The sequence below is a fragment of the Coprobacillus sp. genome, from assembly GCF_984815275.1.
Genome location: NZ_CFJNYH010000001.1, coordinates 114,046 through 171,716, shown reverse-complemented (window position 1 = coordinate 171,716; position 57,671 = coordinate 114,046). Strand labels below are relative to the sequence as shown.

The window sequence follows — 57,671 nt, the reverse complement described above, 5'->3', positions numbered from 1 at the left end:
TTGAATTTAGTTATTGCATTGTTAATAGGTGTGGCGGTGCTGAGTACGCCATTTTCAGCAATTGGATGGTTAGTTATCATAGCTACACTCTTAGTTATTGCATATTATGTTTATACATTATGTAATTACACATTGAATTTTGAATTATCTTCTGGAGAGGTCTATGCATTTACCTCATTGGATCGTGAGTTTATTAAGCACAGTTATGAAAAAGTTAAGGAATTAATGGAGAATAAGGACATGGCAGAAGGAAAGTATGAAATTAATTTTAATAGTTGTAAGATAGATATTGTTAAAGGTGACAACAATGAAATCTATAAAGGAAGTCAGGTTGTTGTAAATAAGGGAGACAACAGTATCCAACATGTTAATCAAACTGACAATAGTCAAGAAAATATTGTGAATAGTTTCAATACGAATGTAGAAATCAACTATGAAGTAATCAGCAAAGAACTCAATACGCTTCTTAGCATGCCAGAAGTTCAATCTCAAAAGGAAGATTTAGAATATATTCATGAAGCACAAAAGAAAGCAGAAGAGAAAGACACTGATGGTCTCAAAAATGCATTAAAGAAGTTAAGTCATAAGACAATGCATTTGATCGAAGTAAGTTCTTCATTACTCACGATTGCAGGATTTATAAAAGATTTTTTATAACAAATCTTTGAAATTATACAAAGAAAAGATTGATATCCTTTTAATAGGAAAAATCAATCTTTTTGTTTTATAAACAATATTCATCTGTTTTATGACTTTTGTAATGAATAAAAGCATATATTCCAGCAATGATATAACTGAATACAAATGGTCCAATTAATTGAGGCGTACTTGCTAAGTCAATATTGAGATTGCCAACAACTGCCATGTTGTTTGTCAAACTCATAAATACAATTATCAAAAGAATTTGTGAAATGAGTGCCTGACTTACAAAGAAATTTGCTATAGTGTTGAGGTTGACCAAAGTCTTTCCATTCTTTCTGTCTGTATATTTTTTTAAAAAAATATACGAGAACTTAATAATGAAATAATAAATAATAAAACTAAAGAGACTTGGAATAGACAATTTCGTAAAAATATAGTAAGTTAAAACACCAACTAATGATATGATCCAGGGTATATATGAAATAATATCAAACTTATCAAGTTCTTTGAAATCATCATGTTCTTTTAATAAGTAATCAATAGAAACATGAAAAATATCAGCTATCTTTGGTAGTAAATCGATGTCAGGATAACTTTCACTAGTTTCCCACCTAGAAATTGTTTTGTTTGATATTCCCAGTTTATCAGCTAAATCTTGTTGAGTGAAGTTATACTTCTTTCTTAATGATATGAGTTTTTTAGAAAATGTATTTTCATTCATAGTATTATCCTCCCTTTTCTTATTTTATTATAACATAGGTATCAGAATTAGCGTTCTCAAATTCTGAGAATGAATCTTAAATAATAAGAAGTAGAATATATGATAAAGTTATTTGAAGATTTTTTATATTATAAATAAGTGTTTTTTAATTGTAAATAAAAAAGAAGGTTATTATATATAACACTTCTTAATCAAATAATTGAAATTCTAAGTAATAAACAAGTTTATGGAACATTTTTGTATTAAATCCATAACAAATACAATCATCTTTTTCACCATCCCAATCATTATTTAATTGATCTAACAATGGTTGAACTTCATCTTCGCTTAAATCACAAGTGATATAAAACTCACTATGATTTTTTAATCCAGCATATTCACGCATTGGTGAAATACAAAACTGTGGGCATATTTGTAATAATAAATCTTTGATTGTTTTATAATCTTTGTCTTCTTCACTAGAGATAATAACATATAATCTTGCTAACATCTAAACACCTCTCTTGTTTATTTATTATATCATAATGTTATAAAAATAAAATACACATTTCTTTAAGGAAGAAATGACAAAAAATATTATGAGGGTTTAAGTGACTTGTTTGATTATAAAAGATTATAGTATAATTAAATAAGAAAGTCATATCATGAAATTAAAAATAATGACTACAGTATATCCAAAATATGTAGAGTACTATTTTTAAATTAAGAGGCTAAGAAACGCTTAAAGGAGGAAGATGATGAAAGGTATTAAAATTGTAACAATTGGTGGAGGAAGCAGTTATACTCCTGAGTTGGTTGAAGGATTTATCAAAAGATATGATGAGTTACCAGTGAAAGAATTATGGTTAGTTGATATTGAAGAAGGTCAAGAAAAATTAGAGATTGTTGGACATCTTGCAAAACGTATGGTTAAAAAGGCTGAAGTTGACATGAATATTTATTTGTCACTAGATCGTCGTGCTGCTTTAAAAGATGCTGACTTTGTAACAACGCAATTTAGGGTTGGACAATTGGATGCTCGTGAAAAAGATGAATTGATTCCTTTAAAATATGGTGTTATAGGGCAGGAAACCAATGGCCCTGGAGGAATGTTTAAAGGATTGAGAACAATTCCAGTTATTTTTGATATTATTAAAGATTGTCAAGAATTATGTCCAGATGCATGGATTGTTTCATTTACCAATCCATCTGGAATGAATGCTGAAGCTGTTTTTAGACATACAAACTGGAAGAAATTTATTGGTTTATGTAATGGTCCAGTGAATATGATTAAAGATATTGAAAAAATTCTTGGAGCTAAGTCAGAAGATCAGGTGAATGTAAAAATTGGTGGTATTAATCATATGATCTATGCCTTAGATATTGAATATAATGGTCATAATGCAAACAAAGAATTGATTGAAAAGATGATTCATGCCGGAACAGAAGAATCATTAAAAAATATTGTAGATATTCCTTGGAGTGCAGAATTCTTAAGGAGCTATGGCTTTTTAGGTATTGGATATCTCCGTTATTACCTCCAAAAACAACAAATGCTTGAACATTGTCAAGAAGATGCTAAAAAACATCAATGTCGTGCTCAAGTTGTTAAGAAAGTAGAAAAAGAATTATTTGAAAAATACAAAGATGAAAATCTTGATATGAAACCAAAAGAGCTGGAACAACGTGGTGGTGCTTACTATAGTGATGCAGCGTGTAATTTAATTTCTTCATTGTATAATAATAAGGGTGATATTCAAGTTGTTGATACTTTAAATCAAGGAGCTATCTCCAATCTTCCAGATGATGTTGTTGTTGAAGTGAGTAGCGTTATCACTAAGGATGGTCCAAAACCAATTCCTGTTGGAGATTTACCAATTCAAACGGTTGGATTAATTCAGCAATTAAAAGCATTTGAAATTTTAACAACAGATGTTGCAGTAAGTGGAAATTATGATGATGCTTTGGTCACAATGACTATTAATCCATTGGTTCAAAGTGAAATGATTGCTAAAAAAATATTAGATGAAATGTTAGAGGCACATAAACAATATTTGCCACAATTCTTTAAATTATAAAAGCTCTAGAGAAATTTATTTCTCTGGAGTTTTTATAATGACGTTATATAGACTTGTTTTCAAAATTTGAAAGCTTATGAATTGTTAGTGATCATGTGGTAATATAGAAAAAGAAATGGAGGATAAAATTATGGAACAATGGTGGAAAAAGAGTGTTGTTTATCAGATTTATGTCAGAAGTTTTCAGGATAGTAATCATGATGGAATAGGGGATATTAATGGGATAACATCACGATTAGATTATTTAGAAAAATTAGGGGTTGATGTTTTATGGTTAACACCTATTTATGAGTCTCCTAATGATGATAATGGTTATGATATTTCTGATTATCGCAATATTTTAGATGAATATGGAACAATGGAAGATTTTGATCGTCTTTTATTAGAAGCACATCAAAGAGGAATTAAAATTGTCATGGATTTGGTATTTAATCATACAAGTGATAAACATAAATGGTTTATTGAGAGTCAAAGTTCAAAGGATAACCCTTATAGAGATTATTATATATGGAAAGATCCAAAAGATGGAGATGTACCTAGTAATTGGACAAGTTGTTTCCAAGGTTCAGCATGGCAGTACGATGAGGCAACACAACAATATTATTTACATTTATTCTCAAAAAAGCAGCCTGATCTCAATTGGCAAAATCCAAAAGTGAGAGAAGAGTGTTTTGATATCATGAATTATTGGGTAGACAAAGGTGTTGATGGCTTTAGATTAGATGTCATTAACTTAATCAGTAAAGATGAAGATAAGTATTATACTGATAGTGATATTAAAGGTCATCAAGTATGCGCAAATGGTCCACACATTCATGATTATCTTCAAGAGATGAATCAACAGGTGTTATCAAGAAAACCATTGCTAACAGTTGGAGAAACACCAGCAGTCACAATTGAAGATGGTATCAAATTTGCACCATTAGATGGTCGTGAATTAAGTATGATTTTCCAATTTGAAATGATGAATGTAGATGGTGCTGAAGTTAACAAATGGACTGACCAAAGATTTGAACTGTTAGATTTAAAAAGAATCATGACTCGTTGGCAAGTTGGTTTGTATCAAAAAGCTTGGAATTCATTATTTTGGAATAATCATGATCAACCAAGATGTGTATCTCGATTTGGTGATGTATCGACACCATTTTACCATGAAAAATCTGCTAAAATGTTAGCAATCTGTTTGCATATGATGCAGGGAACACCCTATATTTATCAAGGTGAAGAGCTTGGTATGACCAATGTTCCTTTTGAATCTTTAGAAGATTATCGTGACATTGAAAGTTTTAACAGTTACAAACAGTTGGTAGAAATAGAAAAAACAGTCAAACATGAAGATATGTTAAGATATTTGAGAAAATCAAGCCGTGATAATGCACGAACACCAATGCAATGGGATGAAACCATTCATGCAGGATTTAGTGATCAAGAACCATGGATTATGGTGAATCCTAATTATTTAACTCTTAATGCAAGTGCTCAATTGTCAGATCCAAATTCTATTTTCTACACATATCAAAAACTGATTCAATTAAGAAAAGACTATGATATTATAACAGATGGAAAATATCAATTAATTATGGAAGATGATCCACATATCTACGCTTATAAACGTATTTCAGATCATCAAGAACTTATTATCTATTGTAACTTTTCATCTCAGGAATTAGATTATGATTGTTCATATATTCATGATGATGCTAAAATTTTAATTTCAAATTATGATGATTGTGCTCATAAACTTCGTGCTTATGAAAGTTTAGTCTTTATTCAAAATATATAATTTCTCACAAGCCCATTATAGGGCTTTTTCTTTTGCAAAAGGTTGTGTTATGTAACTTGGTTAAACATTCAAGCAAGTGAGTTTGAATTTATGGATTCAATTCAATAAATAAAATATAATGCAAGTAAGATCATTGATATCAAAGTCCATTGGAAACAAGAAATAATGATTTTGATAATGACAAGAAAAGGGGAGTTATTTATGGAAATTATTAAAGTTGAAAATATTTATAAATCATTTTCTCAAAAGAAAGTTCTCACTGATATTTCTATTCAGATACAATCTGGAGAAATATTTGGCTTATTAGGACCATCAGGGGCAGGAAAAACAACACTGATTAATATTATAACAGGACAGTTGGAGGCTGATAGTGGACAATCTTATGTCATGCAAAAAAATTCTTTACAATTATCAAAAGAGGATTATACACATATTGGACTTGTATTAGATAAACCTGGACTCTATGATCGTTTAACTTGTTATGATAACTTACTCTTATATGCATCCATATATCATCTAGACCATCATAAAATTGATGATGTCTTAAAACATGTTCATCTTTGTAATGATAAAAAAACAATAGTCAATCAATTATCTAAAGGAATGAAACAAAGACTTGTGATTGCCAGAGCAATTATGCATGAACCACAAATATTATTCCTTGATGAACCAACTTCTGGGTTAGATCCTGCGACATCACTTAAAATTCATGAACTTTTATTACAATTGAAGAAAAAGGGAACTGCCATATTTTTAACGACTCATAATATGGAAGAAGCATCACTTTTATGTGATAAAGTTGCTTTATTGAATGAAGGTCAAATTATTGAGTATGATCGACCTGAAAATATATGTTCACGCTATAATCAGTTGAACAAGATGGTGATTATGACTAAAGACAATCAAGAACATATTATAGAAAATAAGAAGGAAAATGCACAGTTTGTATATGACTTGATTGCTTTAGAACAAATTAAATCTATTCATTCTTCTGAACCTACATTAGGGAATGTCTTTATTACATTAACAGGAAAGGAGTTGGTATAAATGAATCTACAAATCATATTTGCAATTATACGTAAACAATGGAAAGATACAATTAAAAATAAGAGTATTTTGATTCAATTTCTCATGTTTCCAATCATCTGTATTGTTTTAACATCATCAGTTAGTAGTGTAGAAATACCAGGAATTTATTTTGTTATACTGTTTGCAACGATGTATGTGGGGATGGCACCCATTATTATTATGGCGAGTATCATGAGTGAAGAAAAAGAGCAGGGAAGTTTAAGAATGATGATTATGTCAAATGTGAAACCAGTAGAATATATGATTGGAGTTGGCACATTGGTATTTCTTTGTTGCCTAATAGGAACTTTGATTATGGGAATAACTGGTGGATATCAGGGAATGGAATTGCTTTCTTTTATGGAAATATGTAGTCTTGGTTTACTAATATCTCTTTTGCTTGGAAGTATTATTGGCATTCTTTCTAAAAATCAAATGGCTGCCAATTCACTTTCAGTCCCTGCCATGCTGATCTGTTCTTTTGTTCCTATGCTCTCGATGTTTAATCAAAATATTAAAACTTTTGGACAATGGCTTTATACACAACAAATTAATGATATACTCACAAACTTATCAACTCATCCATTTCCAACACAGAGCATTCTCATTATTCTTGCTAATCTTGTTGTTCTTGTTTGTATTTATATAAAAATTTATGGAAAAAGAAATTTATTGTCATAGTGAGTCTCTATGTTAAAATGCTTTGACCAAGATTTTTTCAAAACAATAATGAATATTGAAAATAAGAAAACCACAGTGATTCTTTGAATATGAATGACTATGGTTTTCCTTTATTTTTTTATTCTTTATGTGGTGATAATGATATCGATTCGATAACAATGCTATGGCTCCAGCTGATAAACTTCCTAATGCCCAAGTTGGTTTTCCAACAATGATTTGAATCACTCCTCCTATTAATAAACTGGTACTTGCAACATAACCAATGGTCGTTCCAATTTTATCAATCTTAGGGGATGGGGTACGTAATTTTTTTGATTTTTCTATGACAGATTGTGTCAATTCTAATGATCTATCTGTCATTTTCTTTGTGTTTTCAAGTATTTGATTCTGTTTCATTTAATGAACCTCCATATGATTTATTTTGTGTGAGAGCATAATAACAATAATGAAAATAATAAGAGTTGAAATTCCTATGATATACATGAAAGTAAGAGGATTGCTATTGGTACTTATCATGAGATTACAATATATACATAAGAGAACAAATGCACTTATTAATGTTACAGAAATTGATTTTTTCATAAATCCAAGTGCCATTGCAAGTATTCCAGCTGCATTTACAGAGAATGTAGAAAATATAATTATTTTGAAAGTATTCAGAATTAAAGGCAAAGTTATGGTATCAGATACAATAGGATGAATAGATTCTGTGATGATAAAAATAATAATCGGAATAAGTGTACAAATAAGCATTGAGATTGATACAAGTGAAACTATAATTAAAACTTTTATCATAAATATCTTTTTACGATTGACTGGATAAGAAAAAAGCAGTGCAATACGTTCACCTGTATATTCTTTAATGATTAAATTGTTATACATTGTTGCTGATAAAATCCCAAAAAGCAGAGTGCTGATAATACTAGAAAAGAGAAAAATATTCTCATATACCATAAATTCTGTTTCTTGTTCAATTTGTGCTACATTTGCAACAAAGTAAGTAAAGACAAGTATAAACAGACCAAGGATCAGTGATGTCATGACATAAGTTTTAAGATGAAGATGTTGTCGTTCTAATTTTATAAGTTTTATCATCGTTATTTTTCTCCTGTCATAAGAGAAAAGAAGTATTCTTCTAAATTCCCCTGATATTTTGATTTGATTTGTTTAGAATCTATTTCATGCAAAATTTTTCCCTCACTCATAATTCCTACTGTATCAGCAATATGTTCAACTTCACTGAGAATATGGCTAGAAATTAAAATAGTCATATTCTTTTCTTGAGAAAGAGTAACAAACAATTCACGCATTTGTTTTATTCCTATAGGGTCAAGCCCATTAATAGGTTCATTTCGTATAAGTAACTTTGGTTCATGAATCATAGCTCTCGCAATTCCTAAACGTTGTCGCATCCCTAAAGAAAATGTTGAAACTGGTTGCTTACCTATATGAGATAGTCCTACCATATTCAAAGCTTTTTTAATACCCATACCAGCTGTATTCATGTAAGCAAGATGAAGTGCCAGATTTTCATGGGCAGAAAGATGTTCATAGAAAATTGGTGATTCAATAAATCCACCTATTTGTGAAAGCATAGTATCACGATTCTTTAACATATTACTATTTAGGATCTCGATCGTTCCCATTTCAGGATTCAACAAACCCATTAGCAACTTAAAAAGAGTTGCTTTTCCAGCACCATTATAATACCAAGTAGACTATATATTGAACCTTCTAGTATTGATAATGAACAATTTCTTATAACTTCCTTTGATTCAAAACTCTTTGTTATATTTTTTATTTGTATGACATTTTTTTCATATTCCCTCCATATGAAACCGACTAGCGGTTTGTATTGCGGTAAAAAATAAACTGTGAGAACAGCTATTTTTATATATTAAGTATAAGCACCAAGAAGAGTATCAATGAAATCATCATCAATAATATCTAAGCCAAGTTGTTTCGTGACAAATTGTAAATATTTCATTCTCTCCTTTGTTTCTAAATGATTACGACCAAACAAAGCTGGATTTGCCCAATAGTTTAAAAGAATGAGAAAGACTTCTGCACAGTAAGTTGGTTGTGTTGTTTGCAAAGAACCATCTTTTATACCTTCCTCTATAAGTCGAGAAATAATAGGAGCATCTTGTTTCATACTGGCTTGTAAACCATCAACAACAAAATAAGGATTTATCATCTGTGAAGTTAAAACAGAGTCAAGTTCATGTGTCTTGGAATCAGTTCCAAGTTGATAAAGAATTTTTTTTAACTTTTCTTTGGCGTTTTCAGCTTCTGTGTTTTGAATAATAGTATAAAGCCTATCAATAACATATTGAGCTCTTTTATGCATAACTGCTTCCAAAATTTCTTCTTTAGATTTAAAGTGATGATAAAGGCCTCCTTTAGAAAGATCAAGAGCATCAAGAATATCTTGTATACTTGTTTGTTCATATCCCTTTTCAACAAAAAGTTGGCTAGAAACCGCTATAATTTGTTCTATTGTTTGTTCTGGATTTTTCTTTCTTCCCATATAGCCTCCTTATAAACCGACGGTTGGTCTGTAATTATCATAACAAAACTTTGACTGACTGTCAAGCATTCAAGATAATACGCTGTATATAATTAATATTTTTAAAATAATTTAAAAACAGATGTCGCTTATCACAAAGTCAACATCTGTCTGCTTTTTCATTAAAACTTTCTTGATCCGCCACCATGTGTTCTTCCAGAAGAACTTGTATGAGTTGAACTTCCTCCTCGACTGGGACTGCTAGAATGACTTTGTGAAGATGAGGAAGACTGTGTAGGTTCAGGAATTTTTGTTTTTGTGAGTGTTGTATATAAGAAAATATCTTGTGAGTTTGAAAGAACGAAACCATTTTGATCAATATATTGCCCTGCATTATTAACTGGTTTCACTGATTTTAGTTTTGATTTCATGTTTTGTGTGACAATTAAGGCTATGATAAGACCACCACAAATTCCTATAGTCAAGGCCATTGGATAATTTTTAGGTTCAGTGGCTTCTTGTTTAACATCATATGGAGTTCCATATTTAGCATCTCTAATCAGTTTTTCTGAAAGTGTAATATATTTATCAAAGGCTTGATAATAATGTCCAGCTGACATATCATCAACCAATTCATCAAAAACATAATCAATACCATAATCAGTAAATACAGTTATACCATAACCAGATGTGCTGATAGCCATTTCTCTGCCAATATAATCTAAAATAAATAATGCACCATCATATTGACTGCCAATACCATAACCATTCTCATCAAAATAGTCATCAGCATAACTGTTAATATCTTTTCCATCAGTGGAATTCACAACAAGGATAACCAGATCAAATTGATATTTTGTAACAACATCATTGATTCTATCTGTTAAAGCTTTTTTTTCATCGGTATCTAAAATGTGGGATTGATCAATCACTTTGATATCATTAGCATAGACAATATGAGTAGAACATACAATTGTCAATGTAACAATGAAACTTGCTAGTAAATATTTATATAATTTCATAGCAATCACCTAGATAAATAAAACAGCAAGCAACGTTGTGATGAGCATGCCAATAAGAAAATAGATACCAAAGTATTTCCAATATAGTCCTCTATCAACAGGTAAATTTCCCACAAACTTACCCGTTTGTCCATTCATTGCAAAGATATATTTTTCCCCATTCCACGATGTATTGAGAATCCATACTGGTAATAATGCATAATGAACTTGATTTTCATTGAATTGAATATCTTTGTTTATTTCCCGTGTCCCTAAATAAGAAGTCGTTGTATTGTCAAAGAGTTGCTTGACACTGGTATAAATACGCTGATTGATTTTATCTGTACATTCCTCAGCACTCACATCATATTTATCTGCTAGATAACCAGCTAAATAGGCACTTTGGAAATCAGTAGCTTTTTGATAATCAAATGGTTCAAGTGAATCCATTAATGTATCATCTAACTTTGAAGAGCCGTCAGCAGGAATACATTGAAATCGAACACTTCCCTCTCTTTGCAACATAAAGTGATCAGTCTGTGTGTAATTATATCGACTATCGCTATAATTGCGAATACGATGGGCACGGTAAGAAATATTCGCCTCTACTTTACAATCAAATAACCAATAAGGGGCATAAATCCCTTTGATTTCTTCTAAGTGATTTTCACTCTTAAAAAGAGGGGGCAATAATTTTTTATTTTCAAAATGCTTTTTTAATGCTTCTTTAGCCATATTCTTATCAATTTGAAATGGAATAACCAAATCTGGCTTTAGTAAACCTTGGATATGATCATCAATCACAATTTGATTGTCACAATAGGGACAGCTTGTAGCAATTGTATCTTTATCTGTTATAATTTCTCCACCACAAGAGTGGCAAAGATAATGTGTTAAATTTGCTTGTTCATGTGTATCCCATTCTCTTCCTTTGGGTGGTTGCCAACTCAATTGTGATTCATGTTTTGTAAGAGCCTGATTATAAGATTGAATAGCTTCAACACTCAACTCAGTACCACAATATTGACATTTCATTTTTTGACTTTGACTATCAAAGGTAATGATACCATCACAATTTGGACATTTGTATTCAATAATTTCTGCCATAGTTTCTTTATCCTTTCTAAGTATATATTTATCATACTAAATTTTATGTTGAATGAAAATGAAAAATGTCGAATGATAAGAAAATCAATTTTTATATAAGATAGTTATAGAGAATACAAAAAATATATCATTGTATGAAATATTCGTGCTTTTCTATACATTTAATGGTAAAATAAATGTATATATTTGAAGGAGTGAGAATATGATTAAAATTGGAATCGTAGGTTATGGTAACCTTGGCCGTGGTGTAGAATGTGCAGTTCACCATAGTCAAGATATGGAATTAGCAGGTGTTTTTACAAGAAGAAACCCTGAAACAGTGAAGACACATACGGATGTGCCAGTTTATGATATGGAAAAACTTTATGATATGCAAGGTGATATTGATGTTCTTGTTTTGTGTGGTGGGAGTGCTAATGATCTTCCTAAACAAACAGTAGAATTGGCTCAATATTTTAATGTTGTTGATAGTTTTGATACACATGCGAAAATCCCTGAACATTTTTCAAACGTGAATCAATCAAGTGAAAAAGGCAAACATATTAGTATTATTTCTGTTGGTTGGGATCCTGGTTTGTTTTCATTAAATCGTTTATATGGACAAGCTATTTTACCAAATGGTAATGATTATACATTTTGGGGTAAAGGTGTTAGTCAAGGTCATTCTGATGCGATTAGAAGAATTGCAGGGGTTAAAGATGCTAGGCAATATACAATCCCTGTTGATGCTGCATTAGAAAGTGTTCGTAATGGCGAGAATCCAACTTTAACAACAAGAGAAAAACATACACGTGAATGTTTTGTTGTAGCAGAAGATGGGGCAGATTTGAAAGTGATTGAAGAAACAATTAAAACTATGCCAAACTATTTTGCTGATTATGATACAACAGTTCATTTTATAAGTGAAGAAGAATTAATGAGAGATCATCAAGGGATTCCTCATGGTGGGGTTGTCTTAAGAAGTGGAACAACTGGATTTGATTATGAAAATAAACATGTCATTGAATATAAATTAACATTAGATTCAAACCCAGAGTTTACATCTAGTGTATTGGTTGCTTATGCAAGAGCTGCTTATCGTATGCATCAAGAAGGACAGTGTGGCTGCAAGACAGTCTTTGATATTGCACCTGCTTATTTACATGTTGAATCTGGTGAAGAATTACGTAAAAAACTATTATAGGTTATAAATCTATTAATGATAAAAATGATTGGTACTTCAATGTGAAGTACCTTTTCTTTATGAATAAAAAAGATTACAATTAGGAAAATTATCATAAATAAAGATTTAAGGAAGAACGAATGAAAGAAGTTTATATAACTTATACTAATAAATATAGTAATATTAAAGAATAACACTTAAAATAAAGTGATTTTTTATACTGCGAAACAGTGTATTACACCATTTTTTATTGAACATTTTTGCTAATAAGCTTATGGCTTATCAATGATATGTTATATTAGCAATACTTTAAACACCATTACAAAATATTGGTTTTTTAGATGCTATTTAGAAAGTAGAAATGAAATGACTATGTTTTCTATTCATGTTATAATAAATTTATGTAAAACAATGTAAATTTAATGAAAGGATTATTGAATATATGAATAAAGATGAGAAGAAAAAAATAATTTCACAAGAAGATATAATGAAAATTTTAGATTCTTGCTATGAAAAATGTTTAAATGGTATTCCTAAAGTAAGTCCTAATGTGGAAGATATGGCTAATGAATATTTACGAAAATACAAAACTAGAGAACTAGCTTGTGAGGCGATGCTTAAAAATCAAATTACGAAATGTACAACATCAGGTTTCATTACTGGATTTGGCGGGATTATTACAATGCCAGTATCACTCCCAGCAAATGTTACCAGTGTACTTTATGTGCAAATGCGTATGATTGCTTGTGTTGCATATATGGCAGGTTTTGAACTTGATAGTGACGAAACACAAACTTTTGTATATGCCTGTCTTGCAGGTGTTGCTGTCAATGAATTAGTAAAACAAGCAAGTATTAAATTTGGGGTTAAATTTGCAAATGGATTAATTAAAAAAATACCAGGTAAAGTTCTTACAAAAATCAATCAAAAAGTAGGGTTTAGATTTATAACTAAATTTGGGACGAAAGGGATTGTTAATTTAGGGAAACTTCTTCCTGGTGTGGGAGCAATTGTAGGTGGTGGATTAGACTTTGTTAAAACAAAAATGATTGCACAGCGTTCATATAAATGGTTTTTTAAACATGATTTTTCAGTGGATAGAAAGAATGAAGAAGATATAGAGATATATGAAAATGATTTGGATGAAAATATTGTAATATAAAAAATAATTAAGAAATAAATAAAAGTATTGATAATAGGGATGAAATTCATATTTGTTATAAAGATGAATTTGATACTAGGGAAAGATAATGCTATATATACTTAGATATGCTTTAAAGTTAGTTTATTTTATTATAGAAAAAACAACTTCATCTTTTGATAATATGATGAAGATGCAAAATTGTGATATACTGATTATATGAGTGGTCTTAAAATAGAGTATGAATAATATTCTATATAGAGCCTTATCAAATAGTTATGGAGAACAATCATGCAGAAAAAGACATATGAAAGTATTAAAGAAACAAAACAATGTTTTGAAGAAAGTTTTCAGGTAAGTGATTTTTATGATAGACAAACTCAGGATAGTTAACATCTTGAGTTAATTTTAAATTGTTTAGATATTCATGATGGAATGAAGATTCTTGATTTAGGAACAGGAACTGGATATTTTGCATTTGCAATTGCCCAAAAACATTCTCAAATAGAAATTGTTGGATTAGATATTGTTGAAAAAACATTGTTAATGAATCAAAGGAAGGCTGAAATAATGGGGTTACATCATTTGAAGTTTAAGAATTATGATGGTGTCAAGCTCCCTTTTGCAGATGAGACATTTGATTTAATAATCACAAGATACGCTTTACATCATTTTCCAGTTATTGAAGATACTTTTCAAGAGATAAAAAGAGTTCTAAAATCTAATGCTAAGTTTTTTATTGCTGATCCAGCGCCCAACTGTAATGATAAAGAGCGTTTTGTAGATGCATATATGCAGATGAAAAAAGATGGACATATACAATTCTATACTCTAGAAGAGTGGTAGATATTTGGAAAGAAGAGTGACTTTCATTTCCTCAATAACTTTGAAACATATATTCGTTTTCCAAGGAAGTTAAATACTGCATTAGAGTTTCATGAATTATTTAACTGTTTTTCACCAGATGTTATCGTTGGATATCATATAGAGATTTATAATGATGAAATATGGATAACAGAAAAAGTGAATAATGTTTTGTTCAAAAAAGATAAATCGAAACTTAGTTTTTATAAATTAAAAATGTACTTGTATTAAGAAACGTATAATACAAGTACATATGAATTAACACTGTGAGTAGGGTATCAGAAATGTTGGTATGCCTGTAGAATGTGGGGCTATATCATATAAGGCAAAGAAGACAACGACACCTTCACTTGTTAAATAAAAGTTCTGTGGGTGAAAAGTCTCTTCAACTAACTTTGGATAATTATCAAAATAGATACTTGGATCATCACTTGTTTTTATTTGTTTGATAATGTTATTTTTGATACAAGTCTCACAATTGTTTTTATTTTGAAGAAAATCACATAAGTGTTTAACTTCTCCAGTGAGTGTATTGATTGTTTGCCCTATTCTTGTTGTTTGACCATTAGCACCACCTGTATATAAATATTCCTGCTGATAAAAACTGGCAATTTCATTGGTTTGTAATGTTAGAGTGATTGTCACTATCATCTCATAAGGAAATGCCTTTGAACCTTGCAACAAAGCTTGAACAGCATCAGGATATAGTACATTTGTACAATTGTCTTTCTTTTTGATTGCTTGTAAATAATATTTATTGTTGAGTGCATCTAAAGCAGGGTGATGTCCTATGAATTGAGGATAAAAAATATGACATGATACTACTTTCACTCCTGCGTAATAATAATCTTCACGAATTTCAAATCGCTTTATACATGTTAATCCATCCATATAAATCCCTCCAATACATACATATGATAAAAATTTTAAATATAGCATTATTCAGGTATTAAAATGAAACAAAGTAATGTGGAAACAATGATAATCATTTTAGAGAAATCATAACTATGATATAATCTTAATTATAGAGTTAGAAAAATGATTTGCAGCAGGAGGATATCATATGAGCGAACCATTATGTTTTCAAACACGTGAGGATTTTAGAATTTGGTTATCTGAAAATTGTCAATCACATGAAGGAATATGGCTGTTATTTAGTAAAACAAAAGAACTGCCAACATTAAAAGCGAGTGAAGCTTTAGAGGAAGCCCTTTGTTATGGCTGGATTGATGGCTTAATGAAGAAAATTGATGATACTTCTTATAAGAAGTATTTTGCAGCACGTAAAGCTAACAGCAAGTGGTCTATAAAAAATAAGGAACTTGTTGAAAGTTTAGAATCACGTGGATTAATGACTGATTTTGGGAGAATAAAAATTGAAGAAGCAAAGAAAAATGGTCAGTGGGATCTTGCTACAAAACCATCTGATATTACTGATGAGCAAATTGACATCGTATCTGAACTTCTTAAGGATAATAAATTGGCATATACCAATTTTTTAAACATGTCTCCGTCTGTGAAAAAGACTTATACAAGAGCATATTTTGATGCCAAAACTGATGCTGGTCGTGTTAAACGTTTAACTTGGATGATAGAGCGTTTAGAAAAGAACTTAAAACCAATGTCATAGAGAATCTTTTCAAGACAAGGAGTTAGTATTTTATTAACTCTTTTTTTACATGGAATAACTTGGAAATAAAAAAATGTCGATTATAAGACAAATTCTAGGCATTATGATAAAAAATAATAGCGTAATGAGGCGAATTATATTATAATAGCACTGTATATTAATATGAAAGTCAGGAAGGTACTTATATGGATAGAAGAGTAGGAACTATTTCAAGAGGAATTCGTTGTCCAATCATTAGAGAAGGAGACGACTTATGTAAAATTGTTGTGGATAGTGTTATGGAAGCAACATATAGTGAAGGATTTGGCTTAAGAGATCAGGATGTTATTTCTTTAACTGAATCAATTGTAGCTAGAGCACAAGGAAATTATGCATCAATTCAAGATATTGCTGATGATGTGAAAGCAAAATTAGGTGGAGGAACAATTGGAGTTATTTTCCCGATTTTATCACGTAATCGTTTTGCGATTTGTTTAAAAGGAATTGCTATGGGAGCTAAAAAAGTTGTATTGATGTTAAGCTATCCTAGTGATGAAGTTGGAAATGCATTATTAACTTATGATCAATTAGATGATGCTGGAATCAATCCCTATAGTGATGTTTTAACATTAGAAAAATATCGTGGATTGTTTGGAGAAAACAAACATGAATTTACAGGTGTTGACTATGTCCAATATTATTCAGATATTATTACTGAAGCTGGTGCAGAAGTGGAAATTATTTTTGCAAATAGAGCTCAGGAAATTGTGAAATATACTGATTGTGTTTTAACTTGTGATATACATACACGTGCAAGAACAAAACGTTTATTAAAAGAAGCAGGAGCAAAAGCTGTCTGTGGTTTGGATGATATTTTAACTGCATCTGTTAATGGTAGTGGATATAATGATAAATATGGTTTATTAGGTTCTAATAAATCTACTGAAGATAAGATTAAGTTATTCCCAAGAGAATGTCAGGATTTGGTTGAAAATATTCAAAAAGAAATTTTACAATTAACTGATAAACATGTGGAAGTTATGGTTTATGGAGATGGTGCTTTTAAAGATCCTCAAGGAAAGATTTGGGAATTAGCTGATCCTGTTGTTTCACCTGCTTATACAAAGGGATTAATTGGAACGCCTAATGAATTAAAGTTAAAATATTTAGCTGATAATGATTTTAAGGATTTAAGTGGTAAGGAATTAAGAGATGCTATTGCAAAGAGTATTAAAGAAAAAGAAGATAATTTGGTTGGCAATATGGCTTCTCAAGGAACAACACCAAGACAATTAACTGATTTAATTGGTTCATTATGTGATTTAACAAGTGGTTCTGGAGATAAAGGAACTCCAATTGTATTGGTTCAAGGTTATTTTGATAATTTCACAGATTAAGGAGAAGAAAGATGAAACAAGACATGATTGTCATTTTAGATTTAGGTAGTCACGAAAATACAACAATTGCACGTTGTATAAGAGATTTGGGTGTTTATAGTGAAATTAAGCCACATGATATTACTGTTGATGAATTAAATACTTTATCAAATGTGAAGGGTATTATTATTAATGGTGGTCCTAATAATATTATTGATGGACAAGAGATTGATGTTGTTAGTGAACTATATACTGCTGGATATCCTATTCTTGCATTTGAACATAGATTGGCTCAAGTAGATAATAGAACATATCCTGCTAATGAAGATGAATTAAAAGATATTTTATCTGAATTTGTTTTCAATGAATGTCATGCTGAAAAGAATTGGAATATGAAAAACTTTATTAATGATCAGGTTGAGATTATTAGAAATCAAGTTGGTGATAAAAAAGTTTTACTTGCTTTATCAGGTGGTGTTGATTCATCAGTAGTTGCTGCTTTATTAGTGAAAGCAATTGGAAAACAATTGTATTGTGTACATGTGAATCATGGTTTAATGCGTAAGGGTGAATCTGAAGATGTTGTGGAAGTTTTCCAAAATCAATTAGATGCAAACTTAGTGTATGTTGATGCAACAGAACGTTTCTTAACTAAGTTAGAAAATATTGCTGATCCTGAACAAAAACGTAAGATTATTGGTGCTGAGTTTATTAGAGTATTTGAAGAAGAAGCGAGAAAGTTAGATGGTATTGAGTTCTTAGCTCAAGGAACTATCTATCCTGATATTATTGAATCTGGAACAAAGACTGCTAAGATGGTCAAATCACATCATAATGTTGGTGGGTTACCAGAAGATTTACAATTTGAATTGGTTGAACCTTTATTCCAATTATTTAAAGATGAAGTTCGTGCTTGTGGAGTGGAACTTGGTTTACCATATGAAATGGTTTATAGACAACCATTCCCAGGTCCAGGGCTTGGTGTACGTTGCTTAGGGGCAATCACAAGAGATCGTTTAGAAGCAGTGAGAGAAAGTGATGCTATTTTAAGAGATGAATTTGCTAAAGCTGGTTTAGATAAAAAAGTATGGCAATATTTTACAGTTGTCCCTGATTTTAAATCAGTTGGTGTCAAAAACAATGCGCGTAGTTATGATTATCCAGTCATTATTCGTGCTGTGAATACTGTGGATGCTATGACGGCAACGATTGAACAAATTGATTGGCCTATCTTGATGAAGATTACTGATCGTATCTTGGCTGAAGTGCCTCATGTCAATCGTGTATGTTATGACATGTCACCAAAACCATGTGCGACAATTGAATGGGAATAGTATCAAATGAGTTAAAATCCTTTATTTGAAGGGTTTTGACTCTTTTTTTATTCAATGTGTGCTCGTTACATTGTTATTGTATTTATTTACTTTGCGACAACAATCACTTTTTTATATGCTGTTTTTCTATATTTGTTTGTTTATAAATGATACAATTAAATTAACAAAAGTTGGATTTGTAGAGATGTTTATAGAAAATAGAATATGTAAGAATAAACTCTTGGGTCTCTGTAAAAAATATTATACTAGGAAAGTAGGAGGTGCTTTATGAGAATTTCAAGTTTTAATATCAATAAATTTTGTGGACCATATAGTAATAGAGGCTCATATTATAATCCTACAAATATAAATTTGAGGAGGTATTTATGGAGATAAGAAAAGCGACAGAATTAGATAGGAATGATATAGCCTTCATTTATGCAGATGCTTTTTCAGATGATTGGAAACAACTCTCTACAGATACTGAAAAAATGGCAAGAGCATTAAGGAATGGGCATATTCTAAATAATTATATTGTGGCAGTATGTGATGAAAGGGTTGTTGCTTTTATAGCCTTGATGACTGATGAAGTTAGAGCATTTCATATACCTATAAAAGATTTTCAAAAAGAATTCGGCTTTTTCAAAGGATATATGGTAGGCATGGCTATGAAGAATGATATGGAAAAAGGAATTTCATTAGATAAGGGAATGGCATATATAGATATAGTTGGTGTGTGTAAAGAATATCAACATAAGGGTATAGCAAGTTCTTTAATTGATTATGTATTTAATAATTATGAATATTCTTCATATCTTCTTTCTGTAACAAATATCAATAATAAAGCGATAGCGTGTTATAGAAAAAAAGACTTCAAAGAAGTTAGACGTGAAAAAGTTAAATATCCTAAGCAAAGAGGTTTTTCAGAATATTTATATATGGTCTATCATGTAAATAAAAGTAATCTTAAATAAGATTATTAAATGAGAATTTACGGAATGGATATAATTTTTCTTAATTAAAATAACAGGAATGGGAGAACAAAGTATAGCATTTAAACCTCGTATCTTTATCAGCTCCACTTTTAGTGATAACAAAAAAGTTTAGTATTTAATCGGTCATGAAAAGTGCGAATAAAAAAATAAAGTCCATAGAGCCTTATTCTATAAGGTTTTACGGACTTTTTCATTTCGTTTGAGTACCAAATAAGTTAGCAGTAATAGATCTTTAGCGATATAAAATTAAATATAATTATTTTTTAACTCTTGACAAAAAATTATTAATGTAATATATTGTACATGTACGATATATACATTTATATACATTGGAGGAATGGTTGTGCAAATACTAATCAGTAATAATACTACAAAACCAATATATGAGCAGATTATCACTCAAATAAAAAATGCTATCATGAGTGGGGAACTCAAGTGTGGAGATTCATTGCCATCAATGAGAATGTTAGCAAAGGATTTGCATATTAGTGTGATAACAACGCAAAAGGCTTATGAAGAATTACAAAGAGCAGGCTTTATTGAGAGTGCTGCTGGAAAGGGAACGTTTGTTTCTTCGCCAAATAAAGAATTTATACTGGAAGAACAAATGCGATTAGCTGAAGAAAAATTACAGGAAGTGGCTGACATTGGACGAACGAATGGGATTCAACTAGACAAGTTATGTGAGATATTAACGATGTTTTATGAAGGTGAATAATAAAAAGAAAGGTGTGTTGTTATGAATGCATTAGAAATAAAAAATATTACAAAAAATTATGGAGATTTTCATCTAGAGAATATATCATTTATTTTGCCTTGTGGAAATATAATGGGTTTAATCGGTGAAAACGGTGCAGGTAAATCAACGATTATAAATTGTATTTTGGATACAATAGAGAAAGATTCTGGAACTATTTCAATATTGGGACAAACAAATGAAAAAAATAATTTGAGGTTAAAGGAAGATATTGGAGTTGTGTTTGATGTAAGCGAGTTTTATGATAATTATAATATTCTGCAAACAGAAAATATTCTTAAGGATATTTACAAGAAATGGGATAAAAAAACATTTTATAACTATATGGAAAAGTTTGATTTACCAAAAAATAAGTTAGTAAAAGATTTCAGTAGAGGAATGAAAATGAAGTTAGCAATATCAATTGCTTTATCTCATCAACCTAAATTACTTATATTGGATGAGGCAACAAGTGGGCTAGATCCTATTATGCGTGATGAAATATTGGATGTTTTTATGGAGTTTGTACAGGATGAAAATCATGCAATATTATTATCATCACATATCTCAAGTGATTTGGAAAAGATTGCTGACTATATTACATTTATACACGAGGGTAAGTTAATTCTATCATCTTCAAAAGATGAACTTATTTATGAATATGGCATTATGAAATGCAGAGATGATGAGTTTCAATTCATTGATAAAGAAGACATTATACGATATCGTAAAAAAACTTATGAGGTTGAAATTTTAATTAGAGATAGAGAAAAAATGGCAAAGAAATATACAAAGTGCATTGTTGATCCTGCAAAGGTCGATGATATTATGACACTGTATGTGAAAGGAGCGTAGTTATGCTTGGACTTATAAAAAAAGATTTATATTATCTAGGTACGAGTTGGAAAGTATTATTCTTATCAGTCCTAATCATTGGGTGGTTTTCTACATCAAAAGGGTTTGGAGCAATTCTAATTATTGTCTTACCTACATTTTTTGGATTAAGTATTTTGGGGTGTATACAACAAGATGCCCAAAAGAAATGGTATGACTATTATAAGATATTACCAATATTACCTAATAAAATAGTTGCTTCTAGATATATTTCATTTTTGTCCTTTATTGGTATTGGCTTACTTATTTCAATTGTTTATGGATATGGTGTTCAAATTTTCTTGGGTGTAGAATCTTTAGGTAAAAACTTTACAATACTTCAAGGTATCGAAATGGGTATAGCAGTAGCGTTAGGTTTTGCATCATTCTTTATTCCTGTAACTTATTATAATAAAGGTGAAAAAATGGAAGTTTCAATGATAGTTAGTGGATTCATTTCATTTGGATTAGTTTATATCTCTACTAAAATTCTTCAGTTATTAGGAATTCATTTGATGGACTATTCACATTTGTTTATTCAAATATTATTCGTTGTGGCAGTAATCACTTTTACTATATCTTGGATGATTTCAAATTTTATATATAATAAAAAAAGATATTAACACATACTTTATATGAGTATATTTTGAGTATAATCATTTTGGTAGTTATTTAAAAACAAAAGAATAATAATATATTTTAGATGAAAAAGGAAAATTAACAAATGATGATTATAATAGAACATATAAAATTAATGAGAAATTCAAACTATTAAATAATGAAATCAGAAAATATTTATCCAAGCTAGAAGTTTGAGATTGATTGAAATATCAAGTTTTTAAGATAGAATTCCTAAGTCTTGTAATGCAGCAAGTACTGGATTATGACCCCACAATTCACTTGTTAGGGTGTTGCCCTAATACCCTGAATAAAAATTAGAGTATAGTCAATAATAAAAATGTATTGCTAATCGTTATACATTAGAATATAATTAATTTATAGAGAGAGGTGATGATTATGGCAACAAAAACAGCAAATGTACTTGCTCGCGTAGAGCCTGATATTAAAGCAAAGGCGGAAGGTATTATGGCACAACTAGGAGTGCCTGCCTCTGTTGTGATCAATATGCTATATAAACAAATTATCATGACGAAGAGTATTCCTTTTTCTTTATCAGTTTCTAATTCATTTCAGACACTTGATGAAATGAATGAAGAAGAATTTGAACTCATGATGCAAAAAGGATTAACTGATGCGAAAGCAGGAAATTCTCGTTCAGCAAAAAGTGTATTTAATGATCTAAGACAGGAACTCGCAGAATAATGGATAAGTATTTAGTTAATATTACAAAGTATGCAGAGGGTCAATTAAAAGAAATAAGTCACTATATTGCAAATGAGTTAAATGATCATGATTGTGCAATGCGTATTCTTGATCTTTTGGAAAATGAAATCTATTCCTTATCACAATTACCACAACGTATTGTTTTAGTTGATGAAGAGCCTTGGCATTCAGAAGGCATTCATAAAATGATAATTAAAAACTTTATCGTGTATTTTTGGATTGATGAAGCAAGAATGACTGTTCAAATAACTGGTGTTGTTTATGCAAAACGAGATCAAGTGAAGCAACTTGCAAAAATGAATATGAAATAACATGAGACAGGTACGCCTGTCTTTTTAATTTGAAGGAGCTTGGATTACCAAATTATTTTTAGATGGTTAATTTTAGGAGTTAACCAACACATTATGAGTTAATCGAAAAAAATTTTTTAGTAATGCCCCTTTTTGTGTTTGAGGTGTCTAGATTTTTGTTTGATTATTTTTTCTTTTATAGACTTCTTCTTTTGATTTTGATATTTTCTAAAAAAATGAATGTTTATGAGTTTGAAAGTTATTAAGAAACTAGGGGTATATGTTACCACAAGTTTTCTTATGGATTGATTTTTATAGTTCATGGTACTATGGGGAGATTTCGGATAACTTAAATGGAAGAACTTAGTCGTCCAATGAAAAAGGAACTATGCCTTTTCAATAGTTAAAAACTATTTATTTCTTACAGTCTTCTCTTTTTTATTTTGATTTAATAAATTGAGGATAAAGATGCAGAATTTTACATGAGTTGGTATATTGATTCATAGGATGAGAACGTGAGACATAAAGCCAAGTGTTGCCAATAGATTTGAATAATGATTTTAAATATAGGGAGGAAACAAATGTGACTTTGTCCTCCAAATATTCAAAGGTGAACCAATCAAAATATGGAAGAAGAAAATGAATGTATATGAAAGAGGAGTAAGAAATATTATACGCAAGTTTACTGACAAGTAGACAGCTTGACAAATACACTAAATGAGTTGATAAAGATGTGAATGATTTGTATGAAGAATAATTAAATGGCTAAAAAAGAAATACTGCTAAGAAACAGAAAAACCAAATACAAATTGTACAAGAAGTGTACAATGTTCAGAAATATATTGAAAAATTGTAAGAAAAGAGATTATTTATAAACAGGAAGAGAAATGTTTTATTTAGGTTTTATTTGTTTTATGACAAGGTGATTTTTTATTCATTAGTATAAAATAAAATGGTATAATTTGGGTAATGTTGGAGGAAAACAAATGAAAAAAATAGAAGGATCACTTAAGAGTTTAAAGTGAATTTTTAGATATTATTAATTGATTTATAGAGATAAAAGATTGTTGATTAGAGAAGATAAAAATATAAAATTATGAACAAGATATTTCAATTTAGATATGGTAAATTAAATATAAAATAAAAAAGCAATAGATAAATCTTAGTTATGATGAAAGATATGTAGAGTAACGATATGAGCGGATATAATAAAGATAAGTTAAAAGTGATATTAACAGCGTTAGCAAGAAATGAAATACGGATATCATATAAAAAGGCAGATGAAATACTTACTGCTTGCAGTAGCAAAATTGGAGGTAGACCAGCAGTTCCCAATGATTTTGTATGGCCTAGATTTTTAGGTGAATCATTTGATGGTAAGACAAAGGAACGACCTTTATCATTTATGGCTCAAATTAATCTTGAAGATGTAAAAAATGATGATACTGAAAATTTATTACCCAAGACTGGCATATTAAGTTTCTTTTATGAGCAAATAAGTATGCCATGGGGATTTGATCCTAAAGATAACGGATCAGCCAAGGTATACTATTTTCCCACAAAAGATCATCTAATTCCTATGAATATTCCTAAGGATATGGATGAAGAGGCAATTATGCCAGAATTAGCCATAACTTTTGAAAGTCATATCAGTTTTCCTGAATATGGTGATTTATCTGCTGAAATTACAGATATGGAAATAGAATGGGAAGATTATGATGAATGCCGCATTGAATATGGATATCCATGTGATGAATATGGGGAAGTGACAAAACTTCTTGGTTATTCTGATACAATTCAATCATCTATGGAAGAAGAATGTGAGATAGTAACTAGAGGATATAGGTTAGGATCTCCAGAAGATTTTGCTGTTATTCCAGATGATATATTAGAACAAGTTAAAATCAATAGTAAAGATTGGATACTTTTATTTCAAATGGGAACGATTGAAACAGAAGATATGGAGTATATGTTTGGTGATTGTGGTCACATTTATTTTTGGATACGAAAACAGGATTTAAAAAATAAAAATTTTGATAGAATATGGCTGATTCTACAATGTGGTTAATGACTGAGTTTTTTTATCAAAAAGAGTTAAATAAGTGGGAAGTAATAAATGATTTAAGTTCTGTTTTGATTAAAAAAGTTATTAAAATATATTTGGGTTTTTTAAATCTTATGAAAACACAATGAAAACAAGATTATCGATGTCATGTTTAATATAATGAGCAAGAGGTGGGATATTATGAAAGACAATAGATATTTTCAAATGGTGTATCTTTTGCTGCAAAAAGGGCATATGACTGCACCAGAATTAGCTGAACATTTTGAGGTTTCAGTAAGAACTATTTATAGGGATATTGACATATTGAGTTTAGCAGGAATACCTGTATATGCTACACAGGGTAAAGGTGGAGGTATCTTTATTCAAGAGAATTTTGTGCTTAATAAATCTCTTCTAAGTGAAGAGGAACAGAAACAAATATTGATGGCTTTACAAGGGATTAGAATCATAGAAGAAGGAGATACGAGTGCTCTTTTATCAAAACTGAGTAGTGTATTTCAAAAACAAAACACAGATTGGTTTGAATTTGATTTTTCAAGTTGGACAAAAAGTGGTGCAAGGAAAGAAGTTTTTCATTTGTTACAAAGTGCAATTTTTAAGAATAAGAAAGTTATGTTTAATTACTATAATGGTAAAGGTGAATGCATTCAGCGTACTGTTGAACCACTGAAACTGGTTTTCAAGTCTTATGATTGGTATTTATATGGATATTGTTGTATGCGAAATGATTACCGTTTTTTCAAATTAATACGTATTCGAGATTTAGAGATGACAGATGATGAATATATTCGTAATATACCAAATGAGATTTTTACAAGAGCAGAAAAATTTGAAATGGAAATGATTCAAGTCACACTTTTGTTTGATAAAAGTATGTCAGTTCAAGTTTATGAGAAATTTGATGATGAGGTCACTAAAAACAAAGATGGAAGTTTATTGGTAGAAACACTCATGCCAAATAATGAACTTCTCTTTAGTTATATATTATCTTGTGGGGATAAAGTAGAAGTGATTGCTCCTCAAAGTATTCGTAATATTATATTTGAAAGAGCTAAAAAAATCCAAGAAAAATATAGAACATGACACGCTGTTGCAAGTTATAAATGATATGATAGTATTAACATATTCAATGTAAAATGCTTTATAGATAAATTGGCTATTTTAGTCAGAACAAAGTATAGGAAGAAAGTAGGGGAATGAAGGCTCAATTAATTTTCTATTGTTTTGCAAGAATAGAAACTAAAATTGAATAAGCATTATACAATTCAATATGTTAATGATTCAAGAACTCAACACATTAATAATGATGTGATGATAGTATCTATTTATAAGAAGGAGAGAGCGTACAATGGAAAAAGCTTTAGTAGTTATAGATATTCAAAACGATATTACAAAGAATTATAAGGAAATTATTGATAATATTAATCGTTCAATAGATTGGGCAGTTAAAAATGATATGTATGTTGTTTACATAAGACATTATAATTTATCAGCAGGAACAAGAACATTCAAACCTAATACACCTGGATCTGAATTGGTTTCTGATTTAAAAATAGTATCAGATCATATTTTTATAAAATCTAAAGGAAATGCATTAACAAGTGAGGAATTTGCAAACTTTATAACTGAAAATCAAATAGGTGAGTTTTATATTACAGGTGCAGATGCTGTTGCTTGTGTGAAATCAACGACTTATAATTTACGCAAGGCAGATTATCAAGTCAATGTCTTATCTGATTGTATTACAAGTTATGATAAAAAGAAGATTGATGAAATGCTTCATTATTATGAGAGTAAAGGCTGTAAGCTAATGAGTTTGAATGATTTGTTAGATTCATAATTGATAAAGGTTTAAAAGTAAATAGTATGGAAGATGATCAGTTGTTTGCTAAACATCAAAATGTCTTAGAGTTGATTGATTAAATTTGTTTTTTATGAAAGTAACCAAGATAATAAGCAAGATGAGGTGATAAAATGAAGGATTATAAACCACCCTATTCAATTGAAGCCTATGACATGATACAAGAGATAGATCCATTCAGTTTAAAAGATTTGAAAAGAGTTCATGGTGTTATGGAAAAGTTTTTAGAAGTAGAAGCTGGTGAATTTCGAAGTGGGGATGAAGGTGTTTTTAATGGAGATGAATATTCCTTATTTTATAGGAGCAATTATTTATTATATTAGGTTAAAAAGCGAAGTTAAAAAATAAAATGACTTATTAAAAAGTATTCAAGAGAAAAAATCAATATCATTCTTAAAGTGTATATAATCATAAAATAGCATTAAAATTTTCTTATGAAAGTTTATAAAAGAGTGAAGTGATCAATTTTCTGTGTCTATTTCTTACAATAATCCATGAAACAACTTATCTTATAATAGTACATAGGAAGAGTGGTAATAGAAAAATGAAATAACCATTCACATATTGGTTAGAAAAGACTATGAAGCATGTTATGATTATTATACAGAATAGTTAGGATTAGTGCCAATTTGGGGAGATAGGAATGGACTTTATGCATCATTTGCAGTAAGTGCTGATGAAGCACCTTGCATGGCTGTTATTCTATCAGTGAAGGATGTGCCAACTGTTATTATTATGGGCTCACATGCCAAACATTATAGACAAAATACCGTTGAAAAAACAGATAATAACTGTAACTAAAGAATATCATATTAATATTTTAAATGGAAAGAAATTCTTTTAATAGATGAAGGCATCACATGATGTCTTTTTTTAGATGTTTATAGCAGAAAATATCATGAAGACAATAACAAACTTTGATAAAATGAAGGAAATGAGAGAAAGGAAGTATACGAAATATTATGAAAAAGTGCATAATCAATGGAAAAGTTATTCTACATGATGAAATTGTTACTAAAAATGTTTTTATAGAGGGAGATAAGGTTGTAGAAATTAGTGAGAGGAAACCAGAAAAAGAAGACATCATAAATGCCAAAGAGTTATATGTGAGTCCAGGGTTTATTGATATTCATACTCATGGTAGAGGTGGATATCAAGTGATGGATTCAACTTTCGAAAGTCTCAATGCCATTTCAAAAGCATCTTTACAAACAGGTGTGACTTCTTTTCTTGTAAGCACAGTCACAATGCCTATTGAATCTATTTCACATGCGATTGAAAATGTTGTCAAAAATAAAGAAAAAGTTGAAGGAGCACAAATTTTAGGCGTTCATATGGAAGGACCATTTTTCAGTAAAGTTTACAAAGGAGCACAACCGGAAGAATATATGATCCATCCTACTATTCAAAACTTTGTTTCTATTGTCAATAATAATGAAGATATCGTCAAAAAAGTATCACTTGCTCCAGAATTAGAAGGGGCTACTGAATTGATACCCTATTTATGTGAGAAAGGTATTATTGTCTCATTGGGTCATACCAATGCGACCTATCAAGAAGCACAAAGAGCAATTGACTTAGGTGCTACATCAGCAACCCACACTTATAATGCAATGACACCTCTAACCCATAGGGAAGTGGGTGTTACAGGAACTGTGATGATAAATCAAAATGTATATGCTGAATTGGTATTAGATGGAATACATGTTTCTTATCCAGCTGCTAAAATCCTCTTAAAAACGAAAGGAAAAGACAAGGTGGTTTTGATAACTGATTCTGTAGAAACCGCAGGATTACCAGATGGTATTTATGAGTCATCAATGGGAACAGTTCGTATCAACAATCATCAAGTCAGATTATTAAATGGAACTCTAGCAGGGAGTCAGGCTGATATGAATCAATGCGTCAAAAATGTATATCAGCATTTAGGATTAACTTTGAATGAAGCTGTTTCTTTAGCAAGTTATAATCCAGCGAAAAGTTTAGGTATTGATAAAATGGGAGAAATAAAAGTAGGGAATTTTGCAGATATTATTTTCTTTGATGATAATTTCCAGATTAAACAAACAATAGTGAAAGGAAAGGTGTTATAATATGTTAACTATACAGACACGTACTATTGAGGTCAGTGGAACCCATTATGAAATTGGTTATCAATTAGGAAAGATGATTGAGACAAATTTATTATTAAAATCAAAATATATTGTAAAACCAGAAATGACTCTTTATCAGATTCAAGAAACCAATCAATTACTTGATAAATGGTGTCCAGGATTAACTGATGAAATCAATGGCTTTGCTGATGCTTTGAATGTATCATTAGAATCATTATTCTTCTATAATATGACTTGTTATATTCCTCGCTGTAGTCATATTGCATTGCTTCCAAGTATGACGGCTGAAAAGAAGCCATTACTTGCAAGAAATTATGAATTTTCTTGTGAACTTGAAGATTTTTGTCTGATGAGAACAGTGGCAAAAGGCAATTATACACATATTGGAACATCTATGTTACAATTTGGACGGGATGATGGTTTCAATGATCAGGGTTTAGCTGTCACAATCAGTTCATGTGGTCTTCCTGTTGCTAACTTACCTCATATGCAAAAACCACAATTTCAAGGTTTACAATATTGGGTTGTTGTGAGAGCACTGCTTGATAACTGTAAAAATACAAAAGAGGCATTAGCTTATTTAAAAGATATGCCAATTGTTTTTAATATGAATATCATTTTATTAGATAAGACAGGTCATGGGGCACTTGTCCAAACGATGGATGGTCAAAAAGCATTTCGAGAAATTGATGTTTATAGTTCTCAACAGATGATTCATGCAACAAATCATTCTATATTATCTGAATTCGTACATTTAGAAAAACAAGTTTTTACACATAGTATTGGTCGCTATCAGTATATACAAAAAGAGTTGGAGCAAGAAACAACAGTCACAAGAGAAAAACTCAAAGAAATGTTATTAGATAAATATCCTGATGGACTTTGTTTTCATAATTATAAAGAAAGTTTTGGTACAACCAAAAGTATGATTATTTCACCGATTGATGGGACAATCGAGTTATGCTGGGGTGGGAGACATGAGAATGGCTGGAATCTGTATCATTTATCTCAACCATTTGATAATCAAACATCAGAAATTGAAATTCATATTGATGATGTTCAAAAAGGATTGTTTGATTGGCAATCATTATAGAAAGGATATAAAAACATGAACTATCAAAAGGCTTTAGAAGATGCTATTATCTACATTGAAAATCATTTAGAAGAAGATATCAGAGTTGAAGAAGTTGCTCATTCTGTTGGTTATTCATACTTTCATTTTAATAGACAATTTCAAGCATTGATTGGAGAGAGTGTTGGTAATTATATAAAAAAACGACGACTTGCCAATGCTGCTCACCAACTTTTATATACGCATCATAAAATTATTGATATTGCCATAAAAAATAATTTTGAATCAGCTGAGTCTTTTAGTCGTGCTTTTAAATTGATTTATAAAGTGAGTCCACAAAAATATCGAGAGAATCGAATACAAACATTAACTTCCAATAAAGAAAATTTAAATTCTGATTTGTTAGAACACTTAGTTCATCATGTTACTGTTCATCCTCAAATTGTCATATTGCCTGAAATTAAGGTTGTTGGAATCAGAAGACAGACTCAATTAAGAACCAAGGAGATTAAAAAACTTTGGGAAGAGTTTTATAGTCTTGAAGAAAAGGCTCCTTATTCTTATCAAGAGCATCGTAAATTTGGTATTTATGAATCATCTTTAAGTGATGTTCATTTTATTGTTGGAGAAGAGACGATATTTAATGAAGTGGTTGGTATAGAGGTTGATTCTTTTGAAAATATGGTATCATATTTTATCAAAAAAGTCATACCAGGAGGCCGTTATGTTGTTTTTACACATCATGGCTGTTTTAAGACATTACCACAAACAATAAATTATATTTGGGGAACATGGCTTCTTTCTACCAAAGAAGAAATAGATTCACGAGAAACATTTGAAGTTTTAGACGAAAGATTTCTAGGCTATGATCATCCTGATTCTGAGTTGGATTTATATATTCCTTTACGATAACTTATATCATTTAACTGGTATAAGTTTTTTTATATGCCTTTTAGGTATAGAAATCTATAATTTATAGGCGTTTGTATTCTTTTTATTTATATATTAGAATAAAAACATCAAAAGATGAAACAATTTATTATTCATTTTTTGAAAACAATTGAAAATATAAATATACAAATAAATAGGAGGAATTTATGGCAGCATTATCAACTTTATTTCCCGTATTCTTTATGGTACTTTTAGGGATTATATCAAGAATTAAGGGATTTGTTACACCAGAACAAAAAGAAGGAGCCAACAATATTGTCTTTAATGTTTTGTTTCCAATCTTAATCTTTAATATTTTATTAACTTCAAAAATAGAATCATCAGCAATTTTGATTGTTGTTTATGTTTTTATCGCATTTGTTTTGACAATGTTCATTGGAAAACTTTTCACAAAGTTCACAGGTGAAAGATTTTCTCACATTTCTTATTTCATGTTAACAACATGTGAAGGTGGAAATGTTGCATTACCGCTTTATACTTCTATTGTTGGTGTTGCATATGCCAGCAATACAGTTATCTTTGACTTAGCAGGAACTTTAATTGCCTTTGTGCTTATCCCAATCATGGTCGCTAAACTGAATGCAGGACAAACAAGTCCAAAAGAATTGGCCAAAACAATTTTTACGAATTCATTTGTGATTGCAGTTATCTTAGGTTTAGGATTGAATTTATTAGGTGTTTACAATATGTTAGCACAAACACCATTTATTGATGTTTATACAAATACAATCAATATGATTACAGGTCCAATTATTGGTATGATCTTATTCATTATTGGCTATAACTTAAAAATCAATATGGACACACTAGGTTCGCTATTGAAATTATTAATTGTGAGAATTGTTCTATTTGCCTTTGTCATTGTAGGGTTCTTTGTATTCTTCCCACATTTAATGGCTGATAAGATTTATATGTTGGCAGTGCTTATCTATTTTATGTGTCCAACTGGATTTGCTTTACCAATGCAAATATCACCACTGTTTAAAAGTGAAGAAGATAACAGTTATACAGCTGCACTGATTTCATTAAATATGGTTGTGACATTGATTGTCTATACTGTTATCGTTATTTTTATTGTATAAATCATAACAAATTGTTTTTATATACAAACATAAAATTTGTTACAATAGAATCAAGGAGGAAAGAAAGATGGCATTTCAAAAAGATTTTTTATGGGGTGGAGCAATTGCTGCCAATCAAGCTGAAGGAGCTTGGAATAAAGATGGAAGAGGACCAGCCAAGACTGATGTAACAACGGGAGGCTCAGTTAAAGAACCTCGTTATGTGACATTTATTGATCAGGATGGGAATCCTGGTAAAGTCAGGAATGGTCAGCCTATTCCTGATGGGGCAAAATATGCAGTTTTAGATGATTACTATTACCCCAATCATGATGGTATTGACTTCTATCATCACTACAAAGAAGATATTGCATTGTTTGCAGAAATGGGATTTAAGATGTTTAGACTCTCTATTTCATGGAGTCGTTTATATCCGCATGGAGATGAAGAAATACCAAATCAAAAAGGCATTGAGTTTTATCGTCATGTGTTTAAAGAGTGTCAAAAATATGGGATTGAGCCATTGGTGACTATCTGGCATTTTGATACACCACTTTATTTAGAAGAACATTATGGTGGATGGAACAATCGAAAACTAATTGATTTTTATGAAAGATATGCCAGAACATGTTTTACTGAATATAAAGGACTGGTTAAATATTGGTTAACATTTAATGAAATCAATAATACAATTATGATGTTGAATTTATTTGGGAATCAAGCTGGTTCAAAAGAACATCAGGAAGGATATCAGCAATTACATTATCAGTTTGTAGCCAGTGCAAGAGCTGTACAAATTGGACATGAAATTGATTCAGACAATATGATTGGTTGTATGATTTGTGGGATTACATTCTATCCAGGAACGTGTGATCCTCGTGATATTTTAGCGAATCGCCATATGTGGGCAAAATCTATCTTCTATTGTGGAGATGTACAGTGCAAGGGTAAATATCCAACCTATGCAACACGTTTATGGAAGGAGCATGAAGTTCATTTAGATATCACGAATCAGGATTTGATTGAATTAAAGAATGGAACTGTCGATATGTATACATTCTCATATTATATGTCATCACTTGAAACAACGCATGAAGCAGATGAAATGGTTTCTGGAAACTTTGCGGCTGGTGCAAAAAATCCATATTTACAATATTCAGATTGGGGATGGGCATTTGATCCTCAAGGACTGCGTTATTATCTAGAGATGATTTATGATCGTTATGAACGACCATTAATGGTCGTTGAAAATGGATTAGGTGCTTTTGATACAGTTGAAGCAGATGGTAACATTCATGATTCATATCGTATTGATTATTTAAGAGAACATATTATGGAAATGAGCAAAGCTATTGACAATGGTGTCAATTTAATTGGGTATACAACTTGGGGATGTATTGATCTTGTATCAGCTGGAACAGGTGAAATGAGAAAGCGTTATGGTTTTATCTATGTTGATAAAGATGATGCTGGAAATGGAACTTACGATAGAAGCCGTAAGGATTCATTTTACTGGTATCAAAAATGTATCGCAACCAATGGTGAAGATTTAAACTAAAGACATAAAAAGTACAGAAGAGTCCAACTCATTTCTGTACTTTTTCTTTCAGCATATTCATAAAGATTTCAATAGGTTTAGAAAATACCTGATATTTACGCCAAATAAATACCATGTTTTCTTCTATTGCTGGTGTAAGTGGTCGAAAACAGACATTATCCATTGCATCATCAAAACTCTGTTCAAAACATAAAGCATAAAGATGACTTTCTTTCACAAGCGAAGATAAAGCAAAAGGAAAATTATAAGTTCCAACAATATTTAATTTCCTTTGATTACCACCAACCCATCCAGCAATTTCATTTTTAACCAGTTCCTGTGAAGGACATAACAATGATACTTGACGTAGATCATCAGCAGTGATGTATTCAAGTTGAGAAAGTGGACTCTCTTGGGACATCAAAACACCCCAAGTATGAGAATGTGTTATTTTCAAATAATCATATTTCATAAAATCAACTGGTTCAATCACAATCCCAAAATCAAGTTCAGACTTTTCTATCTGAGATGAGATGTCTTCAGTGCTTCCATATTTAATATGGACTCTGACAAAGGGATGTTTCTCTTGCATGAGGGCAAGTGATTGAGCAATATGTTTTAAACCTATTTTTTCAGTACATCCAACATGAATATCTCCTGTCAGTAATTCTTCATTTGCTCTCACTTCTGCTTCAGCTCTTTCAACAATACTGATAATTTCTTCTGCACGTTTTTTGAGAATCATACCTTCATCAGTTAATGAGATTTGCCGATTTCCTCTTGTAAAAAGTTGTTTTCCAAGTTGCTCTTCTAATTCTTTCATTTGTCTTGAGAGAGTAGGTTGGGTCATATGTAAATATTCTGCTGCTTTAGATATATTTTTCTCTCTTGCTATTGTTAAGAAATATTGTAAAGTTCTGATTTCCATTTGCTTCACCTCTTTTTTTATTTTAACATCATAAGATGATTATTCAAACATGAAAATTTTATTTTTATTAAGAGAATAAAATATATTGACTCTTCCCTAACAGGAAGGTTTATGCTTAATATGATACAGTTTAGTATCAAAAATATTATGAATAAAGAGAGGAGTTTATTTATGTCTCATAAAGATTACATAACAATAAGAGGATTAACTCAAAACAATTTAAAAAATGTATCTCTAGAAATACCTAAAGAAAAGATCGTTGTTTTTACTGGTGTATCAGGATCGGGGAAATCAAGTATAGTCTTTGATACAATTGCAGCAGAGAGTCAGCGACAAATGAATGAAACATATTCTGCATTTATTAGGGGTAGATTACCAAAATATCAAAAACCAAAAGTAGATTTTATTGATCAACTGTCAGCTTCTGTGATTATTGATCAGGCACGTTTGGGCGGTAATGCTCGCTCAACAGTAGGGACAATCAGTGATATGTATTCGGCATTACGTTTGCTTTTTTCACGCATTGGAACACCTTATGTTGGAACAGCATCTTATTTTTCTTTTAATGACCCTAATGGAATGTGCCCAACTTGCTTTGGAATAGGTAAAGTTTTAGATATTGATATAGAACAAGTGATTCATTCAGATAAAAGTTTAAATGAAGATATGCTGGATATTCCTGCTTTTCATATAGGAAACTGGTATTGGAAACAATATACTGAAACTGGTTTATTTGATTTAGATAAAAAATGGAAAGATTATTCTCTTCCAGAACGAAATCTATTGCTTTATGGTGCATATGAAAAAGATGGCGAACGTGTTAATAAAAAACTAGAAGGGATTTATAATCATCTAAATCGTGTTCTTGTTAAGCGTGATTTATCTATGTCTAGTGATCAGACTCTCTCTCGCTTAAAAAAATTGGTGAAAGAACATGAATGTCCAGAATGTCATGGGAAACGCTTGAATTCATCATCTTTATCTTGTTGTATTCATGGATATAGTATTGCTGATATGTGTGAAATGGAATTTATTCATCTCCGTGAAGTTTTAAAGGAAATTCATGATCCACGTGGTGAAACAATTATTCAAACATTAGTCGCTACACTCACAAGAATGATTGATATTGGTTTACCTTATTTAAGTCTTAATCGAGAAACAACAACATTCTCTGGTGGTGAAGCACAACGATTAAAACTTGTCAGATACATGGGAAGTTCATTAACAGGATTGATTTATATTTTTGATGAACCAAGTACAGGAATGCATCCACGAGATGTCTATCGTATGACAAAACTGCTTCAAAGTTTACGCAATAAAGGAAATACTGTTTTGGTTGTAGAACATGATAAAGATGTCATTTCTATTGCAGATGAAATTATTGATGTTGGGCCACGAGCTGGACGATATGGTGGAGAAATCTTATATCAAGGAAGTTATCATCAACTTTTAGAATCTGATACATTAACAGGGAATGCAATGCGTGAACATATAGGAATCAAAGAACAACCAAGACCAGTGAGAACATTTCTACCAATTCGAAATGCTCAGTTGCATAATCTTAAGAATGTTTCAGTGAATGTTCCTGAAAATGTATTGTGTGTTGTGACAGGGGTTGCAGGGTCTGGTAAATCTAGTCTTTTTAGAGATGTTTTTGCTAAGCAATATGCTGAGCGTGTCATCATTGTTGATCAATCATCAGTGACAGCTACAAATCGATCTACACCTGTGTCTTTCTTAGGATTTTTTGATGATATCAGAAAACTCATGGCGCAAGAGAATCAAGTGTCTGCTTCACTGTTTTCATTTAATAGTAAAGGGGCATGTCCAGAATGTAAAGGTAAAGGAAAAGTAACTATAGAACTTGTTTTTATGGATCCAGTCACAACAACTTGTGAGGCATGCAATGGAAAACGTTATAGCGAGGAAGCTCTATCATATCAGTATCATGGAAAAAACATTATGGAAATTTTAAATCTGACTGTGGAAGAAGCATCAGAATTCTTCGCAGAACATAAGAAGATTGCAAAGAAAATCAATGCAATGATGGAAGTAGGATTATCTTATCTTTCGCTTGGTCAACCACTCTCAACTCTTTCTGGGGGGGAACTTCAAAGAATTAAGTTGGCCAAACACCTTGACCAAAAAGGAAATATCTATTTATTAGATGAACCAACAACAGGGTTACATGCTTCTGATGTTAAGAATATTATGAAACTTTTAGACCGCTTTGTTGTACAAGGGAATACAGTTATTGTTATTGAACATAATTTAGATGTGATGAAATTAGCAGATTACATTATTGATGTAGGACCAGATGGCGGTACAGCAGGCGGAGAAGTGGTTTTTACAGGTACACCACAAGAAATGATTGATACTGCTCAGACAATAACAGCAAAATATCTTAGAAAATCTTTGAGATAAAAGAGTCAATAAGTATAAAAGAGTGTATACTGAATAAAGTTCATTGATATATACTCTTTTTTCAATAAGATTATGTTTATGGTATTGCTAAATATCTATGCAGTTTAATCAATAAATTCTTTTGGAGAGTAGTTTAAATTATATTTATTTGTATCATCTCTTTATATTTGATTTAAAAGATTGTTATTTCACAATCGTTCAATTATTATTTATTATTTTAGGAATTAAATATAGTAAAGAAATATCTATAAAAGAATTTCTTATTTTTTGTAATGATGGATTCAAATCATTTGGTAGATAAAAGTTTGAGAAGGTGATATAATACCATAAATTATAGGGAGGATTTTTAATGAAGTATACATGTGCATATTGCCAAAAACACGCTTGTCATGATAAAAATTTAGAAAATGCACCAATTCATTGTCCATCATGTCATGAAAATCAAGAAGAAATACTGAGTCTATATCAAGAAGATGAAAATTATGCAATTGCTAATGTTTCTTCTCAGATAGTTATGGATAACTATGGGGAAAAGACAAGATTAAAGGAAATTATTGATTTTTGTAAGAAAATGGGTCATCAAAAACTTGGATTGGCATTTTGTGTTGGTTTATCAAAAGAAGCGCAAGTATTCAATCAGATATTAATAAAAAATGGATTTGATGTTGAATCGCTTATTTGTAAAATTGGAAGTGTTGATCGTCACATTATAGGAATTTATGATTGTGATGTAGCGATGTGTAATCCTATTGCTCAAGCAGAACTTTTTAATCAGCAAAAGACTGATTTTAATATTGTTTTAGGATTATGTGTAGGTCATGATACATTGTTTTTTAAATATTCTGAGGCTCCTGTAACAGTATTTGCTGTTAAGGATCGTGTTTTGGCGCATAATCCTTTAGGAGCTATTTATTTGGCAGACAGTTATTATGAAGATAAATTTTAAGAAAAATGAGTAAAATAATGAATTATAGAATACAGGAATTAGATGAGTTTTTTGTGGTTGGACAGGATATTGAATTAACGACATCACAAAGAAGAAATCTTCAAATCAGTACATCATTTTGGAGACAATTCAATATCAATTTAAAAACATTACATTTGTCACAATCTGGACATTGGATCAAATACGCATTCATGGAAAGACGACAAGGGAAATTATACTATTTTTGTGCAATTCCTCAAACTTCACATATCCCCATTGGATTTGTATCAAAGCATATAAGAGCTCATAAATATATGGTTGTTGAACATACTGGTCCAATAAATCAAATTTATCAAACTTATGGTCAGATATATGAAGATATTCTTCCTCAAAGTCAATATGTACCTATAAAAAATGAATTTATCCATTTTGAAAAATATGATTATCGATTCCACTGGAATAGAGATTCTTCAATTATTGAAATATGGATACCTATTCAAGATGAAAATATCAATAATATATTTGAATAAGAACGAACTCTATTTGAGTTTGTTTTTTTGTTTGAAAGAAAAAAGTATATATTCAAAGATATATACTCATACGAACTATTCAATTGAACTTATTGATGAATGATGAAACTCTTTCAAGAATTTCACATATTTGATAATCCAATCTGATTTCCACCAGTTTTTAGTTATAGCCCATTGTTCAGGATAATCATCCCATGACCATGTGATTGCCCAAGTTCCATCAGCTTCTTGAGTATCTAAAATAAATTCAGATTCAAATTGACATATCTTTTGATTTTGTTCATAAAAATCACTTGTTTTTGAACTTATAAAAAGGGATGGCTTACATACATATTCAATTGCCCATTTAGAAGTCTCATAAGTGATTATATGCTGAATTTGTTGTGTTAACAATGTCTTGAATTCTTCCATATCTAGAAGTTGTGTGAATTGACATTCTTGCATATATTCATAAAGTTCTACAAAACATGAAACAGTATGCATAGAATCTAATGGAAAATGATCTTGAAAATAACTGTATGCTTCTTGAACAAGTTGACAAGCGAGTTCATAGATATAACTTTCTTTATCAGCATATTTAAGAATAAATCCAATCAAACATGCTGTAGGGTTATATGAAAGGTCTTGTTGAGGCTCATATTCCCACCATGGAGCATGAGGGAAATCATTGTTACTGGTTACAGTGTTCGCCCATGTGTGTCCATTAAAATCTTTTCCAGATGCAAGATATTTAAGAATTCCTAGAACAATAGGATGATTTCTATCTTCTAACTGTATTTCTTTAATGATTTCTGTAGCTACCCATGTTTGAACTGGTGATGAATGAGGATTCCAACAATCAGGTTCTAGTGCATGAGCAAAGCCACCATCTTCATTTTGATATGTAGACAAGGCTTCTAAAACAGCTTCTTTTGAACCGTTTTCAAATAAATATTTCCACCTTGCCATATCAATAGGTCGTGCATTTTTATAAATAAAATCTCTTGCTTTTACATAATGCATATTTATAACCTCCATGAATTCATTATAACATCAAAACAATCTTTTACCATTTAAAATATTGATACCAAGTTCTTTTGCAACAGTCGTTTGTTTGAATGGATTAATCTTTTTAACAATATCATCTTGTTTAAAAAGTGATCCAGTATTTTTAAACCAAAATGTAACATTGGCTTTTACACATTGTTCACGAATATCAAGCACCCAATCATAATTGCATATACGAGCTTCTCGACTTGTTTCACCACCAACCGTGACATGTTCTACCCCATGAAGATAAGCAGTTAAATCAATTGGTCCTAAGAGCGGGGCACAAGCAATAAAACGTCTTTTTATAGGGTAGGATAAAAATAATGGAAGTCTATAATCAGCATTTTCTTGATTTTCAACAGTACAGCCAATATTTACATTTTCATATCCTTCACCCCAATCTGATGGTAGTGAGATAAGAAATCGATCAATTCTTTTTGTGAGAATTAAAAATTCTATATCTGGTCTTTGTTTGATGATGGCCCAAGCTTCTTGACGCCATTCATCGGCTTCAGGAAGAAAGAAGTCAGTTGCAAAACATGTTGCCAATATCTTATTTCCTTTTATATTGTACTCACCTTTTGCATTCATTCTTATAGGCCAATCAAATTGATCTGTCTTTGTGATGGTATTTTGACCATAACGTTTTGCATGTGGTCCATAGTAATAACAGTTTGTGCAACCATCACTTATTTGATAACATCCAGTCCATGGCTCCCAATTCATAACTTGTCTCCTTTTGATATTTCAAATTTTTATAAAGATAAGTATAACTTACTACACTCCTGATGCATCATTCAATTCAAATAAATTCCCTTCAGGATCTCTAAAATATGTACAACGCATACCCCATTCTTCAATAAATTGAGGTTCACCTATAAATGTGACACCAGCTTCTTTTAAACGTAAGTAATCTCCATCTAAGTCAAGGGTAGGAATAACTGCCACAAGCGTATCTGTTGGGGTATCACCATCTGGTTGTTTATAGCCTTGAAACATAGGCATTGCATCACCTAAAAATATAGCAAAGCATGGTGGTGTATCTGAGCTAACTGCAAATGAAGTATAAGGTCCATTTCTATCGCCCCAAACTGGAATTAAACCCATTTTTTGAGTATAAAATTCAAAGCACTCTCCATAATTTTTTCTAACAAGAATACGAACTGTTGTTTCATTAAATTTCATCTCTATAATCTCTCTTTCTATTTGTATGATAGCAATATTATAACTGAATAAATTCTTTTATTTATTGTAAAAATTGGACATATTATTTTAAATGTTTCAGATAAAATTATGACTTCATAAGAAATATTATGTTTTTAGAGATTGCATAATGAATCTATTTGTTCTGTTCAAATTACTATTCCTTAATCTTTATTCTCCATAAATGTCTTCTTGTTTTGACTGCATATTTCAATTCATATGATGATTCACCATTTTTCATTGCAGACATTATGTCTTGAATTTCTTTTTTTATATTCTCTTCATTATCATACCAACCTAAAACTGTTGTATGTTCACCCCAAAATGAATTGCCATCAACACCAAATAAAGCATATTTAGGTTCATTATCTTTAGTTTTAAACATATGTGATGATAATATTTTATAACAGTTCACAATAGACTTTCCATCATAAGAAGAAATGAGAATTCTTCCTGAACAATGATTATCTTGAGATGTATTATTATTGATAATCTCATCAGCCATTAAACTATCTAAAGAGACATTCAGTTGACTTGATAAGATTAATAATTTTTCTACTTCTGGATATCCTATACCTTGTTCCCATTTAGATACTGCTTGACGACTGACATTTAATAATTGAGCAAGTTCTTCCTGTGAAATACCTTTTTTCTTTCTCATTTGTTTGAGATTATCTGCGAATGCCATATTACATTCCTCCATTCTTATTTCTAACATAATTATAATGGAAAAGTATTTATTATTCTACCAACTTAAAATTGCATTTACGCAACTTGAAGTGATAGTGGAATCTTATATGACTATCTTCAGGAAATGAATAGACACTTAAGGTCTATTATGAAGAGATAATCATAATCTTTTTCATTTTATGAAATTATATATGCATTTTTTAATAAACAATGTATACTATGTATATGAAGATTCGTCAAGTGTTGATGAAAGGTGGTGAACTATGTATAAGTCAAAAGGATTAAAAAATATTAGTATTCAAAAAGTAAAAGATTATTTTATTGAAAACAAATATGCAACGAAAAATCAAATTGCTGAAGAGACACATCTATCACATGCAACAATTACCAATATTCTAAAGGAACTTTTAGAAAATCAATTTATTGTCAGAGTTGAAGATTGTGAATCAACAGGGGGCAGAAAAGCGAAGCAATATAAAATTTGTGGTTCATATATGGTATTTGGACTTATTGATTTAAGAGTGCAAAATCAAACGGTTTCTATAGAGTGTAGAATTGTTGATTTAGATTTTGTGATTATAGAAAATATGAAATGTCAGTTTGATACTTTGAATCTCAATGTTTTTACAAACTTGATCCAAGATATAAAAGAAAAACATCATATCCAATATCTAGGGATTTCGATACCTGCTATTGTGACAAATGGGAAAATTGAGAAATCTGATATAGAATCACTTGATGGTGTAGAATTACAAAAGCACATTGAAACAGTTTGTGGTATTCATACAATGATTGAAAATGATGTGAATACAGTTATGTTAGGTTACATACATACTCATGTGATAGAAAGTCAGTCAATTGCTTTTGTTTACCAACCTGATAATCATCATAGTGGGTGTGGTCTCTATATTAATGGTTCTCTTTTATATGGAGCAACACACTTTGCTGGTGAACTTGCTTATTTACCAAATGGAACATTAAAAGAACAAGAAGACATATTAAAAAAAGATCCATTATCATTATTAATCAAACAAGCTGCCAGTATTATTGCAATTATGAATCCTTCGTTAATGATTCTTTATACACCTTGTGTAGAAACGGAAATATTTAAAGCGACTATAAAAAAATATATACCTGTACAGCATTTACCAGAGTTCCAGTTTATTAACGAAATGGAAACATATATTTTTGAAGGATTAGCATCTCTATGTATAGAAAGTTCAAGATATAAAAGAAAGTAAAGAGGAGAAAAAAATGAAAAATTATATCGATTTACACATGCATTCAAAATATTCAGATGATGGTCAGTTTACACCATCAGAGTTGGTTCATCAATGCTTAGAAGCAGGAGTTGAGATTATGGCTATTGCAGATCACAATAGTGTCAAGGCAATTGATGAAGAAATCAAATGTTGTCAAGAAGTAGGTATCAAGTGTATACCAGCAGTAGAAATTGATTGTACATTTGAAGGGGTTAATTTACATGTTGTAGGATATGGCATGGATTATCATCAAGAAGAGATCAAGGCATTAGAAGAAAATGTTCTCAGACAAGAATTAAGTTGTTCAAATCAAAAATTAAAATTAACGAATGCTTTAGGTTTTGATTTAAAAAAAGAAGATTTAGATGCAGTAAGTGATAATGGTGTTTGGACTGGTGAAATGTTTGGAGAAGTCCTTTTAGCAAAAGAAGAATATAAAAACCATGAGTTGTTAAAACCATATCGTGAAGGTGGCAAAAGAAGTGATAATCCATATGTCAATTTCTATTGGGATTTCTATGCTCAAGGAAAACCTTGTTATACTGAAATTGTTTTTCCAACGCTCCAAGAAACAATTGATTTGGTTCATAAATATGGTGGTAAAACTGTATTAGCACATCCGGGTAATAACTTAAAAGATAAGTATGAATTATTTGATGAAATGGTCAAAATAGGAATTGATGGTGTTGAAGCATTTAGTAGTTATCATAGTCAAGAAGCCATTGATTATTTCTATAAGAAAGCGCAAGAATATGATTTGTTAGTGACTTGTGGTAGTGATTATCATGGCAAAACAAAACCCTCTATTCATTTAGGTGATTCAAAGTGTTCAATTGATCAATCTTTGATTGAAGAACAATTAAAAAATAATGGTTTATTATAAGGAGATAATGCGAATATGAGTGTAAAGGTCATTGCGGTAGATATGGATGGAACTTTTTTAACAAGTGATAATCAATATAATAAAGAGAAATTTATGAAGCAATATGAATATATGAAAGAAAATGATATTCATTTTGTTGTTGCAAGTGGGAATCAATATTACCAGCTTCGTTCTTTCTTTCCAGAAATTCAAAAAGAAATCACTTTTATTGCTGAAAATGGTGGGTATATTGTCGATCAAGATAAAGATATATTTGTGGCTCAATTAAAAGAGGAAGAATTAGAACAAGTTCTAGATGCAATTGAACAATATCCTGAAATCAAGAAAATTGTTTGTGGTCAAAAAAGTGCATACATTAATGAGTCTGTAGATGATGATTATTTTGATCGTTTAAATTTCTATTATCCAAGAATGAAACGAGTTGCTCATTTTAAAGATTTAAATGATTCTATTTTTAAAATCTTTTTAAGCTGCAATGAAGATAATTTTGATATGATCTTAAATGAAATGAAAGAAAAAATTGGACATATTATGACACCGGTAGACTGTGGTCATTTTGGGATTGATTTGATTATTCCAGGAATTAATAAAGCTCATGGCATTCAACTATTAATGGAGAGATGGAATATTGCTGATGAGGATGTAATGGCTTTTGGAGATAGCGGTAATGATCAGGAAATGCTTGAACAGGCAACATATAGCTTTGCTATGGCAAATGCTAAAGAATCAGTGAAAGCCATTTCTAAGTATACAATTTCATCAAATAATGATGGTGGCGTTTTAGAAGCTATTGATTGGCTTATCAATAAAGAGAAGATGTTTCAAGACTAATAAATATTAAATTTGACTTATGAGATTGAAAACTTATAAGTCTTTTTTATTGCATTAAATGTGTTAACATCAGTAACATATAAATTGGAAAATTAATAAAAATTTTCATCTTTCTTTTTATATTCATGAATAAGATCAATATCATTAGGGTGTTTTTTGATTTCTAAATCATTAACACTCATCACCAAAAGTAAGATAATATCACTTTTATAAAAAATTATTTTTATGGCGTAATTATAAAATAAGGAAAATCCCAGATACTATCAATATGATCCCAAAGTTTCTTAAACTTTGCTATTTCAGTTTTACGGTTATATATTAAACCTGATTGATCTTTACAATTTGCTAAATAATCGAGACTTTCAGCAAAATAGAAATAATCTTTATCATAACCGACAATAGGAACATAATGCGTAGCATGAGGATTATCATAAGGTTCTTCAATATGGATAAAAACAATCACAGGTGCACCTTTAGCAATTTCAGATTTAAGACCATCAATCGTACCATTCACAATATATTCTGCTTGATACCCTTGACTTTTAAAGAATTCAGTCACTCCATCTGGTCTGACTCCACCACCTGAGAGTTTACCAGGAAAAGTTTCAAATAGTTTTAAGCCTTCTGCTTCTTGGCCGTAGTAACGCAAAAGGTATGCAGATGAAAAAGCTGCACATTCTAAACCGGGTTGATAATCAAAATAATTGTTTGTCTTTACCATATATGAGTCTGGATAGTTTGATATTTGTGATGAATCTTCAGATTTTGTTTTTGGGAGAAGAAGCAAGCAGATAGAAACAATAAATATAATAATAGTACCTAGAATTGCCATTCTTTTCTTCATAGAATATCCTCCATATTATTTTCATCATTATTATAACATAAATCATTTAAAGATATGTTTTTTAGGATAAGCAGCAATAACATAATATGCATAGTATAAATGATTAATAAACCAAAAGGATATTTTTAATAAACAGAAACAAGTATATAAAAATATTTTTTAATTTATTAATTACAGTTATAATGAATTGAAATAAACTTTTAAAAAGATTTTAATTTAAGGATTTTTTAATAATTGATTCTTTATAATGAAGTTGGATAAAGGAGAAAAATTATGTTATTACAAATACTCAAAAAAGATATGATGAAAAGAAAAGGTGTCAATATGATCCTATTTCTCTTTATCACATTATCAACAGTGTTTTTAGCAAGTAGTATTAATAATATTATGATAGTGGGAACAGCAGTTGATTATTATATGAATTATGCTCATGTTCCAGATGTTAATATTGTTATGAATTCTAAAGAGGATCTTGATAAGATTAATAATTGGTTGGATCAAAAAAAGGTCAAGGGAGATATTGATGATTATCAGTATAATAATTTTCTTGAAATATCAGATAAATCAATCACTCTTAAGCAGGATAATCAAACATCAGCTTTTGATAACAAAGGTGCCAGTTTATTCTTGTCAACAGATAATGTTGATTATTGTAAGGTGTTTGATACAGATGGAGAAAAGATAGAACTTCATAATGGAGAAGTTGCTATTTCTGTATCTGTTCAAGAAAGAACTGATCTTCAAATTGGTGATCGTTTGATAATTAATCAAAATGGTGTGAAAAAAGAATTGATGATAAAAGCGATTGTCAAGGATGCTGCTTTTGGAAGTGAAATGGTTGGCATGAGTCGTTTTATGTTAAGTCAACAAGACTATGATGATTATGAAAAAGTGACATCTCAGCTTGGTTTATATTATATCAATTCAGATTTAGGTTCAAAGATTGCAGATCAAATGAATGATGAAGGTTTTAAAGGTATCATGAATACAATTACAGTGGATACGTATAGAATGGTTTATTCTTTTGATATGGTTATGGCTGGATTGCTTATACTCATAGGTATTTGTCTTATTTTAATTGCATTACTTGTGTTGAGATTTACATTGGTGTTCTCATTAGAAGAACAATATCAGGAAATAGGAATATTAAAGGCAATTGGTTTACGTAATTATGCAATCAAAAAATTATATTTGATTAAATATCTTGCGATTGTTACAGTTGGCGCTATAATTGGTGCCTGTATCAGTGTGCCAGTTAGTCAAATAATGATTGATGGAGTTAACAAAAATATGATCATGGCTAATAGTGAATTAAATATTAGTATTAATATTTTATGTGCTTTGTTCATTATTGGATTGGTATTATCTTTCTGTTATTTCTGTACAAGAAAGCTGAATAAAGTTTCAGCCATTACAGCTATTCGTGGGGGTTATACTGGAGAACGATTTCATAGTGGAAGAGGATTGCGTTTATCACGATCTTTGCGTTTATCAGTTCCTCTTTATCTTGGTCTCAATGATATTATGAGTCATATTACTCGCTATGTTGTTTTGATTATTACTTTTTGTATCAGTTTTATTTTAATTACAATTCCATTGAATACAATAAATACAATGAATAGTCCTGAGATGGTTAAAAAGTTTAATCTTGATCCTGATACATCTGTTTGTGTCCGTAAAATAGAAGAAGGTCAAACTGATAAATATAATAATTCTCAAAAGCTTATGAATGGTATCAAAAGAATCCAACAAGAGATGAAAGATAAAGGTTATAATGCTCAGATGACAGCAATACCCATCTATTTTATAACTTATGAAACAAAAGATAAGAATACAAAAAGTAATATCATGTCTCTTCAATATTTAGGAAAAGAACGAACTTATTCAGAATATAGTGATGGAAAAGCACCAGAATTAGAAAATGAGATTGCTTTTTCAAAAGCAATTATGAAAGAAAATTCATGGGTTATTGGTGACTATGTGAGTGCTACAATTAATGGTGAAAAGAAAGATTTTGTGATTACTGCAACATATAGTGATTATATGCAATTAGGAAAAAGTGCCCGATTAAATCCATTAGTGAACTGTGAAAAAGAAATGATGTTTGATTATTGGGCTATTATGGTTGATCTGGATATGGATGAATCACAGAGTGAAGTCGCTGAAATAATGCAAAAAGAATTTCCAGATTATAAATGGGGAACAGTTCAGGAAATTGTGAATCAAAATGTTGGTGGCATTCAAGATATATTAGCACAGTTCTTACTACCAATGACTGGGCTCTTATGTGCGGTTATTATGTTGATTACATTACTGATGGAAAAATTATTTATTACACGTGAAAAAGGTGAAATTGCAATGATGAAGAGTATTGGCTTCACGCAAGCAACAATTAGAAACTGGCAGTTAATGCGTATGATTTTTGTTGTATTGGCTTCAATGGTGATATCTATTCCATTGTCATTATTAAGTAATCAATTTGTATTGAAACCAATCTTTGCGATTATGGGGGCTGATGTTGCTATACAAGTGAATCCTTTAGAAGCTTATTTGATATATCCTGGTGTCTTGCTTATTGGAATTATAATAGCAACTGCCATTGCGACTCGTGGTGTGAGAAAAATTAATATTCGTGAAATGAATAATTTAGAATAGGAGAAGAATAATGGAGAGTTTAAAAGTTTCAAACTTATGTAAAACATATATTGTGAATAAGCGTCAAAATAATGTTTTAAGAAATGTCAATTTAGAAATTAAGAGTGGTGAGATGGTTGCTGTTATGGGGCCATCTGGCTCAGGAAAAACAACATTATTATATACAGTTAGTGGGATGGATGAAGCCAGTGCTGGGAAAGTTGATTTCTTTGGAAAAGAGTTAACCAATCTAAAAGCCAATGAAATGAGTGATTTACGTTTACAAGAGATGGGATTTGTTTTTCAACAGATGTATATGCTGAAAAATTTATCAATTTATGATAATATAATATTACCAGCATATCAAGCATCACATGATCATAAAACATCATCGCGTCATGAAATCAAAGAGCGTGCGAATATGTTAATGCAAAAACTTGGGATTAATGATGTTGCTGATAATGCAGTGACAGAAGTTTCTGGTGGGCAATTGCAACGTGCCTGTATTTGTAGAAGTCTCATCAATCAGCCAAAGATTATCTTTGCAGATGAACCGACTGGCGCTTTAAATAAACAGAATTCTATTGATGTTATGCGTGAACTCACAAACATTAATGCAGAAGGAACAAGCATCATGCTAGTTACGCATGATATGAAAGTGGCTTCACAATGTGAACGTGTATTATATATTGAAGATGAAGATATCAGAGACGAGATTACTTTAGGAAAGTACCAAGTGACTGATGATATGCGCGCTAGAGAAAGAAAACTCAATGACTGGTTAATTAAGATGGGGTGGTAAAACATGGTAGATATTTTACTTGTCGAAGACAATCAAGAGTTAGCAAAATTAATTCAAGCCTTTCTATGTAAGGAAGGCTTTTCCTACTATTATGCATCTTCTGCTGAAGATGCCTTTGTTTGGTTGAAAGTTCATCAGCCACAGGTTATCGTTTTAGATATTATGTTACCTGGAAGTGATGGATATGCATTCTGTCAATCAGTACGTCAAACAAGTGATGTGCCTATTTTCATGATGAGTGCCAAATCAGCAAAATCAGATAAGCTTATGGGCTTTGAGTTAGGGGCAGATGACTATATGGAAAAACCAATTGATCCAGATATTTTGTGTGCCAAAATACGAGCTATTCTGACAAGGCATTCAAAAGATAAACAATCAGACCAAATCATTAATTCAGGTGCTATTCGTATTGATGTTGCTGGACATAAAGTGTATCTTAAAAATAAATTGCTAGATTTGAATGTGAAAGAATATGCATTATTGATGTTATTTATTGAAAATGCTGGAAAGACATTGCATAAAGATTATCTCTTTAATGAGATATGGGGTATGGATAGTGAAAGTGAAAATCAAACATTGACTGTGCATATTAAGATGTTAAGATCTAAGATAGAAAAAGATTCACGGAACCCACAACGTATCCAAACAGTTTGGGGTATCGGTTATCGTTATGAAGAATTATAATCGTATTATCTTTTGTTCAATTATTCTCTATCTTTTTGTCGCTGTTGTTTTAGGCAGTTTTCTTTTTCATTCTGAAAATCAGAGGAACCATTTTTATCGTGTTGAAGCCAATCGCATTCTTTCAACACTCACAGATATTCAATCTATTGAGAATATAAATTTAGATGCTTATGAGACAATTTGGAAGATAGATTTCTTGGATAAAGAAATCAGTAATCAAAATGTTGTCAAAAACTTTTTTCAAGAAGACAATGCCAATAACATTTATATCCAGCCATTTTATATTCATAATGATTTTTTAGGTTATATCAAATTTATATATAAATTGCCTGTTTTCAACATTCAAAAACTGATTCTTATTGCAGAGATATCTTTATTCATTTTAGAATTCTTTGTATTGGTTGTTCTTATATATATGAAAAAGAAATTAGTTGAGCCTTTTCAACGTTTAAGTGAATTACCAATTCAACTAGCAAAAGGTCATTTGAAAGGTCATATTAAGGAAGAGAAAAGCCGTTATTTGGGAAGATTTATGTGGGGAATGGGACAGTTAAAGGATACACTTGATGTGTCTAGACAAAGACAGATTGAACTTATGAAAGAACAAAAGAAGATGTTATTATCTCTTTCGCATGACATTAAGACACCTTTGAATCTAATAAAACTTTATAGCAAAGCATTAGAGGAAGATATTTATACAAACGAACAGGATAAAAGAAATGCAGTGCATCAAATAGGTCAAAAAAGTCAAGAAATTGAAAAGTATGTTGAAGAGATTATTCAATCTTCTCGAGAAGATATATTAGACTTACCTGTTCATAATTCTGAATTTTATCTTCAAGATCTCTTATCCAAAGTGATGAATGTTTATGCAGAACAATGTGCACTTAGACATATAGATTTAAAGCTTGGCGATTTTGAAAATCGTTTACTCAAAGGTGATATTGAAAGATGTCAGGAAGTTTTAGAAAATTTGTTTGAAAATGCTTTTAAATATGGTGATGGTCGTCGGATTGAAGTCTCTTTTTATGAAGAAGATTACTGTCAATTAATACGTTTATTTAGTTCTGGTTCAACAGTCACAGATAATGAGTTTAATCATCTTTTTGAAAGCTTTTTTAGAGGAACAAATGCAAAAGGGATGAAAGGGAGCGGACTTGGATTATATATATGTAAAGAATTAATGCAAAAGATGGATGGGACTATTTTTGCTGAAAAATGTGAGGACGGAATGGCATTTATAATGGTATTGAGATGAGTTAGTTTCTAGAATAGAGAATCTAACTTTTTCTTTCGACTTGACAGCTAATGGTTATTAGCTTACAATAAGGCTAATAAGTATTAGCCAAAGGAGAAATGATAAATGAATGAAGAATTAACAACAAAACAAAAAATCAGAGATCAAGCTTTAAATCTTTTTTCAACCAAAGGTTTTGAAAGTGTAGGTGTTGCTGAGATTGCAAGTGCTGTTGGTATCAAGGCACCATCACTTTATAAACATTATGCTAGCAAACAAATGATTTTAGAAGCCATTGTTGAAGAAATGAATAATCGTTATAACCAATATGTTGCTTCAATGCAAATGGATGGAACTCATGCTCAAAAAGATGTTCATCTCTTTTTAAATATTGATGAAGACCGTTTGGTAGAAATGGGCAAGAGTATGTTTTTGTTCTTTTTACATGATGAATATACCAGTCAATTTCGCAAACTGTTAACCATTGAACAATTTCATAATCACGACTTAGGACAAATGCTGAAGCAGCAATATATGATTGAACCTTTACTTTATCAAGAAGTCATTTTTGGACGATTAATTCATACTCAACTTTTTAAGTCTTTAGATTCACAGATAACAGCATTACACTTTTATGCACCATTACGTCTTTTGATGGAATTATGTGATGTTGAACCAGAGAAAGAACCTGAAGCGCTTGTTATGTTAGAGAGACACATTCGTCAATTTAATCATATCTATCAATCTGAAAGTAGGTCATGATATGAACGTAACAATTATTCATGGACAAAATCATCAAGAGTCATCTTATCATGCTGGACGATTTTTAGTGAATCAATTCAATGATGTAGAAGAATTACATGAGTTCTTTTTACCAGATGATTTACCCGTCTTTTGCATAGGATGTTATCGTTGTATGCATGAAGGTGAGGAATATTGTCCTCATTATCAATATTTAAAACCCATAACACAAGCGATTGAATCATCAGACTTATTAATCTTTACAACACCAGTCTACTGTTTCCATGTTTCAGCACCTATGAAGACTTTGTTAGATCATTATTTTACATGGTGGGATAGTCATCGTCCAAAAGCAACAATGTACAACAAACAAGCTGTTATTATTTCATCTGGTGCTGGAGCAGGGATGAAAAGTGCTATCCAGGATATTAAAACAAGTCTATCCCACTGGGGAATTTCAAATATAAAAATATGTGGATTTCGTTCACAAGCAATCCATTGGAGTGATGTCAATCAAAAGAATAAACACAATGTCCAACAAAAATTAATAAAGATAGCCAATTCTTTAAAACAGCCACCACATCCTCAAATCAAAACAAAAGCAATGTTTATGATCATGCGCGTTACACAATTAAAGAAATGGTCAGCTTGTCAAAAGGATTATGATTATTGGCAAGAACAGGGGTGGCTAGGTAAAAAAAGGCCATGGAAATCATATGAATAGAATACGTGTTTTGACTTCTGGAACGCTATTTCTTTTTTCTTTATATTGTTTGTTTTTTAATCATACATTACCGTTTTCATTATCTATTGAAATCTATATGATTGCTTTTATTTATTTTGCATTTTTTCCTATTAAAGATATGCTTTCTTTTGCAAATCTATCTTTATATAAAGGAAGACAATTTGAAAAGAATTATATTCCTAATCCAGAACTTCAACAGCAGGAGTTTATAAAGATGAAACGTCGCTATGACTATCGAGCTATCTCTGTTTTTCTTTTTTGGATTTTGTTTATGGCTGTACCAGGCAGTTTATATCTGTTAGGATATATTGAAAAAATATGGATATTTGTGTTTTTTGCACTTTCAAACTTTTCTGTTTTCTTTGCTATATTTGGCTGGTGTCCATTCAATTCGATTTTTATTAGGCCTGATTGTTGTATGGAATGTCGTATCTATAATTGGGATTCATTTTTTCAATACAGTTTTCTTATCTTTATTCCCAATGTCATGACAGTTACTCTTTTTATATTAGGTGTTCTTTCTCTTATTGAATGGGAAGTTACCTATGCTAAATATCCAGAGAGGTTTTATAAGATGAGTAATGCTCATTTAATATGTGAACATTGTGATTTGGATGCCTGTCGCCAACACAAAAAGAAAATGTTTCATAAAACTCTCAAAGCAGAATATGATCAAGATAAAAAGAGAAGAGATAATTAATTATATAAAAACGCATCTATGAACTGATTTCAGCGATGCGTTTTTAAATAAAAGTTATCTTTTGATTATGATTTTTGCATAATATTGATAATATTATTGAAAATATTCTTACCATTCATTAATCCGTAGTCTTTCATTGATATTTCAATAACGGGAATAGGTGAAACTCTTTTTTCTATTTGTTTTTTTGCATATTTGACTTGAGGAGCAATCAAAATAACATCAACATCTTTTGTTTCTGCTTCAATTTCATTGACACCTTTTGCCCAAATATGAATTTGAATACCTTGCTTGTTAGCTTCATCTATCATTTTATTAACAAGTAGGCTTGTAGACATAGCGGCGCTACAACATAATGCAATATTTAACATTCTCCTCACCTCACGATATTTAGTATAACCATTATATCATATGTTATTTCATAAATTGTGATTTTACTGTTTTAGTAAGAAGTCTATTTTGTCAATCATATCATATTTTTATTTTCACTTATTGAAATTTGTAAGAAAATGAAATAAATGTATTTATAATAAAGGAGAAGTTCTGTATAATATTCAGGTATTTGTAGGGGAGGGAAATATATGAAGAAAGATATGACAAATGGCAGTCCATGGAAACTCATTATTGCTTTTGGAATTCCATTGGTTATTGGAAATATTTTCCAACAGTTTTATAATATGGTAGATAGTATTATTGTTGGAAAATATGTTGGAAAGGTTGCTTTGGCAGCAGTTGGGTCAACTGGCTCATTAAACTTTATGATTATTGGATTTGGTATTGGAATTTGTAGTGGGTTTGGGATTCCCATAGCCCAGAGTTTTGGTGGCAAAAAAATCAAACAAATGAAAGAATATATTATCAATGCATTTTATCTTTGTACAATCATCACAATTGTCATGACAATTGTGACAGTATTATTGTTACCTAAGATTTTAACATGGATGCAAACACCAAGTAATATTTATGACCAAGCCTATGATTATATTGTAGTGATTTTCTTGGGTTTATTTGCAACAATGATTTACAATATGTTAGCGAGTATTTTACGTGCAATTGGGGATTCAAAAACACCATTGTATTTTTTGATTTTATCATCGGTTATTAATATTGCTTTAGATTTATATTTTATTACACAGTTGAATATGGGAGCTGCTGGTGCTGCTTATGCAACAGTCATTGCCCAGTTTATTTCGGGAATTGCTTGTTATGTTTATATGAAAAAGAAAACAGATATTCTGACTTTTGAACATGATGAAAAAAGATTTCAAAAAATTCATTGTTTGAAATTATTGCAATTAGGATTACCAATGGCTATGCAGTTTTCAATAACAGCAATTGGAAGTGTAGTCATTCAATCTGCTGTGAATACTTTAGGTTCTGATGTTGTGGCTGCTGTGACAGCCGCTATTAAAATTTCCATTATGTTAACACAGCCATTGGAGACTCTAGGCTTAACAATGGCTACATATGGTGGACAAAATCTAGGAGCCTATAAAATTGAACGTATTTTTCAAGGTTTAAAGGTAAGTTGCATTATTGGTGCTATTTATTGTGTATTTGCGTTTATCTTTGTATATTTGACATCGGATTATTTATCCTTATTATTTATAGATGCTAGTGAAACAGCTATTATAGCGGATATTAAGCAGTATCTTTTATATAATTCATCTTGTTATTATATCTTAAGTATTTTATTTATTTTAAGAAATCTATTACAAGGTTTAGGTTATAGTTTCTTGGCGATGTTCGGTGGAGTTGCTGAAATGATTGCACGATGCATTGTTGCCTTTTGCTTTGTTGGTATGCTTGGTTTTAGTGCTATCTGTTTTGCGAATCCATTGGCTTGGATTTTCGCTGATGTTGTATTTGTAGCAGGATGGTTATATAAACGAAAAGAATTAAAATTAATGGTGAATCAAAAAGATGAATTTATTGAAATGAATTCATAAATATCTCAAGAAGAGGAGGTGAGAATATGCGAAAATGTGTGATAGGAACATTAGCTCATGTCGATGCTGGAAAAACAACCCTAACAGAAAGTCTATTGTATTTAGCAGGAAGTATACGTAAATTGGGTCGCGTTGATCATGGTGATGCATTCTTGGATTATGATTCGCAGGAACGTGTTCGAGGCATTACCATCTTTTCTAAACAATCTCTATTACGATATAAAGATGTGGATATGACCTTGATTGATACACCGGGTCATGTTGATTTTTCAGCTGAAATGGAAAGAACATTACAAATCTTAGATTATGCAATCATTGTAATTAGTGGTTTAGATGGTGTTCAAGCACATACAGAAACCATTTGGAATCTCTTAAACGCATATCATATCCCAACTTTCTTATTTATTAATAAAATGGATATTTCACATTATGAAAAAAGTGATTTAATGAAAGATTTAAAAGAGAAGTTGGATGAAAGATGTGTTGATTTGACTTCGCAAGATGATTTTTATGAGGATATTGCGTTATGTGATGATATGCTTTTAGACTATTATCTTGAACATCAAACATTAACAAATTCAATGATTCAAGATGCTGTTGAAAATAGAAAAGTTTTTCCTTGTTTTTTTGGTTCAGCTTTAAAAATGAAAGAAGTTGATTCTTTTTTAGAAGCTCTCACTCTTTATACAAAAGAAAAAAGGTATCCAGATGAATTTGGTGCAAAAGTCTATAAGATTACAAGAGATGAACAAGGACAACGCTTAACACATTTAAAAATAACTGGTGGGATTCTGCATGTAAAGGCTCAGTTGGGTGAGCATAAGGTCGATCAAATTCGAAAGTATTCTGGTTATAAATATACAGTAGAAAATACTGTTTATGCTGGTGATATATGTGCAGTCAAAGGTTTAAAAACAATTCAAGCTGGTGATGGATTGGGATTTGAAGACAATGCTTTACAACCTCATCTGACTCCTTATATGAATTATCGGATTGTCTTGCCATCAGATTGTGACCGTTTTGAAGCCATTTCTCAGATACGTCAATTATCAGAAGAAGATCCCCAACTACATATGACATATCATGAAGACACACAAGATCTGACAGTGCAATTTATGGGTGAGATTCAAATTGATGTTTTAAAGAAAATGATTGAAGAAAGATTTCATCTTCATGTTGAATTTGATCAGGGACGGATTATTTATAAAGAAACAATCTTGGAAACAGTCGAAGGAATTGGTCATTTTGAACCGTTACGTCATTATGCAGAAGTTCATCTTTTATTAGAACCTGCTCAGCGAGGAAGTGGATTGCAATTTTCAATCAATTGTTCAGAAGATATGCTAGATAAACATTGGCAAAGATTAATTTTGACACATCTTGAAGAAAAGGAACACATTGGCGTTCTTGCTGGTTTTCCTATCACAGATATGAAAGTCACATTGTTGGCAGGTAAAGCTCATCAAAAACATACTGAAGGTGGAGATTTTAGACAGGCAACTTATCGTGCTTTAAGACAAGGGTTGAAAACAGCTCGTTGCCAATTATTAGAGCCTTATTATCAATTTCGCTTGGATATCCCCTCTGCTTATTTAAGCAAAGCTATTTATGATATAGAATCTATGAATGGTGAATTTATCTTGCCAGCAACAACAGGTCAAAATATTGTGATAGAAGGAAAAGCACCTGTTGCAAAGATGAAAGATTATCAATTAGCAGTTACACAATATACCAAAGGAAAAGGTCGTTTGTATTGTTTTCTTAAAGGTTATGAACCTTGTCTAAACCAAGATGAAGTGATTCATCAAATTCAATATGATAGTGAAAAGGATATGAATAATCCAACTGGATCTGTTTTTTGCTCACATGGGGCTGGTTTTTATGTGAAATGGAATGAAGTTAAAAATTATATGCATATAGATTTTCAATATCAACCTCAAGTTTCTCAAGAATATCAAAAAGAAATTTATTCATCTTCTCTTGATGGTGACGAAGAATTAGAAGCCATCTTTACACGAACATATGGAGAAATGAAACGTTATACATTTCATGATTTTCAATCTGACTCAAAAGAATATATGCCTTCAATGACTTCACAACCAAAATCTGAATGCTTGTTAGTAGATGGCTATAATATTATTCATGCATGGCCTGAATTAAAGGCATTAGCTGTGGATAATTTGGAAGGAGCAAGATTTCGTTTACTGGATATGATGTGTAATTATCAAGGCTATAAGAAGTGTTTGTTGATTGTTGTATTTGATGCATATAAAGTCAAACAAAATCTAGGAACAAGTGAACAATATCATAATATTCATGTTGTTTATACAAAAGAGTCTCAAACCGCAGATATGTATATAGAACGTGTCACACATGAAATGGCTAGTCAATATCATATGACTGTAGCAACTTCTGATGCCTTAGAACAACTCATTATAACTGGTGCAGGAGCTTATCGGATGTCAGCACGTGAATTAAAACAAGATTTGGAAAGATTAAATCGAGAGAAACAATCCAATTATTCTTCTCAACAGCCAAAAAGTCATAATTATCTTTTAGAAGATATTCGTAATTTTAAAAATGAGTAAATATAAAGTTTATATAAATATTATGTTAAGAATATGTAAAGTGTATATACTTCAAATAAAGAGTGTACTATAATATCTTAAATTTGGAGGGCTTTAATAATGGAAAATA

General features: G+C 30.7%; 58 protein-coding genes and 1 pseudogene (2 of these 59 only partly in view). 43 read left to right on the top strand and 16 right to left on the bottom strand.

Translation table 11 applies throughout. The features are described from left to right. Positions 1-657: the 3' portion of a DUF6232 family protein gene (locus AC5M21_RS00900; protein WP_054689877.1), read on the top strand. Its footprint begins 135 nt before the window's first position; only the last 657 of its 792 coding nucleotides appear in the window; the start codon falls outside the window, past its left edge; it ends in the stop codon at positions 655-657. Between the two features lie 67 nt (positions 658-724). On the opposite strand, the gene AC5M21_RS00895 is transcribed toward AC5M21_RS00900, so the two are convergent. Both AC5M21_RS00895 and AC5M21_RS00890 read right to left on the bottom strand, forming a co-directional pair. Beyond that, positions 725-1,363 (bottom strand): helix-turn-helix domain-containing protein, encoded by a 639-nt coding sequence (locus AC5M21_RS00895; protein WP_008788627.1) that lies wholly within the window; start codon positions 1,361-1,363, stop codon positions 725-727. 187 nt (positions 1,364-1,550) lie between these two features. Further along, positions 1,551-1,853: a hypothetical protein gene (locus AC5M21_RS00890; RefSeq protein WP_008788628.1), complete on the bottom strand. Its 303-nt coding sequence runs from the start codon at positions 1,851-1,853 to the stop codon at positions 1,551-1,553. A gap of 247 nt (positions 1,854-2,100) precedes the next feature. On the opposite strand from AC5M21_RS00890, the gene AC5M21_RS00885 reads away from it, so the two are divergent. The 4 genes from AC5M21_RS00885 to AC5M21_RS00870 all read left to right on the top strand — a co-directional run bounded on the left by AC5M21_RS00885 (position 2,101) and on the right by AC5M21_RS00870 (position 6,952). Further along, positions 2,101-3,420, top strand: coding sequence for a 6-phospho-beta-glucosidase (locus tag AC5M21_RS00885; protein ID WP_017144217.1), 1,320 nt, complete (start codon positions 2,101-2,103; stop codon positions 3,418-3,420). 130 nt (positions 3,421-3,550) lie between these two features. Beyond that, positions 3,551-5,203 (top strand): glycoside hydrolase family 13 protein, encoded by a 1,653-nt coding sequence (locus tag AC5M21_RS00880; protein ID WP_017144218.1) that lies wholly within the window; start codon positions 3,551-3,553, stop codon positions 5,201-5,203. Between the two features lie 201 nt (positions 5,204-5,404). Next, the gene (locus tag AC5M21_RS00875) at positions 5,405-6,250 is read left to right on the top strand and encodes an ABC transporter ATP-binding protein (RefSeq protein WP_008788631.1); all 846 of its coding nucleotides are present in this window, start codon (positions 5,405-5,407) and stop codon (positions 6,248-6,250) included. Continuing rightward, complete coding sequence (locus AC5M21_RS00870; RefSeq protein WP_008788632.1) at positions 6,251-6,952, top strand: ABC transporter permease; 702 nt, start codon at positions 6,251-6,253, stop codon at positions 6,950-6,952. It abuts the gene before it with no gap. Between the two features lie 12 nt (positions 6,953-6,964). Here the strand turns inward: AC5M21_RS00870 and AC5M21_RS00865 are convergent, their stop codons facing one another. The 6 genes and pseudogenes from AC5M21_RS00865 to AC5M21_RS00840 all read right to left on the bottom strand — a co-directional run bounded on the left by AC5M21_RS00865 (position 6,965) and on the right by AC5M21_RS00840 (position 11,569). After that, complete coding sequence (locus AC5M21_RS00865; RefSeq protein ID WP_008788633.1) at positions 6,965-7,348, bottom strand: hypothetical protein; 384 nt, start codon at positions 7,346-7,348, stop codon at positions 6,965-6,967. Next, positions 7,349-8,047 (bottom strand): ABC transporter permease, encoded by a 699-nt coding sequence (locus AC5M21_RS00860; protein WP_008788634.1) that lies wholly within the window; start codon positions 8,045-8,047, stop codon positions 7,349-7,351. Positions 8,048-8,049: 2 nt separating this feature from the next. Then, a pseudogene (locus AC5M21_RS00855) lies at positions 8,050-8,643 on the bottom strand (ATP-binding cassette domain-containing protein); the annotation flags it as partial. Positions 8,644-8,849: 206 nt separating this feature from the next. Beyond that, entirely contained in the window at positions 8,850-9,482 is a 633-nt protein-coding gene (locus AC5M21_RS00850; RefSeq protein WP_008788636.1) for a TetR/AcrR family transcriptional regulator, read from the bottom strand. 161 nt (positions 9,483-9,643) lie between these two features. Next, complete coding sequence (locus AC5M21_RS00845) at positions 9,644-10,483, bottom strand: TPM domain-containing protein (RefSeq protein WP_008788637.1); 840 nt, start codon at positions 10,481-10,483, stop codon at positions 9,644-9,646. Positions 10,484-10,492: 9 nt separating this feature from the next. Beyond that, positions 10,493-11,569 (bottom strand): TFIIB-type zinc ribbon-containing protein, encoded by a 1,077-nt coding sequence (locus AC5M21_RS00840; protein WP_008788638.1) that lies wholly within the window; start codon positions 11,567-11,569, stop codon positions 10,493-10,495. A gap of 202 nt (positions 11,570-11,771) precedes the next feature. On the opposite strand from AC5M21_RS00840, the gene AC5M21_RS00835 reads away from it, so the two are divergent. The 3 genes from AC5M21_RS00835 (at position 11,772) to AC5M21_RS00825 (ending at position 14,718) form a co-directional block, all read left to right on the top strand. Then, positions 11,772-12,752 carry a diaminopimelate dehydrogenase gene (locus tag AC5M21_RS00835; protein ID WP_008788639.1) on the top strand — a complete coding sequence of 327 codons (981 nt, stop codon included), beginning with the start codon at positions 11,772-11,774 and terminating at the stop codon, positions 12,750-12,752. A 466-nt stretch (positions 12,753-13,218) separates the two neighbouring features. Beyond that, entirely contained in the window at positions 13,219-13,893 is a 675-nt protein-coding gene (locus AC5M21_RS00830; protein ID WP_302280625.1) for an EcsC family protein, read from the top strand. Positions 13,894-14,277: 384 nt separating this feature from the next. Next, positions 14,278-14,718, top strand: coding sequence for a class I SAM-dependent methyltransferase (locus AC5M21_RS00825; protein ID WP_270601739.1), 441 nt, complete (start codon positions 14,278-14,280; stop codon positions 14,716-14,718). Between the two features lie 276 nt (positions 14,719-14,994). Here the strand turns inward: AC5M21_RS00825 and AC5M21_RS00820 are convergent, their stop codons facing one another. Further along, on the bottom strand, positions 14,995-15,627 hold the full coding sequence (locus AC5M21_RS00820) for a DUF3298 and DUF4163 domain-containing protein (protein ID WP_302280626.1): 633 nt from the start codon (positions 15,625-15,627) through the stop codon (positions 14,995-14,997). Positions 15,628-15,799: 172 nt separating this feature from the next. Between AC5M21_RS00820 and AC5M21_RS00815 the strand changes: the two genes are divergently transcribed. From AC5M21_RS00815 to AC5M21_RS00725, 19 genes are all read left to right on the top strand, one after another. Then, positions 15,800-16,366, top strand: coding sequence for a YdeI/OmpD-associated family protein (locus AC5M21_RS00815; protein ID WP_302280627.1), 567 nt, complete (start codon positions 15,800-15,802; stop codon positions 16,364-16,366). A 185-nt stretch (positions 16,367-16,551) separates the two neighbouring features. Beyond that, positions 16,552-17,742: a coenzyme F420-0:L-glutamate ligase gene (locus AC5M21_RS00810; protein WP_302280629.1), complete on the top strand. Its 1,191-nt coding sequence runs from the start codon at positions 16,552-16,554 to the stop codon at positions 17,740-17,742. A gap of 11 nt (positions 17,743-17,753) precedes the next feature. Further along, positions 17,754-19,055: a glutamine-hydrolyzing GMP synthase gene (gene guaA, locus AC5M21_RS00805; RefSeq protein WP_302280630.1), complete on the top strand. Its 1,302-nt coding sequence runs from the start codon at positions 17,754-17,756 to the stop codon at positions 19,053-19,055. A gap of 365 nt (positions 19,056-19,420) precedes the next feature. After that, positions 19,421-20,008, top strand: coding sequence for a GNAT family N-acetyltransferase (locus AC5M21_RS00800; protein WP_302280631.1), 588 nt, complete (start codon positions 19,421-19,423; stop codon positions 20,006-20,008). A gap of 364 nt (positions 20,009-20,372) precedes the next feature. After that, positions 20,373-20,747, top strand: a complete 375-nt coding sequence (locus tag AC5M21_RS00795) for a GntR family transcriptional regulator (protein ID WP_028043529.1) — start codon at positions 20,373-20,375, stop codon at positions 20,745-20,747. 21 nt (positions 20,748-20,768) lie between these two features. Then, on the top strand, positions 20,769-21,620 hold the full coding sequence (locus AC5M21_RS00790) for an ABC transporter ATP-binding protein (protein ID WP_302280632.1): 852 nt from the start codon (positions 20,769-20,771) through the stop codon (positions 21,618-21,620). Between the two features lie 2 nt (positions 21,621-21,622). Further along, positions 21,623-22,261, top strand: a complete 639-nt coding sequence (locus AC5M21_RS00785) for an ABC-2 transporter permease (RefSeq protein WP_302280633.1) — start codon at positions 21,623-21,625, stop codon at positions 22,259-22,261. Between the two features lie 394 nt (positions 22,262-22,655). Then, complete coding sequence (locus AC5M21_RS00780; RefSeq protein WP_302280634.1) at positions 22,656-22,961, top strand: type II toxin-antitoxin system RelB/DinJ family antitoxin; 306 nt, start codon at positions 22,656-22,658, stop codon at positions 22,959-22,961. Continuing rightward, on the top strand, positions 22,961-23,293 hold the full coding sequence (locus tag AC5M21_RS00775; RefSeq protein ID WP_008788682.1) for a type II toxin-antitoxin system RelE/ParE family toxin: 333 nt from the start codon (positions 22,961-22,963) through the stop codon (positions 23,291-23,293). The genes AC5M21_RS00780 and AC5M21_RS00775 overlap by 1 nt, the downstream gene beginning before the upstream one ends. Positions 23,294-24,467: 1,174 nt before the next feature. Further along, positions 24,468-25,340, top strand: a complete 873-nt coding sequence (locus AC5M21_RS00770) for a YwqG family protein (RefSeq protein WP_028043528.1) — start codon at positions 24,468-24,470, stop codon at positions 25,338-25,340. A gap of 177 nt (positions 25,341-25,517) precedes the next feature. Next, complete coding sequence (locus AC5M21_RS00765) at positions 25,518-26,420, top strand: helix-turn-helix transcriptional regulator (protein WP_160340690.1); 903 nt, start codon at positions 25,518-25,520, stop codon at positions 26,418-26,420. A 265-nt stretch (positions 26,421-26,685) separates the two neighbouring features. Then, positions 26,686-27,177: a cysteine hydrolase family protein gene (locus AC5M21_RS00760; RefSeq protein WP_054689070.1), complete on the top strand. Its 492-nt coding sequence runs from the start codon at positions 26,686-26,688 to the stop codon at positions 27,175-27,177. A gap of 134 nt (positions 27,178-27,311) precedes the next feature. Beyond that, on the top strand, positions 27,312-27,521 hold the full coding sequence (locus AC5M21_RS00755; RefSeq protein ID WP_054325662.1) for a hypothetical protein: 210 nt from the start codon (positions 27,312-27,314) through the stop codon (positions 27,519-27,521). Positions 27,522-27,819: 298 nt separating this feature from the next. Next, a complete protein-coding gene (locus AC5M21_RS00750) occupies positions 27,820-27,999 on the top strand; it encodes a hypothetical protein (RefSeq protein WP_202086625.1) in 180 nt (59 codons plus the stop codon). A 161-nt stretch (positions 28,000-28,160) separates the two neighbouring features. After that, positions 28,161-29,291: an N-acetylglucosamine-6-phosphate deacetylase gene (gene nagA, locus AC5M21_RS00745; protein ID WP_054689066.1), complete on the top strand. Its 1,131-nt coding sequence runs from the start codon at positions 28,161-28,163 to the stop codon at positions 29,289-29,291. 1 nt (position 29,292) lies between these two features. Further along, entirely contained in the window at positions 29,293-30,405 is a 1,113-nt protein-coding gene (locus AC5M21_RS00740; RefSeq protein WP_008788701.1) for a C45 family autoproteolytic acyltransferase/hydrolase, read from the top strand. A gap of 15 nt (positions 30,406-30,420) precedes the next feature. Then, positions 30,421-31,296: an AraC family transcriptional regulator gene (locus AC5M21_RS00735; protein WP_008788702.1), complete on the top strand. Its 876-nt coding sequence runs from the start codon at positions 30,421-30,423 to the stop codon at positions 31,294-31,296. A 185-nt stretch (positions 31,297-31,481) separates the two neighbouring features. Beyond that, a complete protein-coding gene (locus AC5M21_RS00730; protein ID WP_008788703.1) occupies positions 31,482-32,417 on the top strand; it encodes an AEC family transporter in 936 nt (311 codons plus the stop codon). A 67-nt stretch (positions 32,418-32,484) separates the two neighbouring features. Beyond that, positions 32,485-33,954 carry a family 1 glycosylhydrolase gene (locus AC5M21_RS00725; protein ID WP_008788704.1) on the top strand — a complete coding sequence of 490 codons (1,470 nt, stop codon included), beginning with the start codon at positions 32,485-32,487 and terminating at the stop codon, positions 33,952-33,954. 28 nt (positions 33,955-33,982) lie between these two features. On the opposite strand, the gene AC5M21_RS00720 is transcribed toward AC5M21_RS00725, so the two are convergent. Beyond that, positions 33,983-34,861: a LysR family transcriptional regulator gene (locus AC5M21_RS00720; RefSeq protein WP_008788705.1), complete on the bottom strand. Its 879-nt coding sequence runs from the start codon at positions 34,859-34,861 to the stop codon at positions 33,983-33,985. Positions 34,862-35,032: 171 nt separating this feature from the next. Here AC5M21_RS00720 and AC5M21_RS00715 point away from each other — a divergent pair, with 171 nt between their 5' ends. From AC5M21_RS00715 to AC5M21_RS00705, 3 genes are all read left to right on the top strand, one after another. Next, complete coding sequence (locus tag AC5M21_RS00715; RefSeq protein WP_493531466.1) at positions 35,033-37,285, top strand: ATP-binding cassette domain-containing protein; 2,253 nt, start codon at positions 35,033-35,035, stop codon at positions 37,283-37,285. A gap of 349 nt (positions 37,286-37,634) precedes the next feature. Next, positions 37,635-38,231 carry a DUF1847 domain-containing protein gene (locus tag AC5M21_RS00710; protein ID WP_008788707.1) on the top strand — a complete coding sequence of 199 codons (597 nt, stop codon included), beginning with the start codon at positions 37,635-37,637 and terminating at the stop codon, positions 38,229-38,231. Between the two features lie 17 nt (positions 38,232-38,248). Next, positions 38,249-38,740, top strand: coding sequence for a GyrI-like domain-containing protein (locus AC5M21_RS00705; protein ID WP_008788708.1), 492 nt, complete (start codon positions 38,249-38,251; stop codon positions 38,738-38,740). A 75-nt stretch (positions 38,741-38,815) separates the two neighbouring features. Here the strand turns inward: AC5M21_RS00705 and AC5M21_RS00700 are convergent, their stop codons facing one another. The 4 genes from AC5M21_RS00700 to AC5M21_RS00685 all read right to left on the bottom strand — a co-directional run bounded on the left by AC5M21_RS00700 (position 38,816) and on the right by AC5M21_RS00685 (position 41,660). Further along, positions 38,816-39,742 (bottom strand): hypothetical protein, encoded by a 927-nt coding sequence (locus AC5M21_RS00700; protein WP_017144233.1) that lies wholly within the window; start codon positions 39,740-39,742, stop codon positions 38,816-38,818. A 30-nt stretch (positions 39,743-39,772) separates the two neighbouring features. Beyond that, complete coding sequence (locus AC5M21_RS00695) at positions 39,773-40,495, bottom strand: DUF5131 family protein (protein ID WP_008788710.1); 723 nt, start codon at positions 40,493-40,495, stop codon at positions 39,773-39,775. Between the two features lie 51 nt (positions 40,496-40,546). Then, positions 40,547-40,954 (bottom strand): VOC family protein, encoded by a 408-nt coding sequence (locus tag AC5M21_RS00690; RefSeq protein ID WP_008788711.1) that lies wholly within the window; start codon positions 40,952-40,954, stop codon positions 40,547-40,549. A gap of 175 nt (positions 40,955-41,129) precedes the next feature. Beyond that, complete coding sequence (locus AC5M21_RS00685) at positions 41,130-41,660, bottom strand: helix-turn-helix domain-containing protein (RefSeq protein ID WP_008788712.1); 531 nt, start codon at positions 41,658-41,660, stop codon at positions 41,130-41,132. A gap of 265 nt (positions 41,661-41,925) precedes the next feature. On the opposite strand from AC5M21_RS00685, the gene AC5M21_RS00680 reads away from it, so the two are divergent. Genes AC5M21_RS00680 through AC5M21_RS00670 form a run of 3 tightly spaced genes read left to right on the top strand, consistent with a single transcriptional unit; the run spans position 41,926 to position 44,638 of the window. Continuing rightward, on the top strand, positions 41,926-42,903 hold the full coding sequence (locus tag AC5M21_RS00680) for an ROK family transcriptional regulator (protein ID WP_008788713.1): 978 nt from the start codon (positions 41,926-41,928) through the stop codon (positions 42,901-42,903). Positions 42,904-42,916: 13 nt separating this feature from the next. After that, positions 42,917-43,807 (top strand): PHP domain-containing protein, encoded by an 891-nt coding sequence (locus tag AC5M21_RS00675; RefSeq protein ID WP_008788714.1) that lies wholly within the window; start codon positions 42,917-42,919, stop codon positions 43,805-43,807. Positions 43,808-43,822: 15 nt separating this feature from the next. Continuing rightward, complete coding sequence (locus tag AC5M21_RS00670) at positions 43,823-44,638, top strand: Cof-type HAD-IIB family hydrolase (protein ID WP_008788715.1); 816 nt, start codon at positions 43,823-43,825, stop codon at positions 44,636-44,638. A 223-nt stretch (positions 44,639-44,861) separates the two neighbouring features. Here the strand turns inward: AC5M21_RS00670 and AC5M21_RS00665 are convergent, their stop codons facing one another. Further along, on the bottom strand, positions 44,862-45,482 hold the full coding sequence (locus tag AC5M21_RS00665; RefSeq protein WP_017144234.1) for a C39 family peptidase: 621 nt from the start codon (positions 45,480-45,482) through the stop codon (positions 44,862-44,864). A gap of 273 nt (positions 45,483-45,755) precedes the next feature. On the opposite strand from AC5M21_RS00665, the gene AC5M21_RS00660 reads away from it, so the two are divergent. The 7 genes from AC5M21_RS00660 to AC5M21_RS00630 all read left to right on the top strand — a co-directional run bounded on the left by AC5M21_RS00660 (position 45,756) and on the right by AC5M21_RS00630 (position 53,025). Next, complete coding sequence (locus AC5M21_RS00660) at positions 45,756-48,137, top strand: FtsX-like permease family protein (protein WP_008788717.1); 2,382 nt, start codon at positions 45,756-45,758, stop codon at positions 48,135-48,137. Positions 48,138-48,147: 10 nt separating this feature from the next. Further along, entirely contained in the window at positions 48,148-48,918 is a 771-nt protein-coding gene (locus tag AC5M21_RS00655; protein WP_008788718.1) for an ABC transporter ATP-binding protein, read from the top strand. A 3-nt stretch (positions 48,919-48,921) separates the two neighbouring features. Continuing rightward, positions 48,922-49,602, top strand: coding sequence for a response regulator transcription factor (locus AC5M21_RS00650; RefSeq protein ID WP_008788719.1), 681 nt, complete (start codon positions 48,922-48,924; stop codon positions 49,600-49,602). Next, positions 49,589-50,860 carry a sensor histidine kinase gene (locus AC5M21_RS00645; protein ID WP_008788720.1) on the top strand — a complete coding sequence of 424 codons (1,272 nt, stop codon included), beginning with the start codon at positions 49,589-49,591 and terminating at the stop codon, positions 50,858-50,860. Before AC5M21_RS00650 ends, AC5M21_RS00645 begins: the two co-directional genes overlap by 14 nt. Positions 50,861-50,965: 105 nt before the next feature. Continuing rightward, positions 50,966-51,601 carry a TetR/AcrR family transcriptional regulator gene (locus tag AC5M21_RS00640; protein WP_008788721.1) on the top strand — a complete coding sequence of 212 codons (636 nt, stop codon included), beginning with the start codon at positions 50,966-50,968 and terminating at the stop codon, positions 51,599-51,601. Position 51,602: 1 nt separating this feature from the next. Continuing rightward, positions 51,603-52,304 carry a flavodoxin family protein gene (locus AC5M21_RS00635; RefSeq protein WP_008788722.1) on the top strand — a complete coding sequence of 234 codons (702 nt, stop codon included), beginning with the start codon at positions 51,603-51,605 and terminating at the stop codon, positions 52,302-52,304. Continuing rightward, positions 52,297-53,025, top strand: a complete 729-nt coding sequence (locus AC5M21_RS00630) for a hypothetical protein (RefSeq protein ID WP_008788723.1) — start codon at positions 52,297-52,299, stop codon at positions 53,023-53,025. The genes AC5M21_RS00635 and AC5M21_RS00630 overlap by 8 nt, the downstream gene beginning before the upstream one ends. A gap of 65 nt (positions 53,026-53,090) precedes the next feature. Here AC5M21_RS00630 and AC5M21_RS00625 read toward each other — a convergent pair whose 3' ends face one another. Continuing rightward, complete coding sequence (locus AC5M21_RS00625) at positions 53,091-53,396, bottom strand: PTS sugar transporter subunit IIB (protein ID WP_008788724.1); 306 nt, start codon at positions 53,394-53,396, stop codon at positions 53,091-53,093. 210 nt (positions 53,397-53,606) lie between these two features. Here AC5M21_RS00625 and AC5M21_RS00620 point away from each other — a divergent pair, with 210 nt between their 5' ends. From AC5M21_RS00620 to AC5M21_RS00610, 3 genes are all read left to right on the top strand, one after another. Further along, the gene (locus AC5M21_RS00620; RefSeq protein ID WP_008788725.1) at positions 53,607-54,974 is read left to right on the top strand and encodes an MATE family efflux transporter; all 1,368 of its coding nucleotides are present in this window, start codon (positions 53,607-53,609) and stop codon (positions 54,972-54,974) included. A gap of 26 nt (positions 54,975-55,000) precedes the next feature. Further along, positions 55,001-57,562 carry a translation factor GTPase family protein gene (locus AC5M21_RS00615; protein ID WP_017144235.1) on the top strand — a complete coding sequence of 854 codons (2,562 nt, stop codon included), beginning with the start codon at positions 55,001-55,003 and terminating at the stop codon, positions 57,560-57,562. Positions 57,563-57,661: 99 nt separating this feature from the next. Then, positions 57,662-57,671 carry the 5' end (the start) of an HAD-IC family P-type ATPase gene (locus tag AC5M21_RS00610; protein ID WP_117598975.1) on the top strand. The gene runs 2,336 nt beyond the window's last position, so only the first 10 of its 2,346 coding nucleotides appear in the window; its start codon is at positions 57,662-57,664; its stop codon lies off the right edge, out of view.

Coding starts and splice junctions, on each gene's coding strand:
- AC5M21_RS00640 (WP_008788721.1), top strand. CDS start 50,966: ATGAATGAAGAATTAACAACAAAACAAAAAATCAGAGATCAAGCTTTA.
- AC5M21_RS00830 (WP_302280625.1), top strand. CDS start 13,219: ATGAAAATTTTAGATTCTTGCTATGAAAAATGTTTAAATGGTATTCCT.
- AC5M21_RS00850 (WP_008788636.1), bottom strand. CDS start 9,482: ATGGGAAGAAAGAAAAATCCAGAACAAACAATAGAACAAATTATAGCG.
- AC5M21_RS00635 (WP_008788722.1), top strand. CDS start 51,603: ATGAACGTAACAATTATTCATGGACAAAATCATCAAGAGTCATCTTAT.
- AC5M21_RS00800 (WP_302280631.1), top strand. CDS start 19,421: ATGGAGATAAGAAAAGCGACAGAATTAGATAGGAATGATATAGCCTTC.
- AC5M21_RS00845 (WP_008788637.1), bottom strand. CDS start 10,483: ATGAAATTATATAAATATTTACTAGCAAGTTTCATTGTTACATTGACA.
- AC5M21_RS00810 (WP_302280629.1), top strand. CDS start 16,552: ATGGATAGAAGAGTAGGAACTATTTCAAGAGGAATTCGTTGTCCAATC.
- AC5M21_RS00630 (WP_008788723.1), top strand. CDS start 52,297: ATGAATAGAATACGTGTTTTGACTTCTGGAACGCTATTTCTTTTTTCT.
- AC5M21_RS00700 (WP_017144233.1), bottom strand. CDS start 39,742: ATGCATTATGTAAAAGCAAGAGATTTTATTTATAAAAATGCACGACCT.
- AC5M21_RS00690 (WP_008788711.1), bottom strand. CDS start 40,954: ATGAAATTTAATGAAACAACAGTTCGTATTCTTGTTAGAAAAAATTAT.
- AC5M21_RS00680 (WP_008788713.1), top strand. CDS start 41,926: ATGTATAAGTCAAAAGGATTAAAAAATATTAGTATTCAAAAAGTAAAA.
- AC5M21_RS00885 (WP_017144217.1), top strand. CDS start 2,101: ATGAAAGGTATTAAAATTGTAACAATTGGTGGAGGAAGCAGTTATACT.
- AC5M21_RS00730 (WP_008788703.1), top strand. CDS start 31,482: ATGGCAGCATTATCAACTTTATTTCCCGTATTCTTTATGGTACTTTTA.
- AC5M21_RS00720 (WP_008788705.1), bottom strand. CDS start 34,861: ATGGAAATCAGAACTTTACAATATTTCTTAACAATAGCAAGAGAGAAA.
- AC5M21_RS00840 (WP_008788638.1), bottom strand. CDS start 11,569: ATGGCAGAAATTATTGAATACAAATGTCCAAATTGTGATGGTATCATT.
- AC5M21_RS00860 (WP_008788634.1), bottom strand. CDS start 8,047: ATGATAAAACTTATAAAATTAGAACGACAACATCTTCATCTTAAAACT.
- AC5M21_RS00820 (WP_302280626.1), bottom strand. CDS start 15,627: ATGGATGGATTAACATGTATAAAGCGATTTGAAATTCGTGAAGATTAT.
- AC5M21_RS00765 (WP_160340690.1), top strand. CDS start 25,518: ATGAAAGACAATAGATATTTTCAAATGGTGTATCTTTTGCTGCAAAAA.
- AC5M21_RS00670 (WP_008788715.1), top strand. CDS start 43,823: ATGAGTGTAAAGGTCATTGCGGTAGATATGGATGGAACTTTTTTAACA.
- AC5M21_RS00760 (WP_054689070.1), top strand. CDS start 26,686: ATGGAAAAAGCTTTAGTAGTTATAGATATTCAAAACGATATTACAAAG.
- AC5M21_RS00865 (WP_008788633.1), bottom strand. CDS start 7,348: ATGAAACAGAATCAAATACTTGAAAACACAAAGAAAATGACAGATAGA.
- AC5M21_RS00725 (WP_008788704.1), top strand. CDS start 32,485: ATGGCATTTCAAAAAGATTTTTTATGGGGTGGAGCAATTGCTGCCAAT.
- AC5M21_RS00775 (WP_008788682.1), top strand. CDS start 22,961: ATGGATAAGTATTTAGTTAATATTACAAAGTATGCAGAGGGTCAATTA.
- AC5M21_RS00770 (WP_028043528.1), top strand. CDS start 24,468: ATGAGCGGATATAATAAAGATAAGTTAAAAGTGATATTAACAGCGTTA.
- AC5M21_RS00715 (WP_493531466.1), top strand. CDS start 35,033: ATGTCTCATAAAGATTACATAACAATAAGAGGATTAACTCAAAACAAT.
- AC5M21_RS00645 (WP_008788720.1), top strand. CDS start 49,589: ATGAAGAATTATAATCGTATTATCTTTTGTTCAATTATTCTCTATCTT.
- AC5M21_RS00815 (WP_302280627.1), top strand. CDS start 15,800: ATGAGCGAACCATTATGTTTTCAAACACGTGAGGATTTTAGAATTTGG.
- AC5M21_RS00705 (WP_008788708.1), top strand. CDS start 38,249: ATGAATTATAGAATACAGGAATTAGATGAGTTTTTTGTGGTTGGACAG.
- AC5M21_RS00620 (WP_008788725.1), top strand. CDS start 53,607: ATGAAGAAAGATATGACAAATGGCAGTCCATGGAAACTCATTATTGCT.
- AC5M21_RS00675 (WP_008788714.1), top strand. CDS start 42,917: ATGAAAAATTATATCGATTTACACATGCATTCAAAATATTCAGATGAT.
- AC5M21_RS00735 (WP_008788702.1), top strand. CDS start 30,421: ATGAACTATCAAAAGGCTTTAGAAGATGCTATTATCTACATTGAAAAT.
- AC5M21_RS00685 (WP_008788712.1), bottom strand. CDS start 41,660: ATGGCATTCGCAGATAATCTCAAACAAATGAGAAAGAAAAAAGGTATT.
- AC5M21_RS00665 (WP_017144234.1), bottom strand. CDS start 45,482: ATGAAGAAAAGAATGGCAATTCTAGGTACTATTATTATATTTATTGTT.
- AC5M21_RS00625 (WP_008788724.1), bottom strand. CDS start 53,396: ATGTTAAATATTGCATTATGTTGTAGCGCCGCTATGTCTACAAGCCTA.
- AC5M21_RS00755 (WP_054325662.1), top strand. CDS start 27,312: ATGAAGGATTATAAACCACCCTATTCAATTGAAGCCTATGACATGATA.
- AC5M21_RS00710 (WP_008788707.1), top strand. CDS start 37,635: ATGAAGTATACATGTGCATATTGCCAAAAACACGCTTGTCATGATAAA.
- AC5M21_RS00870 (WP_008788632.1), top strand. CDS start 6,251: ATGAATCTACAAATCATATTTGCAATTATACGTAAACAATGGAAAGAT.
- AC5M21_RS00655 (WP_008788718.1), top strand. CDS start 48,148: ATGGAGAGTTTAAAAGTTTCAAACTTATGTAAAACATATATTGTGAAT.
- AC5M21_RS00615 (WP_017144235.1), top strand. CDS start 55,001: ATGCGAAAATGTGTGATAGGAACATTAGCTCATGTCGATGCTGGAAAA.
- AC5M21_RS00660 (WP_008788717.1), top strand. CDS start 45,756: ATGTTATTACAAATACTCAAAAAAGATATGATGAAAAGAAAAGGTGTC.
- AC5M21_RS00890 (WP_008788628.1), bottom strand. CDS start 1,853: ATGTTAGCAAGATTATATGTTATTATCTCTAGTGAAGAAGACAAAGAT.
- AC5M21_RS00835 (WP_008788639.1), top strand. CDS start 11,772: ATGATTAAAATTGGAATCGTAGGTTATGGTAACCTTGGCCGTGGTGTA.
- guaA (WP_302280630.1), top strand. CDS start 17,754: ATGAAACAAGACATGATTGTCATTTTAGATTTAGGTAGTCACGAAAAT.
- nagA (WP_054689066.1), top strand. CDS start 28,161: ATGAAAAAGTGCATAATCAATGGAAAAGTTATTCTACATGATGAAATT.
- AC5M21_RS00785 (WP_302280633.1), top strand. CDS start 21,623: ATGCTTGGACTTATAAAAAAAGATTTATATTATCTAGGTACGAGTTGG.
- AC5M21_RS00740 (WP_008788701.1), top strand. CDS start 29,293: ATGTTAACTATACAGACACGTACTATTGAGGTCAGTGGAACCCATTAT.
- AC5M21_RS00895 (WP_008788627.1), bottom strand. CDS start 1,363: ATGAATGAAAATACATTTTCTAAAAAACTCATATCATTAAGAAAGAAG.
- AC5M21_RS00695 (WP_008788710.1), bottom strand. CDS start 40,495: ATGAATTGGGAGCCATGGACTGGATGTTATCAAATAAGTGATGGTTGC.
- AC5M21_RS00875 (WP_008788631.1), top strand. CDS start 5,405: ATGGAAATTATTAAAGTTGAAAATATTTATAAATCATTTTCTCAAAAG.
- AC5M21_RS00780 (WP_302280634.1), top strand. CDS start 22,656: ATGGCAACAAAAACAGCAAATGTACTTGCTCGCGTAGAGCCTGATATT.
- AC5M21_RS00880 (WP_017144218.1), top strand. CDS start 3,551: ATGGAACAATGGTGGAAAAAGAGTGTTGTTTATCAGATTTATGTCAGA.
- AC5M21_RS00790 (WP_302280632.1), top strand. CDS start 20,769: ATGAATGCATTAGAAATAAAAAATATTACAAAAAATTATGGAGATTTT.
- AC5M21_RS00650 (WP_008788719.1), top strand. CDS start 48,922: ATGGTAGATATTTTACTTGTCGAAGACAATCAAGAGTTAGCAAAATTA.